This window comes from Pseudomonas sp. 1L-C-7-B-C1, from assembly GCF_057291635.1.
In genome coordinates this window covers 1-57671 of sequence record NZ_JBXAWH010000002.1, presented here as the reverse complement: position 1 = coordinate 57671, position 57671 = coordinate 1, and the positions used below count along the sequence as shown (strand labels likewise).

At 61.0% G+C, this 57671-nt stretch carries 48 protein-coding genes, 2 pseudogenes and 1 riboswitch; of the genes and pseudogenes, 37 read left to right on the top strand and 13 right to left on the bottom strand.

Annotated elements, in window-relative coordinates:
- The first annotated feature begins 64 nt into the window (after window positions 1-64).
- Window positions 65-523 carry a phosphohistidine phosphatase SixA gene (gene sixA, locus AC0Z8Z_RS03415; RefSeq protein ID WP_485617891.1) on the top strand — a complete coding sequence of 153 codons (459 nt, stop codon included), beginning with the start codon at window positions 65-67 and terminating at the stop codon, window positions 521-523.
- Between the two features lie 76 nt (window positions 524-599).
- Window positions 600-1043 (top strand): hotdog fold thioesterase, encoded by a 444-nt coding sequence (locus AC0Z8Z_RS03410; protein WP_485617890.1) that lies wholly within the window; start codon window positions 600-602, stop codon window positions 1041-1043.
- 734 nt (window positions 1044-1777) lie between these two features.
- Here the strand turns inward: AC0Z8Z_RS03410 and AC0Z8Z_RS03405 are convergent.
- Entirely contained in the window at window positions 1778-2296 is a 519-nt protein-coding gene (locus AC0Z8Z_RS03405) for an Hcp family type VI secretion system effector (protein WP_122534661.1), read from the bottom strand.
- A 666-nt stretch (window positions 2297-2962) separates the two neighbouring features.
- On the opposite strand from AC0Z8Z_RS03405, the gene tssA reads away from it, so the two are divergent.
- From tssA to AC0Z8Z_RS03325, 16 genes are all read left to right on the top strand, one after another.
- Window positions 2963-4525 carry a type VI secretion system protein TssA gene (gene tssA, locus AC0Z8Z_RS03400; RefSeq protein WP_485617888.1) on the top strand — a complete coding sequence of 521 codons (1563 nt, stop codon included), beginning with the start codon at window positions 2963-2965 and terminating at the stop codon, window positions 4523-4525.
- A 31-nt stretch (window positions 4526-4556) separates the two neighbouring features.
- Window positions 4557-5060, top strand: coding sequence for a type VI secretion system contractile sheath small subunit (tssB, locus tag AC0Z8Z_RS03395; RefSeq protein WP_172611804.1), 504 nt, complete (start codon window positions 4557-4559; stop codon window positions 5058-5060).
- Window positions 5061-5086: 26 nt separating this feature from the next.
- Entirely contained in the window at window positions 5087-6562 is a 1476-nt protein-coding gene (gene tssC / locus AC0Z8Z_RS03390; RefSeq protein WP_485617886.1) for a type VI secretion system contractile sheath large subunit, read from the top strand.
- A gap of 13 nt (window positions 6563-6575) precedes the next feature.
- Window positions 6576-6995, top strand: a complete 420-nt coding sequence (gene tssE, locus AC0Z8Z_RS03385) for a type VI secretion system baseplate subunit TssE (protein ID WP_485617885.1) — start codon at window positions 6576-6578, stop codon at window positions 6993-6995.
- Window positions 6996-7105: 110 nt separating this feature from the next.
- Window positions 7106-8893 carry a type VI secretion system baseplate subunit TssF gene (gene tssF, locus AC0Z8Z_RS03380; RefSeq protein WP_485617884.1) on the top strand — a complete coding sequence of 596 codons (1788 nt, stop codon included), beginning with the start codon at window positions 7106-7108 and terminating at the stop codon, window positions 8891-8893.
- Window positions 8857-9876 carry a type VI secretion system baseplate subunit TssG gene (gene tssG, locus AC0Z8Z_RS03375; protein WP_485617882.1) on the top strand — a complete coding sequence of 340 codons (1020 nt, stop codon included), beginning with the start codon at window positions 8857-8859 and terminating at the stop codon, window positions 9874-9876. The genes tssF and tssG overlap by 37 nt, the downstream gene beginning before the upstream one ends.
- Window positions 9876-12524 carry a type VI secretion system ATPase TssH gene (gene tssH, locus AC0Z8Z_RS03370; protein ID WP_485617880.1) on the top strand — a complete coding sequence of 883 codons (2649 nt, stop codon included), beginning with the start codon at window positions 9876-9878 and terminating at the stop codon, window positions 12522-12524. The genes tssG and tssH overlap by 1 nt, the downstream gene beginning before the upstream one ends.
- A gap of 10 nt (window positions 12525-12534) precedes the next feature.
- A complete protein-coding gene (locus AC0Z8Z_RS03365; protein ID WP_485617879.1) occupies window positions 12535-14052 on the top strand; it encodes a sigma-54 interaction domain-containing protein in 1518 nt (505 codons plus the stop codon).
- Window positions 14053-14130: 78 nt separating this feature from the next.
- A complete protein-coding gene (locus AC0Z8Z_RS03360) occupies window positions 14131-14271 on the top strand; it encodes a type VI secretion protein (protein ID WP_485617877.1) in 141 nt (46 codons plus the stop codon).
- Between the two features lie 17 nt (window positions 14272-14288).
- Complete coding sequence (gene tagH, locus AC0Z8Z_RS03355) at window positions 14289-15500, top strand: type VI secretion system-associated FHA domain protein TagH (RefSeq protein WP_485617876.1); 1212 nt, start codon at window positions 14289-14291, stop codon at window positions 15498-15500.
- A 5-nt stretch (window positions 15501-15505) separates the two neighbouring features.
- Entirely contained in the window at window positions 15506-16012 is a 507-nt protein-coding gene (gene tssJ / locus AC0Z8Z_RS03350) for a type VI secretion system lipoprotein TssJ (protein ID WP_172611813.1), read from the top strand.
- Window positions 16009-17340 carry a type VI secretion system baseplate subunit TssK gene (tssK, locus tag AC0Z8Z_RS03345; RefSeq protein ID WP_485617875.1) on the top strand — a complete coding sequence of 444 codons (1332 nt, stop codon included), beginning with the start codon at window positions 16009-16011 and terminating at the stop codon, window positions 17338-17340. Before tssJ ends, tssK begins: the two co-directional genes overlap by 4 nt.
- A gap of 5 nt (window positions 17341-17345) precedes the next feature.
- Complete coding sequence (gene icmH / locus AC0Z8Z_RS03340; protein ID WP_485617873.1) at window positions 17346-18227, top strand: type IVB secretion system protein IcmH/DotU; 882 nt, start codon at window positions 17346-17348, stop codon at window positions 18225-18227.
- 13 nt (window positions 18228-18240) lie between these two features.
- Window positions 18241-21765 (top strand): type VI secretion system membrane subunit TssM, encoded by a 3525-nt coding sequence (gene tssM / locus AC0Z8Z_RS03335; RefSeq protein ID WP_485617871.1) that lies wholly within the window; start codon window positions 18241-18243, stop codon window positions 21763-21765.
- Window positions 21765-22493 (top strand): PP2C family protein-serine/threonine phosphatase, encoded by a 729-nt coding sequence (locus tag AC0Z8Z_RS03330; protein ID WP_485617869.1) that lies wholly within the window; start codon window positions 21765-21767, stop codon window positions 22491-22493. The genes tssM and AC0Z8Z_RS03330 overlap by 1 nt, the downstream gene beginning before the upstream one ends.
- Window positions 22490-23512 (top strand): serine/threonine-protein kinase, encoded by a 1023-nt coding sequence (locus AC0Z8Z_RS03325; RefSeq protein ID WP_485617867.1) that lies wholly within the window; start codon window positions 22490-22492, stop codon window positions 23510-23512. Before AC0Z8Z_RS03330 ends, AC0Z8Z_RS03325 begins: the two co-directional genes overlap by 4 nt.
- Window positions 23513-23603: 91 nt before the next feature.
- Here the strand turns inward: AC0Z8Z_RS03325 and AC0Z8Z_RS03320 are convergent, their stop codons facing one another.
- The 3 genes from AC0Z8Z_RS03320 to AC0Z8Z_RS03310 form a co-directional block, all read right to left on the bottom strand.
- Complete coding sequence (locus AC0Z8Z_RS03320; protein ID WP_272628867.1) at window positions 23604-24008, bottom strand: type II toxin-antitoxin system HicB family antitoxin; 405 nt, start codon at window positions 24006-24008, stop codon at window positions 23604-23606.
- A 38-nt stretch (window positions 24009-24046) separates the two neighbouring features.
- Complete coding sequence (locus tag AC0Z8Z_RS03315; RefSeq protein WP_122534666.1) at window positions 24047-24226, bottom strand: type II toxin-antitoxin system HicA family toxin; 180 nt, start codon at window positions 24224-24226, stop codon at window positions 24047-24049.
- 210 nt (window positions 24227-24436) lie between these two features.
- Window positions 24437-25330, bottom strand: coding sequence for a LysR family transcriptional regulator (locus AC0Z8Z_RS03310; protein WP_122623843.1), 894 nt, complete (start codon window positions 25328-25330; stop codon window positions 24437-24439).
- Between the two features lie 183 nt (window positions 25331-25513).
- Between AC0Z8Z_RS03310 and AC0Z8Z_RS03305 the strand changes: the two genes are divergently transcribed.
- The gene (locus AC0Z8Z_RS03305) at window positions 25514-26383 is read left to right on the top strand and encodes an NmrA/HSCARG family protein (RefSeq protein ID WP_122623844.1); all 870 of its coding nucleotides are present in this window, start codon (window positions 25514-25516) and stop codon (window positions 26381-26383) included.
- Window positions 26384-26867: 484 nt separating this feature from the next.
- On the top strand, window positions 26868-28226 hold the full coding sequence (locus tag AC0Z8Z_RS03300) for an MFS transporter (RefSeq protein WP_485617865.1): 1359 nt from the start codon (window positions 26868-26870) through the stop codon (window positions 28224-28226).
- 74 nt (window positions 28227-28300) lie between these two features.
- On the opposite strand, the gene AC0Z8Z_RS03295 is transcribed toward AC0Z8Z_RS03300, so the two are convergent.
- Window positions 28301-30724, bottom strand: coding sequence for a DUF3772 domain-containing protein (locus AC0Z8Z_RS03295; protein WP_172611820.1), 2424 nt, complete (start codon window positions 30722-30724; stop codon window positions 28301-28303).
- A gap of 806 nt (window positions 30725-31530) precedes the next feature.
- On the opposite strand from AC0Z8Z_RS03295, the gene AC0Z8Z_RS03290 reads away from it, so the two are divergent.
- From AC0Z8Z_RS03290 to AC0Z8Z_RS03275, 4 genes and pseudogenes are all read left to right on the top strand, one after another.
- Window positions 31531-32475: a DNA/RNA non-specific endonuclease gene (locus AC0Z8Z_RS03290; protein WP_485617864.1), complete on the top strand. Its 945-nt coding sequence runs from the start codon at window positions 31531-31533 to the stop codon at window positions 32473-32475.
- 263 nt (window positions 32476-32738) lie between these two features.
- Complete coding sequence (locus AC0Z8Z_RS03285) at window positions 32739-33440, top strand: DUF3053 domain-containing protein (RefSeq protein ID WP_485617863.1); 702 nt, start codon at window positions 32739-32741, stop codon at window positions 33438-33440.
- 251 nt (window positions 33441-33691) lie between these two features.
- Window positions 33692-35209, top strand: a pseudogene (locus AC0Z8Z_RS03280) (right-handed parallel beta-helix repeat-containing protein); the annotation flags it as partial.
- Window positions 35210-35720: 511 nt separating this feature from the next.
- A complete protein-coding gene (locus tag AC0Z8Z_RS03275; RefSeq protein WP_485617862.1) occupies window positions 35721-36962 on the top strand; it encodes a DUF1835 domain-containing protein in 1242 nt (413 codons plus the stop codon).
- Here the strand turns inward: AC0Z8Z_RS03275 and AC0Z8Z_RS03270 are convergent, their stop codons facing one another.
- Together AC0Z8Z_RS03270 and AC0Z8Z_RS03265 are read right to left on the bottom strand one after the other, a co-directional pair.
- Window positions 36963-37424: a GNAT family N-acetyltransferase gene (locus AC0Z8Z_RS03270; RefSeq protein WP_485617860.1), complete on the bottom strand. Its 462-nt coding sequence runs from the start codon at window positions 37422-37424 to the stop codon at window positions 36963-36965.
- Between the two features lie 190 nt (window positions 37425-37614).
- Window positions 37615-38508 (bottom strand): AraC family transcriptional regulator, encoded by an 894-nt coding sequence (locus AC0Z8Z_RS03265; RefSeq protein ID WP_485617859.1) that lies wholly within the window; start codon window positions 38506-38508, stop codon window positions 37615-37617.
- 138 nt (window positions 38509-38646) lie between these two features.
- Between AC0Z8Z_RS03265 and AC0Z8Z_RS03260 the strand changes: the two genes are divergently transcribed.
- The 3 genes from AC0Z8Z_RS03260 to AC0Z8Z_RS03250 are packed head-to-tail and all read left to right on the top strand — an operon-like array spanning window position 38647 to window position 40794.
- A complete protein-coding gene (locus AC0Z8Z_RS03260) occupies window positions 38647-39390 on the top strand; it encodes an SDR family NAD(P)-dependent oxidoreductase (RefSeq protein WP_485617858.1) in 744 nt (247 codons plus the stop codon).
- Between the two features lie 19 nt (window positions 39391-39409).
- Window positions 39410-39811, top strand: coding sequence for a VOC family protein (locus tag AC0Z8Z_RS03255; protein ID WP_485617857.1), 402 nt, complete (start codon window positions 39410-39412; stop codon window positions 39809-39811).
- Window positions 39808-40794, top strand: a complete 987-nt coding sequence (locus tag AC0Z8Z_RS03250) for a saccharopine dehydrogenase family protein (RefSeq protein ID WP_485617856.1) — start codon at window positions 39808-39810, stop codon at window positions 40792-40794. Before AC0Z8Z_RS03255 ends, AC0Z8Z_RS03250 begins: the two co-directional genes overlap by 4 nt.
- A 7-nt stretch (window positions 40795-40801) precedes the next feature.
- On the opposite strand, the gene AC0Z8Z_RS03245 is transcribed toward AC0Z8Z_RS03250, so the two are convergent.
- On the bottom strand, window positions 40802-41707 hold the full coding sequence (locus AC0Z8Z_RS03245) for an AraC family transcriptional regulator (RefSeq protein ID WP_485617855.1): 906 nt from the start codon (window positions 41705-41707) through the stop codon (window positions 40802-40804).
- Window positions 41708-41910: 203 nt separating this feature from the next.
- Between AC0Z8Z_RS03245 and AC0Z8Z_RS03240 the strand changes: the two genes are divergently transcribed.
- A complete protein-coding gene (locus AC0Z8Z_RS03240) occupies window positions 41911-42660 on the top strand; it encodes a glucose 1-dehydrogenase (RefSeq protein ID WP_485618254.1) in 750 nt (249 codons plus the stop codon).
- Window positions 42661-42711: 51 nt separating this feature from the next.
- Here the strand turns inward: AC0Z8Z_RS03240 and mntP are convergent, their stop codons facing one another.
- Together mntP and AC0Z8Z_RS03230 are read right to left on the bottom strand one after the other, a co-directional pair.
- Window positions 42712-43278, bottom strand: a complete 567-nt coding sequence (gene mntP / locus AC0Z8Z_RS03235) for a manganese efflux pump MntP (protein ID WP_485617854.1) — start codon at window positions 43276-43278, stop codon at window positions 42712-42714.
- Window positions 43279-43290: 12 nt separating this feature from the next.
- Window positions 43291-43452: riboswitch (yybP-ykoY riboswitch) on the bottom strand.
- Between the two features lie 148 nt (window positions 43453-43600).
- Entirely contained in the window at window positions 43601-44911 is a 1311-nt protein-coding gene (locus AC0Z8Z_RS03230; RefSeq protein WP_485617852.1) for an ATP-binding protein, read from the bottom strand.
- A 300-nt stretch (window positions 44912-45211) separates the two neighbouring features.
- Here AC0Z8Z_RS03230 and AC0Z8Z_RS03225 point away from each other — a divergent pair.
- Both AC0Z8Z_RS03225 and AC0Z8Z_RS03220 read left to right on the top strand, forming a co-directional pair.
- A pseudogene (locus tag AC0Z8Z_RS03225) lies at window positions 45212-45985 on the top strand (MCP four helix bundle domain-containing protein); the annotation flags it as partial.
- Entirely contained in the window at window positions 45977-46840 is an 864-nt protein-coding gene (locus AC0Z8Z_RS03220) for a methyl-accepting chemotaxis protein (RefSeq protein WP_485618253.1), read from the top strand. The pseudogene AC0Z8Z_RS03225 and the gene AC0Z8Z_RS03220, both read left to right, overlap by 9 nt.
- 50 nt (window positions 46841-46890) lie before the next feature.
- Here the strand turns inward: AC0Z8Z_RS03220 and AC0Z8Z_RS03215 are convergent, their stop codons facing one another.
- Window positions 46891-47802, bottom strand: coding sequence for a LysR family transcriptional regulator (locus AC0Z8Z_RS03215; RefSeq protein ID WP_485617851.1), 912 nt, complete (start codon window positions 47800-47802; stop codon window positions 46891-46893).
- A gap of 91 nt (window positions 47803-47893) precedes the next feature.
- Here AC0Z8Z_RS03215 and AC0Z8Z_RS03210 point away from each other — a divergent pair, with 91 nt between their 5' ends.
- The gene (locus AC0Z8Z_RS03210; RefSeq protein ID WP_485617850.1) at window positions 47894-48331 is read left to right on the top strand and encodes an ester cyclase; all 438 of its coding nucleotides are present in this window, start codon (window positions 47894-47896) and stop codon (window positions 48329-48331) included.
- A gap of 19 nt (window positions 48332-48350) precedes the next feature.
- Window positions 48351-49271 carry an NADP-dependent oxidoreductase gene (locus AC0Z8Z_RS03205; protein WP_485617848.1) on the top strand — a complete coding sequence of 307 codons (921 nt, stop codon included), beginning with the start codon at window positions 48351-48353 and terminating at the stop codon, window positions 49269-49271.
- A gap of 244 nt (window positions 49272-49515) precedes the next feature.
- Here AC0Z8Z_RS03205 and AC0Z8Z_RS03200 read toward each other — a convergent pair whose 3' ends face one another.
- Window positions 49516-51588, bottom strand: a complete 2073-nt coding sequence (locus tag AC0Z8Z_RS03200; protein ID WP_485617847.1) for a calcium-binding protein — start codon at window positions 51586-51588, stop codon at window positions 49516-49518.
- A gap of 396 nt (window positions 51589-51984) precedes the next feature.
- On the opposite strand from AC0Z8Z_RS03200, the gene AC0Z8Z_RS03195 reads away from it, so the two are divergent.
- The 4 genes from AC0Z8Z_RS03195 to AC0Z8Z_RS03180 are packed head-to-tail and all read left to right on the top strand — an operon-like array spanning window position 51985 to window position 55564.
- Complete coding sequence (locus tag AC0Z8Z_RS03195; RefSeq protein ID WP_485617845.1) at window positions 51985-53007, top strand: NAD-dependent epimerase/dehydratase family protein; 1023 nt, start codon at window positions 51985-51987, stop codon at window positions 53005-53007.
- Entirely contained in the window at window positions 53007-53765 is a 759-nt protein-coding gene (locus AC0Z8Z_RS03190; protein WP_485617843.1) for a glycosyltransferase family 2 protein, read from the top strand. Before AC0Z8Z_RS03195 ends, AC0Z8Z_RS03190 begins: the two co-directional genes overlap by 1 nt.
- Window positions 53762-54040, top strand: coding sequence for a lipid-A-disaccharide synthase N-terminal domain-containing protein (locus AC0Z8Z_RS03185; protein WP_122534684.1), 279 nt, complete (start codon window positions 53762-53764; stop codon window positions 54038-54040). Before AC0Z8Z_RS03190 ends, AC0Z8Z_RS03185 begins: the two co-directional genes overlap by 4 nt.
- A 3-nt stretch (window positions 54041-54043) precedes the next feature.
- A complete protein-coding gene (locus tag AC0Z8Z_RS03180; RefSeq protein WP_485617842.1) occupies window positions 54044-55564 on the top strand; it encodes an ArnT family glycosyltransferase in 1521 nt (506 codons plus the stop codon).
- A 59-nt stretch (window positions 55565-55623) separates the two neighbouring features.
- Here AC0Z8Z_RS03180 and AC0Z8Z_RS03175 read toward each other — a convergent pair whose 3' ends face one another.
- Window positions 55624-56514, bottom strand: coding sequence for an SDR family oxidoreductase (locus AC0Z8Z_RS03175; RefSeq protein ID WP_485617841.1), 891 nt, complete (start codon window positions 56512-56514; stop codon window positions 55624-55626).
- A 99-nt stretch (window positions 56515-56613) separates the two neighbouring features.
- Here AC0Z8Z_RS03175 and AC0Z8Z_RS03170 point away from each other — a divergent pair, with 99 nt between their 5' ends.
- The gene (locus AC0Z8Z_RS03170; RefSeq protein WP_485617839.1) at window positions 56614-57510 is read left to right on the top strand and encodes a helix-turn-helix transcriptional regulator; all 897 of its coding nucleotides are present in this window, start codon (window positions 56614-56616) and stop codon (window positions 57508-57510) included.
- Window positions 57511-57671 lie beyond the last annotated feature (161 nt).

The window sequence follows — 57671 nt, the reverse complement described above, 5'->3', positions numbered from 1 at the left end:
TTGCCGACGTACCGCCCTCTGCGCCGGTTACGCCGCCGTCCACGCCGGGTGAGGAGCCGAAACCGTGAAGGTCTGGATTCTGCGCCACGGCGAGGCGAAACCTCAGGCGCGTACGGACGCAGAGCGCGAGCTGACCGCCAAGGGTCGCGAAGAGGTCTTGCGCAGTGCCGCTCATCTCATGGGTCAGCCGTTGCAGCGGATCATCGCCAGCCCGTATGTGCGTGCCCAGCAGACCGCCGAACTGGTCCGTCAGGCCCTCGGGTGCACCGATGCCCTCGTGACCGTGCCGTGGCTGACGCCGGACGGCAATCCGCACAGGGTACTGGAGCAGCTTGATGCGTACAGTGCAGAGAATGTCTTGCTGGTCAGTCATCAACCTTTGGTGGGCACGTTGATCGGGCTGGCGGTGCATGGCTCTTTGCAGCAAGCGCAACCGATGCACACCGCCAGTCTTGCTTATCTTGAGGCAGATCTGCCCGTTGCTGGCGCGATGCAACTGGTGGATGTTCGGCACGTTGAATGATTAAGCGGCGAGCGTTACTGCGTTCCCCGCTGTGGTGTGAGATGCAGTGCAAACCCTCAAATAACAAGGAAGAACCATGAGTGTATGGCGTAGCCCTCCAGACCTTGATGCGCTTAATGCGAAGCAGAAGAACACCATCGGTGAGGTGCTGGATATTCGGTTTGAAGCTGTCGACGATCAGTCGCTGACGGCGAGTATGGCGGTGGATGAGCGCACTCATCAGCCCTATGGTTTGTTGCATGGCGGCGCCTCGGTGGTGCTGGCGGAGACGGTGGGTTCTACGGCCAGCTATCTGGTGATCGATACTGACCGGTTCTTCTGTGTGGGGATCGAGGTCAACGCGAACCATTTGCGCGGGGTGCGCAGTGGGCGGGTGACAGCGGTGGCGCACCCGGTGCACATCGGGCGTACGACCCATGTCTGGGATATCCGGCTGACGACGGAAGATGGCAAGGCGTGTTGTATTTCCCGGTTGACGGTGGCGGTGGTGCCTCTTGGGGAGCAGCCGCCCGGTCGTTGAGCGAAGATCAAGAGCGTCTGCCTAGGGGCAGACTGTTTCGCCTTCGGCGAGTTACTTGGAAAAGCACCCCCCTCTCTGTTTTAAAGAGCAGCCAAGGGTGCCTGCTCCTGGTTGGGCCCGACTTCGTCGGGTTCCTTCACTCCGGTCTTGCTCCGTGGGCCCGCGCCGAACGGACATCCATGTCCTGACGGCGCTCTCGCCGCATCACTGCGGCTCGGCCCACTCCGCAAAACCTGCGTTCAGCCTGCACCCAAGTCGCGAATGGCGTCGTCTGGGCGTTATGTGTATGAAGATCAAGATCAAAAGCTTCCCGGCTGAAGCCGGTCCCACTGACGGCACGCGGTGTGCTTTTTAGTGGGACCGGCTTTAGCCGGGAAGAGGTCAGCCAAGGCGCCGACAGTTTTGCTGATCGGACCCCTCCCTATGGGCGCGAGCTTGCCCGCGAATGCTGTTGCTGTGCCTCTTGATATTCGTACATAAAAAATTCGGACGACGACAGTCGCGACTTGGGCCCACGGAGCGTCGTCGAGTGAGGGGACCCGACGTAGAAGGGGCCAGATAGGGAGCAGGCACTTTGGTCGCCTTTAGCCGGATTGGCCGGCTCGATCATCCATCCTTACTGCCGTGTGATGGAGTTCATCACCTTGAGACAAACGTCAGAAAGTTAAGTTGGCCTTTATGGTCAAGACCTCGGCCGGCAGGGTCGGCCAAGGTCCTGAGGATGTCAGCTGAAGTTAGCCAGCAACCGGAGAGCGCCAGTCATCGGAGCCCGATGTGCCACACACTTCATGGGTCCAGGTGATTTTACGATAGGTGAACTCTACGTCTTCCAGATGAGTGAAGTGCGAGTTCGACGGGTCTTGGCAGTTATGCATGTAGTCTTTGATGTCGACGATAATCGCGTCTTCAAGTTTGGTGGTGTAGTAATGCTCCTGTGTGCCCGCTGCGGAAGTGCGATACCACTGGATGGTAATTTCGGTCAAACGTTCGCCCGATGTCAAAGCTGCCAGTAACAGGGGTGAAGACTTGTCGAACACCTTGGTAATCTTGACCGGCTTGTGCACACGCTGACCGGTTGGCTGGCCGGATTGCGGGTCGCGGGGAATGATCATCTCATGCTGGAACCCTTGCACCATGACCTGGTCTTCGTGACCTTCCTGGTAAGTGTTGCCGACCGAGTCAGCCGTAAAGGCGCCTGCGGTGATCAGACCCTGCTTGGTGCCCGTGATGGACATATATGCTGGTGTCGCCATGGAGATGCTCCTTGCCTCATAAATAGAAATACCCGAGAGCGTATTCGCTTTGGGTGCATGAGGTATTCCAAACTTCGTGCCAAGTCCGGAAACCCTATATAAATCAGATGGTTGCAATAAAATTCAATGATCAGATCGTCATGAAGCCAGGCTAGTAGCTGTAATGTGCGCAAGAAGTTGCGCAGTAGTGCGCAACTTCTTGCGCACTCGCAGCAAAGGCCCGTCCGACAAGGCTGGGGGCGCATTATTTGCCGTTTCATGAGATCGAGAGTGCGCAACTTATTGCGCATAATGGCTGGGTGCTATTCCGCAATTGCTGTCGCGCCAAGACCTTTTGAAGTTCAGCGGCCTTCGTTAGGTGCTGTGTGTGGCAGCGTGGAACTCTCTTTGACTACTCTTATATCTAGCTTTACACGTTAGTGATCAGGAAACCGGATCGCTGGAACTCAACGATAACTGTGAAGTTTGTGGAAATTTCCTACGGAGCATATGGAATTATCGCGTTCATGGATGGCTTGATAGTGATAAACACGCTGAGTATTATCTGCGGCCTCAGAAGGGTAGACGTTTTGTTACATATCAACCCGGCAGCAGTTTCTAAAATAATTCCGTTACATCAGCAGCTTTATTCGCTGCATTGACGGGGTTTTATATCGAAGATTATGCATGTCCTATTCAAGCCAGCTTTCCGCTCATTATCTTGAAGTCGCTCACGCCCCTATTTCCGTCGGGAGCTTTGCGGGCGAAGACGTTCGATTTTCAAATGAATACGAAGCGCTGGAGAGCGAGCTGAATAAAGCTCAATCCATGCATGTACAAGGTCAGCTCGACTGGCTAAAAGTGCGCGATCAATGTGAAAACCTGCTCCGCAACCTGTCCAAAGATCTACGCGTTGGGGCATGGCTTGCCTGGGCCTTGTATCAGCGTGAGTCGTTTCATGGGCTGTTGGCAGGACTTGAACTTCTTCACCATCTTTGCGTGCATCATTGGGCCGAAGTTCATCCCGCCAAAGCCCGCACGCGTTCCGCAGCCATGGGTTGGCTGATTCCCCGTATTGAGCAGGTGCTCAACGATAACGTTTCGGTCGATGAGCAATCACCGCTATTCAGTCGCCTCGTTGAAATTCTTGAAGACCTTGATGCGGTATTTACACAGCACATGGGCGATGACGCGCCCTTGCTCCTGCCGATCTCCCGCCGCTTGAAGAACATGGCCCAGCGGGCGACCGACAACCTGCCAAACGCCGGGGCAGGGGCCGTTGGCGCGGCTGTACAGCAGGTCAAGCAGGCTGCTTCCCAGTTATTCGCCCCATCGGCAGTGATCAGCGATGAGAGAGACGCCCATAAGTCCCTGCGTCTCCAGCAGGAGCGCGCGCGTGTGTTGTGTGCCTGGTGGCTCAGTCAGAAACCTTGCGACCTGCGCGCGTTGCGCCTCAATCGCACAATGCTTTGGTTACCAATCGAGACGCTGCCAGAGCGCAACTCAGACCAAATCACTGCGCTTCGTGGACTTCCCGCAGACAAGCTCAAAGGCTATCAGGACAAATTTGATCAGGGCAGCTACGCCGATTTGCTCCTTGAGCTGGAGGCGAGCCTGGCAAAGGCGCCGTTCTGGTTCGATGGCCAGCGAATGGTCTGGGAGTGCCTGCAAGGGATGAGCGCTGAGACAGCAATGCGAGAGGTTGAACTTCACTTTGCTCAGTTGATTCAACGATTACCGGGTGTCATCGAACTGCGTTTTCACGACGGCGCGCCTTTTGCGGATCAGGCAACCCGGGCCTGGATCACCGCTAGCGTCATGCCTCGCCTGCAGGCCGCCAGCGCGCCCCGCAAAGTAGAAATGGCTGACACGCAACCTGTCTGGGAGTTTGCCCTGGAAAACGCGTCGTCGGTGTTGCGCAAGGATGGCCTCAGAGCGGGGGTGCAATTTCTCAAGCAAGGCATGCACAGCGCCCAAGGCGGTCGCGCACGATTTTTTTGGCAGTTAGCTCTTGCCCGGCTGTGCTTCACCGCCAGGAAATACGAACTCGCCAAGACCCAACTCGAAACCCTCGACCAAACCCTGCAGGACTCAGGCATCGATGCCTGGGAGCCTGAGCTTGCGCTGGAAGTATTGCATCTCTTGCACAGCTGTTTCGAGTTGCTGCCTCAGGGTCACGGAGCCCGGCAGCGCAAGGAAGAGGTGTATCGCAGGCTGTGCCACCTCGACCTCGAAGTCTTACTTGAATAGGCCTCAGAGCCTTAATAACAGGAGAACGGCCATGGCCAAAGAAGGATCGGTAGCGCCCAAAGAACGCATCAATGTCACCTTTAAGCCCGCGACGGGTGGTGCGCAGGAAGAGATCGAGCTGCCGCTGAAGCTGCTCGCCATCGGTGATTACACCCTGCGTAAAGACGAGCGAAAAGTCGAAGAGCGCAAGCCCATCAGCATCGACAAGATGACGTTTGACGAGGTGCTGGCCAAGCAGGATCTGAGCCTCACGCTGAGCGTGCCGAACCGTCTGCAAGAGGGTGAAGGCAATGAAGAGTTGGCGGTGCAACTGCACGTCAAATCGATGAAGGACTTCAATCCCGCCTCGCTGGTGGATCAGGTACCCGAACTGAAAAAACTCATGGAACTGCGCGACGCCCTGGTGGCGCTTAAAGGACCGTTGGGTAACGCGCCCGCTTTTCGCAAAGCCATCGAAAGTGTCCTCGCCGATGACGAGTCCCGCGGTCGCGTGCTCGGCGAGCTCGGTTTGAATGCCGCCGCCCAGGACACCTGAGTCCATCCCGCCAAGGAGCCAATATCATGAGTACGACACCATCGCAGCAGCAGAGCAGAGCGTCCGGCGAGCTCAGCATTCTCGACAGCATCATCGCCGAAACCCGTCTGCCTCGAGATGAGGATGCCTATGGCATCGCCAAGCGCGGCGTGTCGGCGTTTATCGAAGAGCTGCTCAAACCGCAAAACGCGGGTGAGCCGGTCAAGAAGGCAATGGTTGACCGCATGATTGCCGAGATCGACGCCAAGCTCGGCCGCCAGATGGATGAGATTCTGCACCACCCGGCCTTCCAGTCTCTGGAGTCGTCCTGGCGTGGACTGCAGTTGCTGGTAGAACGGACCGACTTCCGCGAGAACATCAAGATCGAAATCCTCAACGTATCCAAAGAGGACTTGCTGGAAGATTTCGAAGATTCACCCGAAGTCATGCAGGCCGGGCTCTACAAACATATCTACACCGCCGAGTACGGTCAGTTCGGTGGGCAGCCGGTAGGGGCGATCATCGCCAACTACTTCATGTCCCCGAGCTCGCCAGACGTGAAGCTGATGCAGTACGTCTCCAGCGTTGCCTGCATGTCTCATGCGCCGTTCATTGCCGCTGCTGGCCCCAGGTTCTTTGGCCTGGAAAGCTTCACGGGCCTGCCAGACCTGAAAGATCTGAAGGATCACTTCGAAGGCCCGCAGTTCGCCAAATGGCAGAGTTTCCGCCAGTCGGAAGACGCCCGTTACGTTGGTCTGACGGTGCCGCGTTTCCTGCTGCGCAGTCCGTACGACCCGGAAGAGAACCCGGTCAAGTCGTTCGTCTACAAGGAAACCGTTGCCACCAGCCATGAGCACTATCTGTGGGGCAACACGGCGTACGCTTTCGGTACCAAGCTGACCGACAGCTTCGCCAAGTTCCGCTGGTGCCCGAACATCATCGGCCCGCAGAGCGGTGGCGCGGTCGAAGACCTGCCTCTGCACCACTTCGAGAGCATGGGTGAAATCGAAACCAAGATCCCTACCGAAGTATTGGTGAGCGATCGTCGTGAATACGAGTTGGCGGAGGAGGGGTTCATCTCGCTGACTATGCGCAAGGGCTCAGACAATGCGGCGTTCTTCTCCGCCAGCTCGGTACAAAAGCCGAAGTTTTTTGGCACGAGCGCGGAAGGCAAGGCGGCGGAGCTGAACTACAAGCTCGGCACACAGCTGCCGTACATGATGATCGTTAACCGTCTTGCTCACTATTTGAAAGTCCTGCAACGCGAGCAGCTGGGTTCGTGGAAAGAACGCACCGACCTCGAACTGGAATTGAACAAGTGGATTCGCCAGTACGTAGCCGACCAGGAAAATCCGAGCGCGGAAGTCCGTGGTCGTCGTCCGCTGCGTGCCGCGCAGATCATCGTCAGTGATGTGGAGGGCGAGCCCGGCTGGTACCGCGTCAGCCTGAACGTGCGCCCGCACTTCAAGTACATGGGCGCCGATTTCACCCTGTCGCTGGTGGGCAAGCTGGACAAAGAGTGAAGGGATACAACCCATGACTGGATACGGCACCCTTTTCGAACGCCTGGGTGGCGACGCAGGCAAGCGCGTCGGCTGGAGCCCCGAAGACTCTGCCACGGCTTCGGTGGCCGCCCATCTGGCCAAGATGCTCAGTACGCGGGCGGGCAGTGTTCAGACGCTTTGCGACTACGGGCTGCCGGATCTCAATGACATGAGCTTGAGCCTTCATGACGCTTTAACGAAGGCGCGGCTCGCCATTGAAGTCTTCATCGAAACCTACGAGCCACGCCTGAGTCGTGTCCAGGTCACCGCACTTCGCCATGACGGCGATCAGCTTCGGCTCGCCTTCCGTATCGAAGGGCTGCTGCAGGTTCAGGGCTTCAAGCGTCAGGTCACTTTCGCCGCACGCGTGGAGGGTGGCGGTCAGGTACAGGTCAATCACAGGAAAGCCTGATGTCGGGAAAACCCGCCGCTCGTGGTTGCACCTGACGTCATAAGGCGCCAGCAGGCAGTTTTCCGCAACGCGCACTCTTGAATCAAACAGCTCCGCTCGAAGGTAAAACCATGTCCTTTAATCACTACTACCAAAGCGAACTCACCGCACTTCGCCAGTTAGGTCGTCGATTCGCCGAGCGTAGCCCGGCATTGGCGCCTTTTCTGGGGCAGGCCGGTCGGGATCCGGACGTGGAGCGGTTGCTGGAAGGTTTTGCCTTTCTGACCGGACGCCTGCGCCAGAAACTCGATGACGAGCTGCCTGAGCTCACTCATTCGCTGATGCAGCTTCTCTGGCCCAACTACATGCAACCGCTGCCCGCCTTCAGCATTCTCCAGTTTGACCCGTTGAAGCTGGCCGCGCCTGCGCTGAGGGTCGAGCGCAATACGCCGGTGGACAGTGTGCCGATCGATGGCGTGCAGTGTCGCTTCCGTACCTGCTATCCAACCGACCTCCAGGCGCTGGGTCTGGTTGCGCTGACGTATTCGGTCAAGGGGGACGGCTCGCTGTTGAGCTTGCGTCTGGAAGTGAATGGCGAAGGCCATTTTGGCGAGTTGGAGTTGAGCCGGTTGCGGCTGCATTTTGCTGGCGAGCGCTACATAAGCCAGATGCTCTATCTAAGCCTGCTGCGGAATCTGGAGTGTGTCGAGCTGGTACCGCTGGACTCGGACGGCAACCCCCTGCACGGCGTCAACGGCACGCCCATGGCGTTCAGAATGCCTGGCGATCGTATCCTGCCCGTGGGTTTTGCCGAGGACGAAGCGTTGATTCCATATCCGCTGAATACCTTCCGCGGTTATCGCTATTTGCAGGAGTACTTCGCCTTTCAGGACAAGTTCCTGTTCGTCGACGTGACCGGCCTCGACCTGCTTGCCGCATTGCCAGAAGACACGCTCAAGCAAGTGCGCGGCCTTGAATTGCGTTTCGACATTCGCAAAAGCGACGTCCAGCGTCTGCGTCCCACGCTGGAAAACGTGAAGCTGCATTGCACGCCGATCGTGAACCTGTTCAATCACGATGCCACGCCTATCCGCCTTGAGGGCAAACAGGATGAGTACCTGCTGATGCCGGCGCTCTACGCCCCGGAAAACTGCGGCGTGTTTTCGGTCGAATCCGTGATCGGCTGGAAGCCCGGCGGCTTGGGTTACGAGACGTACGTGCCGTTCGAATCGTTCGAACATGACCCTAGTTTCGATGTGCCTGACCGCCAACCGCATTACAGCATTCGCCAGCGTTCGTCATCGCTTCACGATGGCCTCGACACCTACCTGAGCTTTGGCATCCGTCCCACTGAAGCATCAGAAACGCTGTCGATCGAGATGATGTGCACCAACCAGAATTTGCCGCGCAAGCTCAAGTTGGGTGACATCTGCATTGCCTGCGAACAGACGCCGGAATTTCTGACCTTCCGCAACATCACCCCGGCCACACCGTGTTATGCGCCGCCCCTGAATCAGGACTTCCTCTGGAAGTTGATCAGCAACATGTCGCTCAACTACCTGTCCCTCGCCGACGTCAACGCGTTGAAGGTGATCCTCGAAACATACGACCTGCCGCGCTATTACGACCCGCACGCCGCAAAGGTCAGTGAGCGCCTGCTGGGCGGACTCAAGTCGATCCGGCATCAGCATGTCGACCGGCTGCACAGAGGGTTGCCGGTACGCGGGTTGCGCACCGAACTGACCATCGATCCGCAGGGCTATATCGGGGAGGGCGATGTGTTCGTGTTCGCCTCTGTTCTCAACGAGTTTTTCGCGCTTTACGCCAGCCTCAATTCGTATCACGAACTGCGCGTAAAAAGCACACAGGGAGAGGTGTACCAATGGACACCCCGTATGGGCCTGCAGCCCCTGCTTTGAGCGGGCTGACCCAAGGTATACGCGAATACTCGCTGTTTCAGGCCGTTTTGCTGGTCATCGAGCGACTGCGCGCTGCACAGCCGCATCTGAACGATGACGACTTGTACGACCAGCTGGAATTTCAGGCCAACCCGAGCCTGGGCTTCCCAGGCAGTGATGTGGACCGTGTGGAGTTTTTTGAAGAATCCGGGCTGATGCGTGCACGCCTGCGCTTCAACCTGCTGGGGCTTGTCGGGTCTGGATCACCCTTGCCGGCGTTCTACAGCGAGCAAGCCCTGGGTGACAGCGAGTCGGGCAATCCTACTCGCCAGTTTCTCGATCTGTTTCACCATCGCCTGCATCGGCTGATGCTGCCGATCTGGAAAAAATATCGCTACCGCGCGCGCTTTGAAAGCGGCGCGATCGATCCGTTTTCGTCGCAGTTGTTCGCGTTGATCGGACTGGGCAGCGAGGACATTCGAAGTGCACGAGAGCTGAACTGGAAGCGACTGCTGCCGTACCTCGGTTTGCTCAGCTTGCGCGCGCATTCGGCAGCGCTGATCGAGGCGGTGCTGCGTTACTACTTCAAACACGCAGAACTGACGATCGAGCAATGCATGGAGCGTCGCGTGGAAATTCTCGAAGAGCAGCGCAACAGTCTTGGCCAAGCCAACAGCCAGCTAGGCGAGGACCTGGTGCTTGGCGAACACGTTCGCGACCGCAGTGGCAAGTTCCGCATTCACATTCGAGAGCTTGCCTGGCAGCGTTTTCACGAGTTCCTGCCGATTGGCGCGGGTTACCAGCCGCTGTGCGCATTGGTGCGATTCACGCTGCGTGACCCGCTTGCTTACGACGTTCGCCTGGCGCTGCGTCAGGACGAAATTCGCGAACTGCGCCTGGCCGAGCAGAACGCGTGTCGCCTGGGATGGACCAGTTGGCTGGGCCGCGAACGCGCGGACGGCGTGGTAACCCTGGCCAGCAAATCACTAAGGACAGCCGGATAATGAGTAACGTCAACCTGCAACAACTTATTCAGGCCCTCGACGCCGAAAGCCGTCGCGACCTGGAGCACGCCGCTGAACACTGTGTGGGACGCGGCGGTAGCAAGGTCCTTGTCGAAGATCTTTTGCTGGGCTTGCTGGAGCGCCCGCAGGGCCTGCTTTCTCGAGCGCTGCAGGATGCCGATGTGGACGCGGGTGAATTCCGCGCGGCGCTGCAGATGCGGGTGGAAAACAGCGCGTCACGCAACCCGGTATTCGCACCGGAACTGGTGCAGTGGTTGCAGGACGCTCTGCTGGTGTCCAACCTCGAATTGGGCCAGACCCAGGTTGAGCAGGGTGCGTTAGTGCTCGCGCTGTTGCGCAACCCCATGCGTTACGCAGGCAGCCGGTATCAGGCACTGCTGGCCCGCCTGAATACGGAGCGACTGAAAGCTTTCGCCTTGTCGCAGCGGGAGCATTCCGACAGGACGAAGCCCGGTGCGGCCGGCGAGTCATTGCTGGCGCGCTTCACCCATAACCTCACCCAACAAGCGCGAGACGGCAAACTCGATCCGGTGCTGTGCCGTGACGAGGCCATTCGGCAAATGGTGGATATTCTCGCTCGACGGCGGAAAAACAACCCGATTGTCGTGGGTGAGGCCGGCGTTGGTAAGACGGCGATCGTTGAGGGGCTGGCGTCGCGCATTGCCGCCGGTGAAGTGCCCCATGCAATAAAGGGCGTTGAGCTGCTGTCGCTGGACATGGGCCTGCTGCAGGCCGGCGCCAGCGTCAAAGGGGAGTTTGAGCGTCGCCTCAAGGGAGTGATCGACGAGGTCAAAGCGTCGCCCAAGCCGATCATTTTGTTCATCGACGAGGCCCACACCCTGATCGGGGCCGGGGGTGAGGCGGGTGGTTCCGATGCAGCCAATCTGCTCAAGCCGGCACTGGCGCGCGGTGAACTGCGCACCATTGCTGCGACCACCTGGTCCGAGTACAAAAAGTATTTTGAAAAAGACCCGGCGCTCGCCCGTCGCTTTCAGCCAGTGCAGCTGCTCGAACCGACCGTTGATGAAGCGGTGACTATTCTCCGTGGCCTCGCGCAGGTCTACGAGCGAAGCCACGGCATCTATTTGCGTGACGATGCAGTGGTGGCCGCCGCCGAGTTGTCTGCTCGCTATCTGGCTGGCCGGCAGTTGCCGGACAAAGCCGTTGATGTGCTCGACACGGCGTGCGCCCGCGTTCGCATCAGCCTCGCTGCCGCGCCGCGAAGTCTTGAGCGTCTGCGCAGCGAACGGGCTAAAGGCAGCCGTCAGCGTCATGCGTTGCGACGCGACGCAGAAGCCGGTTTGCCCATTGATCTGCCCGCACTGGATGCGCTGGAAGACCGTCTGCGCGCTGCGGACGAAGAAAGCCGTGCTCTCGAATCTCTCTGGTCCGAACAGAAAGGGTTGGCCAAGCGACTGCTCGATCTGCGTCAGCGACTGGCGCTAGCGCGTGATCGGGCAAAAGGTGAACAGAACGTTACCGTTGCGGAAGGTACCGAAGGTGCTGCGATCGACAACCGGTCCATCGATCAAGCGCAAAGTATCGAAGACCTGCAAGTCGAGCTCAACGAGACTCACCGCGCTTTGACTCAGGCGCAGGCCACAGAGCGGCTGGTGAGCTTTGAAGTGTGCCCTCGGCTTGTTGCCGAAGTGATCAGCGCCTGGACCGGCGTGCCCTTTGCGCAATTGGCGCGAGAACACAACGCCAGGGTCGCCAGCTTTGCCACTGACCTGCGCGCCCGCATCCGGGGTCAGGAGCCGGCTGTTCACGCCCTTGATCGTTCAATGCGCGCGACTGCTGCCGGCCTGAACAAAACTGACGCACCGGTCGGCGTATTCCTGTTGGTCGGACCGAGCGGGGTCGGCAAGACCGAGACAGCGCTGGCCCTCGCCGACTTGCTGTACGGCGGCCAGCGGTTCATCACCACCATTAACATGTCCGAGTTTCAAGAGAAGCACACCGTCTCGCGTCTGATTGGCGCGCCACCGGGTTATGTCGGTTATGGCGAGGGCGGCATGCTCACCGAAGCGGTGCGGCAGAGGCCGTATTCCGTGGTCCTGCTCGACGAAGTCGAAAAGGCTGACCCGGACGTTCTGAACCTGTTCTATCAAATCTTCGACAAGGGCGTGGCCAACGATGGGGAAGGGCGGGAGATCAACTTCCGCAACACGCTGATCCTGATGACCTCGAACCTTGGAAGCGACCTCATCAGCCACCTCTGCGCCGACGGCGCGCGTCCCTCTGCGCAGGTGCTTGAGGAGCATCTCCATCCGGTTCTCGCGCGACATTTCAAACCGGCGCTGCTCGCACGGATGCGCGTCGTCCCGTACTACCCGGTGAGCGGGTCTGTGTTGCGCCAGCTGATCGAGATCAAACTGAAGGGTCTCGGTGAGCGTTTGAACCGCCGTCAGTTGGCGTTCACCTTTTCCGAGGCGCTGGTCGATGAACTGTTTGAACGCTGCAGCCAGGGCGACAGCGGCGCACGTCTGATCGACCACTTGCTGGAGCTTCACGTTCTGCCGCAGGTGGCTGACCGGCTGCTCGACGCCATGGCCGCAGGCCAACGTCTCACATCGGTGCACGCAACGCTTGATCATGGCGGCGCCGTGACCTGCGAGTTTGCCTGAGATGGGTGCCATGTTCCGACAGGTGCCACAGCCGCTGGCCTATGCCGAAGTGTTGCTGGAGCAGTTCACTCGCCTCGCACGTGCTGCAGACGATGCTGCACTGCTGGGCGGCCTTGTGGTCGGACTTGCCGAGTTGAGCGGGTGCGAGCTGACCCAGCTTTATCTGCTCGACGCGACACACACGAGTTTGGGCATGACGGCCGAGTGTCTTGAGGGCAGCGTGCAACCCCGTGGGGCACACAGCCTCCCAGCCGATTACAACGGCGATCAACTGCTGCAGTTTGCGTTGTGCCAGAACCGCATTGTGTGCATTGCCGATTTGCCAGGCAGCCTCCACGAAACCAGCTTCCTGCCGACCAGGGCGGCGCCCTGGCAGTCGCTGCTGTGTGTACCCATCGTCAACGAGCAAAAGACGGTCGAAGGCTTGCTCGTTTGCGCAAGCAGTCGACACCTTGAGCTACAGGCCTTTGCCGACTCCCTTGGCCGACTGGGCGCGTTCGTGCTGAGTCAACTGCACCTGCTCCACCGCTTGAGACGACGCGTCGATGATTCGCATCCGGTGCGCGTCAGCGTGCCAAGCATCAGCGCCTACGGATTGATCGGCAAAAGCGCGCCAATGCGTCAGACCTGTTCGATGATCAGCAAAGTCCTGCACAGCCCCTACACCGTACTGCTGCGCGGGGAGACGGGCACCGGCAAGGAAGTGGTGGCCCGTGCCATCCATGACTATGGTCCGCGCCGCTCCCAGCCCTTTATCGTGCAGAACTGCGCGGCACTGCCCGAAAGCCTGCTGGAAAGCGAGTTGTTCGGCTATTGCAAGGGGGCATTCACGGGGGCTCTGCGCAATCGCGCCGGACTCTTCGACGCAGCCAACGGAGGCACCCTCTTGCTCGATGAAGTCGGCGACATGCCGATGTCGCTGCAGGCCAAGCTTCTGCGCGTACTCCAGGAGGGAGAGATCCGTCCACTGGGTTCCAACGACACGCACAAAATAGACGTGCGCATTCTGGCAGCAACCCACCGGGATTTGGCAGCAATGGTCAGTGAGGGCACGTTTCGCGAGGACCTCTACTACCGTCTTTCGCAATTCCCTATCGAGCTGCCCGCCCTGCGCCAGCGCGGCGATGACATCGTTGATCTGGCCCGTCATTTTGCCGACAGGGCCTGCGCATTTCTACAACGGGACGCTCTGTGCTGGTCCGACGCAGCACTCGATCATTTGTCCGGTTATGCCTTTCCCGGCAACGTGCGCGAGCTCAAGGGGCTGGTCGAGCGCGCCGTTCTGCTGTGTGAAGACGGCGAATTGCTTGCCGAGCATTTCACCCTGCGCGCGGACGTTGTGCCTAAACGAGCCCGCCTGGACCTGCGCGAACGCCTTGAGCAGGTCGAGCGCGCCTTGCTGCTCGACTGCCTGCGCAAAAACCAAGGCAATCAGAGCCTGTCGGCGCGTGAGCTTGGCCTGCCCAGGCGCACGCTGCTGTACCGCCTTGGACGCCTCAACATCAATCTGGGTGACGTCAATGCGTAAGACAAACCGCCCGGTTCCCTGCTCGCTTTCCATAGCGCCCACTGTCGGAGCCTTGCGCTCACTTCTGGAGATCCCCTGATGTTTGCTCGTCACCGGCAAGCCGTTCTGCTGACCCTTGTTCTTCTCTGTGGCCTGTCGGGTTGCAGCGGCAATTACACGTTCAACGACAACACCTATCGCCCTCTGGGTGATCCGCAGGCGGTCAACCGCGGTAACTGACCGTAAGGAGCATCACCATGGAACTGGTTTTTGAAATGCAGAGTGCCCGGCAATTCGTGCCGGCGGACCTGTGCCAGAAGACCTTCAGGCAGGCGGGTGGCGTGATCGGACGTGGCGCCGACTGTGATTGGGTCATTCCCGACCACAATCGGCACGTGTCCCACCACCACGTCACGATCAGCTACTGCGATGGCGGCTATTTTCTCACCGACACCAGCAGCAACGGCGTACTGAGTGGGGAGAGCGGGGCGCGGCTGCCCAAGGGCCAGGCCGTGCGCATTGAGCACGGTAGCCGGTATGTACTGGGCGATTTCGACCTGCGTGCGCGACTCATGGGGGACCCGGCCTGCGTTGACGGTGTCGTGGGCCGTGCGCAGGCGGCCGGCAGCATCATCCCGGACGACTCGTTTCTGGACCTCGACCCGCTGACTGCGCTCGACCAGCAGGAGCGCGTCCACTCGGACATCGACGAGCTGATTTCGCCAGGTGCCGTCATCAAGGACGGCCAACAACGCGCTGACTATGCCCGGGTGGAGATGGACAGCCTGCGCGTACCCGAGCTGGTTGCAGATCCAGCAGCACAACCCGCGGCGCCTGCTGCACCCACGCCCGCAGCGTTTGAAGTCGAGCACCAGGACGATGATTTCTGGACCCGGTTTGCCGAAGCGCTGGGCATCGAATTCGATGAGCTTGACCAGGATGCCCGAGAAGCGCTGGCGCTCAATGCCGGTCGTTTACTCAGGCAGTGTGTCGGCGGGCTCCAGCAAAACCTGCACACGCGGAGCGAGCTGAAAAATGAATTGCGACTTTCCCAGACCAGCGTGCCGGGCGCTCAGCGCAACCCGCTGAAATCAGCTGTCGATGCCGGCGAAGCGCTGTCGGCGTTGTTGCGACCTGGCAAGCCCGGGCAGTTACCGGCTGAGGTCGCGGTCACTCGAGCATTCCATGACGTGCAGGTGCACCAGGTGGCCCTGCTGGCCGCCAGTCGCGCAGCCATTCGCGCGACGCTGGAGCATTTTTCTCCGGAGCAACTCACTCTGCGGTTCGAGCGCGACAACCCGCCACTGCTCGCAACCTCCGGCAGTCGCTGGAGAGCATTTGGCCGTTATCACCAGGCGTTGCGTCAGGACAATGACTGGAGCGAGCGCCTGCTGGCGCGAGACTTCGCCCACGCCTATGAAGAGCAAATTCGTCTGATTTCCACCCTCCACACGGATCACCGGGGATGAAGCCCATGTTTCGCCGCTCAACTGTATTTCCACACACGCTGACTGCGTTGATGGCCCTGCTGATGCTGGCAGGTTGTTCGACGTTTTCGCCGTTTTCACACCTGACCAAACTCAATCTCAGGCTCACGGCCAGTGATCAGCTGAATCCCGATCTGAATGGCCGTCCGTCACCGATCGTGGTGCGGCTGTACGAACTCAAGCATGCGGTAGCCTTCGAGAATGCTGACTTTTTCAGCCTGTATGAACGGGCCAAAGAGTCCCTGGCCCCGGACATGGTCGCCACCGAGGAGCTTGAGCTGCGTCCGGGCGAAACAGTCGAGCTCAAGCTCAGTGTGCAGAAGGGCAGTCGCTACGTCGGCGTGGTCGCAGCGTACCGCGACCTGTCACAAAGCTCGTGGCGCTCCACGCTTTACCTCGCGCCGCAAACCGCTACCGAAGTGGACCTGACCCTTGACGACAGCGGCATTCACCCCTCACGCCAAGAGCTCGCCGAGGCGGTTGACCAGCCATGAACGCCCATAAAGTCATCTGGCAGGAGGGCATGTTGCTGCGCCCTCAGCATTTCCAACACAACGACCGCTATTACGACCACCAGCTGAAAATGCGCACTCGGTTAATGGGTGGCTACGCCTGGGGATTCCTTACGCTGGAGATCGACCTGCAGTTTCTCAACATGGGCAAACTGGTGATCAGCCATGCTACCGGCATCTTCCCGGACGGCAGCCTGTTCGAACTGATCGGCAATACGGAGTCGTTGGCGCTCGACGTACCGCCCAATACCTGCAACATGCCTGTCTACCTGGCGTTGCCGTTGGTCACTGGCAATCTCGTGGAGGCGCGGCGACCGGAGCAGTCCGACGTGCTGGCCCGTTACACCGCCTATGAAGCGCAAGTCGCCGATTCAAACGCGGGCGATGACGCAGCGTGTCAGGTCAGCTGCGGTCGTCCGGATTTCAGATTGCTGCTGGGCGAACAGCAGAGCGATCACGCGTACGTGAAGCTGAAAATCTGCGAGGTGCTCGACACCAGCCCTGACGGCGTGGTCAGCCTCGCTCGGGATTTCATACCCACCTACCTGCAGTCCCACGCTTCCAGTTATCTGCTGTCGTGCTTGAAGGAAGTCATCAGCATGCTCAGTCACAGGGGCGACAGCATTGCGGAGCGTATTCGCTCGAGTGGCACGGTAGCCGGCGCGGAAGTGGGGGATTTCATGATGCTTCAGCTGATCAATCGTGCCGAATTGCTGCTGCGTCACTACCTCGGCCTCGAGCATGTGCATCCGGAAGAACTCTACCGCGCGCTGCTGACGCTGCTGGCCGATCTGGCGACCTTCTCGAGTGACAGCAAGCGCCCGCGGCTGGACAGCCGCTATCGGCACAGCAATCAAGGGGAGTGCTTTCGCAAGGTGATGGAAGCGCTTCGGCACATGCTGTCGATGGTGCTGGAACAACACGCCATTGAGCTGGTGCTGCAGCCGCGCCAATACGGCATCACTGTCTCGCCGCTGCACGATCGCACGCTGCTGGGTTCGGCCTCTTTTGTATTGGCGGCGAGTGCCCATTGCGACGCTGAGGAACTGCGCCATCGTCTGCCCGCGCATTTCAAGGTTGCACCGGTGGAGCGAATCCGCCAGTTGGTGAACCTGCACCTGCCCGGAATCAAACTCACCCCGTTACCGGTGGCGCCGCGGCAGATTGCGTTCCATTCGAAAAAAACTTACTTCCTCCTCGAACTCAGCTCCGAGGACCTGGAGCAGCTCGAGCGTTCCGGCGGTTTCGCGTTCCACGTGTCCGGTGAGTTCGCCGAGCTCGAGCTCAATTTCTGGGCCATCAGGAACTGACCGCCATGATCAAAAATAACGACTATCGCCAGGACGACAAAACCGTCCTGGTCAGCCGGCACGGCCATGGCCCGGCGTCCAGGCCGATGACGGATTCCACGCCGCCGCCGCGCTTCGAGCAGCTGGAAGAACGCATGGTCTACGCCGCGCGCCTGCAACCGGCGCAGACGTTCAATGTCGGCATGAACCCGCTGGTGGCAGCTGCATCGGAGTTGCTGTCCGAAGTGGTCCGGCTCAAGAGCGGTGATATCCCCCAGGACATGAGCGCGCTCCATGGGCATCTGGCGCACGTGCTGAAAACCTTTGAAGCGCGCGCGCTGCACAATGGCGCCGAGAGCAGTCAGGTCGCGGGCGCCCGCTATGTGCTCTGTACTGCGCTGGATGAGGCCGTGGTAACAAGCGGCTGGGGCAATGAAAGCGAGTGGTCGCAGATGAGCCTGCTGAGCCGGTTTCACCAGGAAACCTTCGGTGGTGAGAAATTCTTTCAGCTGCTGGATCGGCTCTCGAAAAACCCGGTCAAGCACCTGCCGATGCTGGAGCTGATGTACCTATGCCTGTCTCTGGGGTTCGAGGGCCGCTACCGGGTGCAGACCCGCGGGGTGCAGGAACTCGAAAACATTCGCGACGCGGTTTACCGGCAAATTCGCCAGCTGCGGGGTGATGCGCCTCGCGAGCTGTCACCCCATTGGGAAGGCCTGAGCAATCAGCGCCGCAGCCTTGTTCGCATCGTGCCCACCTGGATGGTGGTGGGCTTCACCCTGGTCTGTCTGGTTGTGATGTATTCGGGCTTCGCCTGGGTGCTGGGTGAGCACCGCAATGCCGTTCTGCAGCCCTATCAGCCGTCTGATCAGTCTGTCGTTCACCCCCGAGCGCAGCCCCAGCCGTAAACAGAGACGTGTGATGAAAAATCTTTTCAAGAAAACCGGCGCGCTTTTGCGTCAGACGTGGGTGTGGACGCTGCTGTTGGTATTGCTCGTGGCGCTGATGATCTGGTTCTTCGGGCCGGCCCTGGCGGTTGACGACCGAAAGTTCTGGGAGGGTTCAACCTCTCGGCTGTTGACCATCAGTTCGCTGTTCCTGCTCTGGGGCCTTGCGATGGTCTATGTCAGCTGGCGCGCCGGGGAGCGCAGGAAGGCAGTCGAGGGCAGTGAAGAGGGTCAGGCACGCATCCTGCGCGATGATCAGATCGATGAGGAGCAGGCTGAACTGACGACGCGTTTCAAGGACGCGCTGAAAACGCTGAAGACCTCGAGCCTGTATCGCGGCCGCAGTGAGCACTGGCGCACCGAGCTGCCGTGGTACCTGCTGATCGGGCCCGAAGGCAGCGGCAAGACCAGCCTGCTGGACTTTTCAGGGCTCGAGTTTCCGCTGAACAGCGTCGAGCGCAAGCTCACCCGAGACACCCGGGGCACTCGCCACTGCGATTGGTATTTTGCCAACAACGCTGTACTCGTCGACACCGCGGGGCGGTACCTGACCCAGCCGAGCGCCGACATCGACCGCAGCGCCTGGTGCACGTTGCTGGGCCTGCTGGGCAAATATCGCCGCAAACGTCCTCTGAACGGTGTACTCGTCACCCTCCCGGTCGACACGCTGCTCCACGCCAGTGACCCCGAACTCGAGACCCTCGCCGGACAGGTGCGTGCGCGTTTGCAGGAGCTGCGTCAAAAGCTGCACCTGGAGGTGCCGGTCTATCTGGTGCTGAGCAAGGCCGACAGCCTTGCGGGCTTCGACGCGTTTTTCGATCAACTGACCCGTGAGGAAAGCGATCAGGTCCTCGGTACCAGTTTCCGGAAAGGCCAGAGCGGCACCGATGCCGACGTACTGCGCAACGAGTTCGCCGAACTGTTGGTTCGGTTGAACAGTCAGGTCATCACTCGCATTCATCAAGAGCGTGATGCTTCGCGCCGTGGCAGCATTCTGGATTTCCCTCATCAACTCAGTCGCATCGGCGAGCGCGTATGCGTGTTCGTAGAACTGGCGTTCACAGGCAATCGCTATCAGTCGGCCAGCCAGCTGCGGGGCTTCTACCTCACCAGCGCAGCGCACCTTGATCAGGACATGCACAGGTCCGTTGTCGGCAAGGGTATGGGGCCGGGTATCAGCACAGATACGCGGCCGACATTGGGCAGCGGGCGATCCCGATTCATCAACCACCTGCTCAGCAGAGTCATCTTTCCGGAGGCGGACCTTGCAGGCCTGGACATGCGCGAGCGCCGCCGTATCCATTGGGCACAGCGCGCGTTGTATGTGGGAGCGCTGGCGTCGCTGGCGTTGTTCGGCACGCTCTGGGCCGTGAGTTTTTCCGGCAACTATGAAAGGCTCGACAGTGTGAGTGCGCTTGCCCGAATTCGGGCCGAGCAACGGTCGGCGAACACGGCCCCGAATGACCTGCTCGCAACGCTGAACGCTTTGGATACCCGCTATGCGGCGACCCAGGTCTTCCCCGACAAAGGGGGCGTTGGTTACCAGGTGCGTGGTGGCCTTTATCAAGGTGAGGTGGTCAGTCCAGTCGTCGAGACTGCCTACGAGCGGGAGCTGGAACGGCTGCTCTTGCCCCAGGTGGCGATGGTGCTGGAGGGACAGATTGCCGCCAACCTGGAGAATCGCGAAGGTTTGCTCAAAAGCCTGCGGGCCTATTTGATGCTGGGCTTGAAAGACCGGCGCGATGCGGCCTGGCTCAAGGAGCGGGTCGCCACTGACTGGTCTGAGCTGTACCCCGGCAACGTCGCCGCGCAAAACGGTCTGAACAGCCACTTCGAACGATTACTGAAGCTGCCCTTCGTCCACGGCCTCAATGATCAACGCGTGGAACAGGCACGGCAGGTGCTGCGCGGTGAGTCCCTGGCGAACGTCATCTACCGGATGCTGCGTGAGCAGGCGGATGCCTTGCCGGACTACAGTTTTGACCAGCACCTCGGCCCGAAGGCGGGGCTGTTCGTCGGTGCCGATTATGTGATACCGGGGTTCTACACCCGACACGGCTACGAGCAGTATTTCTCGGTGCAAGGCTCCCGGGTGGTGACCGATATCCTGCGGGACAATTGGGTACTGGGCGAAGGCACCGACCTCAGCGACATGGACATGCGGCGTCTGATGGTCGAACTGGAACAGCTCTATTTTCGCGATTACGCCGATTACTGGGGGGAAGCGGTCAGCGCGGTCGAGCTGCCCGGGCCTTTCGATTTTGCCGACAGTGCGGAACAGCTGGCCAGCCTGACGTCGGCTCATTCTCCAGTAATCAACCTGCTTAGGGAGGTTCGAGAGAACACCCGTTTAACGCCTGTTGTTGCGCTGACAAACGCTGTCGATACCACCGCGCAGCTCGCGGAAACGGGCGCGAAGGCGGCCAAACTGACAATCGCCGCATCCGGTAAAGCCTCTGAAGCGCTGAGTGCATCGGTACCGGTTACCGCACGCAAATCACTGCAGAACCGTTTCGATCCATTGCACCGCCTGCTTGACGACAAGGACGGCCCGGCCGCGGATCTGACCCCCGTTCTGGCCGCACTCAACGAGCTGCAAATGCAGATGGCCAGCCTCGGTCGAGCCAGTTCCCCCGAGCAGGCGGCATTTGACATGGCCAAGTCACGCATGGGCGGCCAGCGTGATGCCTTGAGCAGTGTGCGCGGTGCATCCTCTCGCCTGCCGCCTCCGGTAAGCGCGTGGTTCAACACCCTGGCCGAGGACGCATGGCGGCTGGTGCTTCGCGACGCCTATCAGCACGTGAACCAGCACTACCAGAGTGAGGTGTACGGTTTTTACGCCAGGGCGATCAGCAAGCGCTACCCGTTCAAAGCCGACAGTGCCAGCGATGTCGCGCTCAGTGATTTTCGCGAGTTCTTCAAGGTTCAGGGTGTTGCCGACCGCTTCTTCGACGGATTCCTGCGACCGTTCGTGGGTGGCGAGAAGGGCAGTCATCGTCTGCGCAGTATCGACGGGCAAAGCCTGCCGATCTCCCGGGCGTACCTCGAGCAGATGAATGCGGCCCGGGTCATCCGGCAGGGGTTTTTCGCGGACAATCCGGGCGAGCCTCAAGTGCAGTTCAAGCTCGAGCCTCACACCCTGGACCCGTCGGTCAGTCGTTCCGAATTCAAGCTGGGTGACAAAACCCTTGAATATCGGCATGGCCCGATCGTCCCGGTGTCCTTCAAGTGGCCCACGGACGCCGAGTCCGGTCGAACAAGTCTGGTGCTCGACAGAATGGTTGGCCGACCTTTGGGCATCGAAGAAAGCACAGGGCCGTGGTCGCTGTTCCGTTTGCTGGATTCGCTGCAGCGGGAAGAGCTGACCGGTCGCGACGTGCTGGTGCTGAAGGCCGATGTCGGCGGGCTGCGGGCCAGCTACCTGTTGACCAGTCAGCGCTCGCCAAACCCATTCGACATGACCGTCCTGCGCAGCTTCCGCATGCCGGCACAACTGTGATGGCGATCGCCGGCCCCTGGCGCAGCGCTGCGCGGACCCACAGCGGCAAGGTCCGGACACGCAACGAAGATGCGTTTCTGGCGCGTCCCGAGCAGGGACTGTGGGTGGTCGCCGATGGCATGGGCGGGCATCAGGGAGGTGATATCGCCAGCCAGATGATCGTCGCCAGTCTGGCGGAGCTGCCCGTCCATGAAGATTTCGATGACCGGCTCATCGGCATTCGACAGTGCCTGCACTGGCTGAACCGTCGATTGGGCCAGGAGCTGACTGTCAGCGCAGCCCGACACGACAACATCATCGGCAGCACCGTGGTTGCGCTCCTGGCAGAGGAAAACCGGGCGGCGTGCGTCTGGGCGGGTGATAGTCGCTGCTATTTGTGGCGCGGTCAGCGCTTGTATCAGCTGTCCCGGGACCACTCGCTGCAACAGCAGTTGATCGACGAAAAACAGATGAACGCTCGACAGGCCCAGGCGCATCCCGGCGCGCACGCCTTGACCCGCGCAGTGGGCGCTGCCGCGCAACTGACGCTGGAGGTGCTGGAACTTGAGGTGTTTCCGGGCGATGCCTTCTTGCTGTGCAGCGACGGTTTGTACCAAGGGTTGAGCAGTGATGCATTGGGCCACGCGTTGAACCACGCGCTGCCGGAAACAGCGCTCAAGCGTCTGTTCGATAACGCGTTGCGCGGCGCCGCCCGGGATAATCTGACTGCCGTGGTGATTCGCGGATGACCGATCCCGTGCACTCGAATCCGGACGGGCAGGCAGTGATTGATTCTCCCCGCGATGAACCGCCCGCCGACCTCACCTATTTCGCCTTCGCCCCCTCTGAAAAACCTGAACCGGCTCGGGTGCTCACTTCAGCCGGACTGAGCGCAATGCCCGATCTTCTGGCAAATCGATATCGCATCGAGCGCCTGCTCGGTGCCGGAGGTATGGGCGCGGTCTACCGCGCGCGCGATCTGCTGGCCGAGCAATACGGAGATCCCGATCCTTACGTCGCGCTCAAAGTCCTCAACCCAGACTTCGCCGAGTCGCCGGACGCCAGCGCGGTGCTCTACAGCGAGTTCTGCCTGACCCGATACCTGCGCCATGACAACGTGCTGCGTGTGCATGGGTTTCACGTCGACATCTCATGCCAGCGGGCCTTCATCACTATGGAACTCATGCGAGGCCTGACGCTGGACAAAATGCTCTGCGAGCGGCCGCTGGGACTGCCGTGGAAAGAACTGCGGGAGATCGTTGTGCCGCTGTTGGACGCCCTGGCATACGCCCACGCTCGCGGCGTCGTTCACGGTGACATCAAACCCAGCAACATCATGCTCAGTGAAGAGGGCGTGCGGCTGTTCGACTTTGGGCTCGGCCAAGCCGAGGAGGGCGTTCTCTGCGGTCTGCCGCACCTGAGCCGCGAGCGTTTCAACGCCTGGACACCGGGTTACGCCGCACCGGAACTGCTTGAACATCACTCGCTCACGGCACGCACTGACATCTACGCCGTGGCGTGTGTGATCTACGAACTGGCAAGCGGCAAACATCCCTTTCGCCACCTGACTTCGACCCAGGCCCGTGATGAGCATCTCGATTGCGGGTTGCGGGTGCCAGCCTGTTTACCTAAACCTTGCTGGCCGGCCTTGCAAACGGCGCTCGCTTTTGACGCCGGTGCACGCGCGATAACGGCCGGGCAAATGCGTCACGCCTTCGCCTCCCCATCGTCCTGGCCGTGGGGCGGGAAAATCCGCAAGCCCTGGTGAGGCTGTCACTGGTGCGGTGTGAGACCCAACGCCTTCCCGGCTGAAGCCGGTCCTGCCAAGAGCTCGTGGAGTTGTCGCGGCCACCTGTGGCTTAAATCCGCCCGAGTTTTTCCAGCGCCGCATCCGCCAGGAACGAAGACCGGCTTTTGACGTTGTGGTCGCGAACATAACGGTCGATCCGCTGTATGACAAATCCCGGCAAGGTGACATTGACCTTCTCGGTCTTGCCCAGATAAGGGGTAATGTCGATCTCGACCATACCCCAGCCCATGTTTACGAAGTCTTCATGACCGTGATAAGCCCGAGCAGACGACGGCATGGGCACGGGTTGACCGTCGGCAACCAGCTCTTCAAGGCAGATGTGGGCAATTTCGACCGCCGCGTTGTAAGCCTCTTCAAACGTGTCGCCAGCCGTCACCGCGCCGGGAATGTCCGGAATCTGTATGCCGATGGCCGTCGTATCGTCGCCCCATTCAATGGCGATTGGATATTGCATGGTGCGCTCCTGCATTGGGATTGATTGGGTGCCAGAGGTTATAGACATGCCCGCCTCCTGATGCTTTTGATCGTTCCGATGGGAAGGTCCTTCTTCGGATGGGGGACCGGGATGGAGTGACAGCTGCACGGGTGAGTGTAAATGTGATGGCTGCCTCGGATTCGGGCTAAGCTCCAGCCCGCTGCTTCTAATTCTGAGATCAATTCCCTGCTTTTCACCAGCGGCTCCCTTTGAAGTGTGGGGCGGATGGTGAAAGTCGTTCGATGTTAGATCAAGGAAGAAGATGTATCCAGAGTTATGAATGATGGACTTGGATAGTCTTGCTTCAGATGCCACAACGCTCAAGCGGCTGATTTATTTACAGCGCTTTACCACTGGTGCGCAGGGACGACCGCATCTCCGCCGACGGCAACGAACCCCGCATCCTGTCACCGCGCCATGAAAGCCGCCAACTCCTCGGGCGCGCCGTTCGGAAACGCTCGTCTCAGATAATCGAGAAACGCCGAGACACGCGCGCTCAATAATCGTCGCGACGGATACAGGGCCCACAGTGCGACTGGCGGTGCGTCGATGTCGCCCCAGTGCACCAGCGTTCCATTGCGTAGGTCCTGACCCACCAGTGACACCGGTAAGCGACCGGCGCCTACGCCCGCCAACACAGCGTCGCGGACCATGACCAGCGAAGACAGACTCAGCACCGGGTCTATGGCCATAGCGGTTTGGCCTTTGGGAGTTGCTACAGCCCACACGCGCTGGCGGTCGCCGGGCCCTCTTGTCACCGCCGCTACCGGGACGTCGGGCTTGGGGCGGGCAAGGTGTGGGCTCGCGACGACGACCAGCCGGTCGTGCAGAAAGATGCGACCGATCAGGCTTTCGTCGACCTCCGGATTGACGCGAATCACCAGGTCATAACCTTCTTCGATCATGTCGACAGCGCGATCTTCGGTCGTCACCTCAAGCCGTACTTCCGGATGCTCAAGGGCAAAGCCCGCCGCCAGCTTGCCCATGGCGGTCTGGGCGAAAAACAGTGGGGCGCTGACGCGCAATTTACCCCGTGGTCGCGCTCCGCCTGACGCGATCGCCGCAGCCGTCTCATCGAGTTCGGTCAGTAACGCTCCCGTGCGTTCAAACAGCGCGCGGCCTTCCTCGGTGAGCTTTAGGGTACGCCCGCCGCGCTCGAACAGGCGCAAATCCAGGCTGCGCTCCAGCTCTGCAACCCGACGTGACAACGTTGCTTTGGGCCGCTCGGCGGCACGTGCCGCGCGGCCGAACCCGCCATGCCGGGCGACGAGATTGAAATCAGCAAGGGCAAGCAAATCCATGGTTCACCTGAAACAAAGCAACGGTTGCGAATGAGCGATAGCGCCGGCCGCCGAGCGACAGGGCTGATGCTGGAATGAGACTGTTCCATACATGGAACGCCGTGTCTAATATCGGTGTCTAGCGGTTCATTCATGATCCACCGATAGTGGCGTCTCCAGTCAAATCCACCACGGTGAACCACCATGACTATCCTCGTAACGGGCGCTACCGGCCGAGTTGGCAGCAAAGTCGTTGAACAGCTCCTCAAGCGCGATGCCCACGTACGTGTCCTTGTACGTGACCCTTCGAGCACACATTTCCCCACGCAAGTGGACGTCGTCCAGGGCGAAATGCTCGACATCGAATCCCTTCGTCGTGCGTTCGTAGGGGTTTCCACGTTCTTCCTGCTCAACGCCGTAGCGGCGGATGAGTTCACCCAGGCACTGATCGCGCTCAATATCGCGAGGGAGGCCGGCGTCAACCGCGTGGTTTACCTCTCGGTTATTCACGCCGACCGCTTCGTCGACGTGCCGCATTTCGCGGTGAAATCAGGCGCTGAGCGGATGATTGAGCAAATGGGCTTCAATGCCACGATCCTGCGTCCGAGCTACTTCATCGACAACGACGAAATGGTCAAGGAAGCCATCTTCGAGCACGGTGTCTATCCGATGCCGATTGGCAGCAAGGGCCTGGCCATGGTCGATGCCCGGGACATCGCCGAAGTGGCGGCCATCGAGCTGTTGCGGCGCGATCAGACCTCGGACGACCTGCCCAACGTAGTCATCAATCTGGTTGGCCCGGATACGCTGACGGGCGAGGGGGTTGCCGCGATCTGGACGCAAGTCCTCGGACGTCCGGTCGTTTACGGGGGCGATGATCCGTCGGGTTTCGAGCAAAACGTCGCGACGTTCATGCCCACGTGGATGGCCTATGAGATGCGCCTCATGGCCCAGCGTTTTGTCAGCGACGGAATGATTCCGGAAACCGGCGATGTGGCACGCCTGACGCAAATCCTGGGACGCAAGCTTCATTCCTACCGAGACTTCGCGACCCGATTGGCGCGGCGGGTCTGACCAGGCGGTCAACGATAGGCTGCTGGACGACGTTGATCAGCATTTCGCTGGCCATACCCTCGGTAGCTCCTGCATCAAGCGCGGCGTCTGATTGATGAAACATCGCTGAGATGATTGGAATAGAGCCATCTCACGAAAAAAAATGTGTTTATTTGCATCCTCAACCTGCGATACCCGAGCGCCCAGTTCCTCTACCCCTCAGACGATACAACCGGGCACGTTGTCGCACCTTTAGCAACGTTGGTCGGTTGTGATTAATCGTTTCATCTGGCATAAAAAGCGGGCTTCGGGCTCGAAAATCTAGAAAAAACATAGATTAATGGGTCGACGATAGCCGCTGCACGTCCGACCCCGCGCGCTACCCACCAAGCCAGTTTTGCTCGCTGCCCGAAGCAGAAATCTGTGCCACCCCCTCTGCCTTTCAACCTCATCGAGGCCACTCATTGGCGCGCCCAAGCGTCCTGCATCAAAAAGGAACGGAAAATTGAGCGATCAATCCACTCCGAACACTCCACTCTCACGATTCTGCGACAAAGTGGGCATTCCCTATCCCATGTTCTGGGGCTTTGTCGGCCTGCTGATCTTCATGATCGGCGATGGCGTAGAACTCGGCTACCTCTCGCCCTTCCTCAGCGAACGCGGCATGCCCGGCGATGAAATCGCAATGATCTTCACCCTCTACGGCGTTACGGTCGGGATTTCCTCCTGGCTCGCCGGCGCACTCTCCAACATCTGGGGCCCGAAACGGGTGATGTTCCTGGGCTTGGTCATCTGGAGTGTGTTTGAGGTGCTCTTCCTGATCTACGGACTGCAGGACCTGAGCTACTCAATGATTCTGCTGACCTACGGCCTGCGCGGCTTCGGCTATCCATTGTTCGCTTACGGCTTTCTGGTATGGATCGCCGCGTCCACGCCCTCTCGCAAAATGGGCATGGCCGTGGGCTGGTTCTGGGTGGCTTATGCGGCGGGCCTGCCGATGCTCGGCTCTCTGGTGGCAAGTGTCGCTATCCCGCTGATCGGCGCATTGCAGACCTTCTGGCTGTCCTTCGCACTGGTGGTCGTCGGCGGCGCGATTGGTCTGATCGGGATGCGTGAAGCCCATGGCATGCGTCGGCTGGCGCCCGAGGGTGAGCGGCCGCTCGTGTCGATGGCCAAGAACATCACCATCATGTGGACACGCCCCAAAGTGTCGCTGGCCGGTATCGTTCGAGTGATCAACACCTCGTCGATGTTCGGTTTTCTGGTGGTCATGCCCGGATTCTTTATGCACACCGTCGGCTTCACCCTCGAAGAATGGCTGCGCCTGCTGACCATCGTCTTCGTGTTCAACATCATCGGTAATCTGGGCTCTAGCGTGATCAGCACGAAGATCGGTTATCGCAACACGATCCTGTGGTTCGGCGCGGTGGGCAGCACGATCAGCACCCCGTTGTTCTTCTTCATGCCCCAGGCGTTTACCCACGACTTCCTGATCGCCTCGATCTTCGGCGCCTTCTACGGCCTGACATTGGCGTGTTTCGTGCCGCTCTCGGCGCTCGCACCCGCATTGGCGCCGAACAACAAGGCCGCTGCATTGTCGGTGTTGAGCCTCGGGGCAGGGGCGTCGACATGGGTGGGCCCGGCGGTGGTCGCGATCTTCAATGACAGTTACGGGATTGAAGGCGTGGTCTGGGCCTTTTGCGGGCTGTACGCGCTGAGTGCCGTGCTGACCGTCTTCCTGAAAGATCCGGAGCCCGTGCATGACCCGATCCTGATCAAGATCAAGCGCCGGATCAAAGTGTTCGCGCCGCGTCTGGATTATCGTTGGGCCCATGCCGAGGACCCGAACAAAAACGTAAGCTGATTCCGGTGGCCGCGCGGCGCGACAGTCATGCAACGGTCGACTGCCACGCCGCGTGTCTCAACGGGGCGGGGTGATCACTCCGCTGCCGCCGGCGGCTGTTCCTTGCCCAGCCCGTCGTTGATCAACACCATGCTCTGCGGTGCCGACAGGGCGATGCCCATTTCCCGCAGGCGACCCAACACGGTGAACAACAGATCGCTTCGCGCACCGCCCACCGAGCGCGGGCTGTTGACGTAACCCGTGGCGCTGATGATAAGGCCGGTGTTGGTCAGGTCTTTGAAGGTGACCGAGGGCGCTGGCGTATCGAGGACGGCTTCGTGCTCGGTAAACGCCTGCAACAGCAGTTCGCGGATCTGCAAGACATCCGTTTCCAGCGGCAACGTCAGGGAAATCCCGACCACGCCGAGTGCGTTGCCCATGGTCACGTTGCGCACGTTCTGGGTAATGAACTGTGAGTTCGGCACAATCACCGTGGAGCGGTCGGACATCTGGATCTCGGTGGCACGCACGTTGATCCGGCGAATATCGCCCTCGACCCCCGCCAGACTCACCCAGTCTCCCACCTTGACTGGCCGCTCGGTCAGCAGGATCAGGCCGGAGATAAAGTTCTGCACGATGGCCTGCAAACCAAAACCGATCCCCACCGACAGGGCGCTCACTACCCAGGTCAGGTTGGTCAGGCTGATGTGCAGCGTGGACATCACCACCGCAATCACCAGCACAAACCCGATGTAGCCGATCAGGGTCACCAGGGACGCCTGCATGCCGGCGTCCATGTTGGTTTCCGGCAGCAGGCGCTCGCCGAACCATTCCTTGAGCACGCGCACGCCCAGCATGCCAAGTACCAAACAACCCAGCGCCATGAGGATGTCGCTTGGAACGATGTTCAGGGCGCCCAGGGATTTGTCGGTCACTTCCATCCGGGTGAAGCTTTCGAGCAACTCGCCCGGGCTTGAACCCGAGGGCAGAAAGGCCAGCAGCACGGCGGCCAGCAGCAGCAAACTGCGGCCAACGCCCGCCAGAATGGTGCTCGCCTGGGCCTGATGGCGCGGCGACAGGCCGAGTGCCGAACCCAGTGCCATGCCACCCGGTTGCTTGGGCGACAGGAGGGTTTCGCAGACGTCGCCAAAGAACGCCACCAGCAGATAGGCGGTCGAAGCCACCACGCTCATCCACAGCAGCTTGACCGCGAGGAAGTAGGCCAGCGTCAGGTAGCCGCTCAGCAACGCCAGCAAACTCAGGCCGACCCAGACTGCCACCACGAACGGAATCAACCCGGCGAGGCCGCCGGGACGTTCAATGGCGAAGCGGCGGCGGGTGCGGCGGTAGCGCACCAGGCCGAAGAAAAACATCAGCGAAACGGCCAGTGCGGTCAGGCCGTTGACGGCGACGGTCAGTGCCAGGCTGCTGGCGATGACGCTGTTGATGCGTTCCTGGGTGCCGATGACCATCAGCGCCAAAGCCAGCACGGGCGGGAATCGGCCCATGGCGGTGGCAATTTCGTCAGGAATCTTCGGCAGGCGCCACGAAGGGTGTGGCAGCATCAGCAGCGCGCGGCCCAGGCCGACGATGAAGGCGCAGAAGGTGATCAGCGTCTGCAGTTGGTCGAGCAGGTTGACCACGTCGTTGCTGAGCACCGCATTGCTGACGATGCCCCAACGCAGCAAGGACGTGGCGGCGGTGATGGTGACCACCGTCGACAGCCCGACGGCCAGTGCCAGGGCGCTGCGACGCAGACGGCCTTCGGGCAACCAACGGACCATCAGGCGGATCAGCAGGCTCTCCAGCAGGCGGCGCACCACCACCCAGATCAGCAGCGCGCCGATCACCACGCTGGCAAACAGCATGCGGTTGCCGGGCGCCAGTGCGCTGATGAACACGCTGCGGACGTCGTCCAGCAAACCGTTCATGCGCCTGAGGTCGTCATCGGTAGGGCGAATCAGGGTCGACCAGAACGCCGAACTCAGCGGGCTTGCCGTACGGGTGCTGATCTGGGAGTCGAACAGGCTGCGGCGCAGGCTGAAGATCTGAGTGGCCAGGTCCCGTGCCGACTGACTCAACGTATTGGTCTGCCGCTCGTCGCTGACCAGCGCGTTTTTCTGGGCCGTCAACGCCTTGCGCTGGCTGGTCAGGGCAGGCGCTTCGTCGGGTTGCACCGGGCCAAGGATGTTCAGCTGATCGTTCAGGTGCTCGATGTCAACGGCCTGTTTGGCGATCAGCTCATCGGCTTGCTTCTGCACCTGCAATGCGGCCTGACGCAGGCTTGACAGCAAGTCGTCATTGGCACTGACGGTAACTTTTTGCCGGATCTGGTCAAGCTGCTCGTTCAGATCATCCAGGCTCGGTGCCTCGACTTCAGGCGCTGCATCGCCTTGGCTGGCGGCCTGCGGCGCGGCCTTTGGGGCCGGCGCGGCCTGAGCAAACGCTGGCAGGGTCACGCACAGCAGCAACAGGGCCAGCAGTCCAGCATGGAAACGGTTCAACGTAGCGTGCTGCATTCGGGTTCCTTTGGGGGCGTTAACCGGTTTTGCGATCTGATCATTTGGCGCAGTTGTCGAAAGACAGGCGGGCGGCTCGACCCTTCGTGCGCGCGGGGGCGGATGATAGCAAGGATTGTGGCGGGACAACTTACGCTCGCTGTCCATTGCCGGCAGTGGTGCGGCTGATGGAAGATCAAGAGCGTCTGCCTGGGGGCAGACTGTTTCGCCTTCGGCGAGTTACTTGGTAAAGCCCCAAGTAACCAAGGGCTTGTGCTCCTGGTTGGGCCCTTCGTTCCTCAGGGTTCCTTCACTCCGGTCCCGCTCCGTGGGCCCGCGCCGAACGGACATCCATGTCCTGACGGCGCTCTCGCGGCATCCATGCCGCTCGGCCCACTCCACGAGACCTGCGTTCAGCCTGCACCCAAGTCGCGACTGGTGTCGTCTGCACTCGCAGTGTATGAAGATCAAGATCAAAAGCGTATTTAGATCAGATCAAAGGCTTCCCGGCTAAAGCCAGTCCTACAATCGCAGCCGGGCCTACGGGGCGTACGCGGTCTGCTATTTCCGATCGTGCCCACGCTCCGCGAGGGTATGCATCTTAGGACGCTCCGCGTCCATTCCCGGCTGAAGCCGGTCTCACTGAACGCGCGCGCTTCAAAGTGTGGGACCGGCTTCAGCCGGGAAGGGACCTTCTCGAGCACCACCGCTCACCGATACCCACCATGCTCTCAGGTCATGTGATATTCACACTCAGCGGCACATGATCGTGTTCGTTGTACCAACAGGGCCCGCGAAGGGCCTTCTTCAATCAAGAGGTAAGCAGGATGCCGACACATAGCCCTCAGGTAGATCTCGACCATCGCCCCCGTCTGGCTGATCTTCAGCCCATCACGACCGAACCGTCATCCCATGCCACCGCCCTGCGGTCAGCCCCGCAGGCGCGGATCACGCCGGCAGCGCAACTGGAAGGTCGAGCGGGCTACAGCGGTGATTTTCTCGGGGAATTCGTCGTGCCCTGGCCGACCACCTCGACGCCGGATGACGTATTCCCCGTGGGGAATCCCGGCAACCGTCTGGACTACACCCATTTCTCCATCAGCATGTCCCGGAGTCGGCGCATTGCGCTGTACGTCGGCGTGAACATCGAGGGTGGCAGCAGCGTGGAGATCGTGCGGCGTCAGGACACCTGGGCCTATGACGGTCGCCTGCCGGTCGAGGCGCAGCTTGGCGAGGACTTGTACCGCGACAACTTGCTCGATCGCGGTCATCTGGTGCGGCGGCAGGACCCCAACTGGGGTAACGAGGCGCAGACCGCCAATCAGGACACGTTTCATTTCACCAATTGCTCGCCGCAGATGTCCGCCTTCAATCAGAAAACCTGGCTGGAGCTCGAAGACTTCATCCTGGAGAACACTCGCCGCTGGAAGGAGCGCGCAACGGTGTTCACCGGACCGGTGCTGCGCAGTGACGACCCGCTGTACCGAGGGGTACAAATCCCCAGAGCCTTCTGGAAAGTTGTCGCGTTTCTCGGCGATGACGGCAAACCTTCGGCCAGCGCGTACGTGATCGACCAGACCCGCGAGCTGGGCAAGCTGGAGCTGGTGTTTGGCGCGTTAAGGACGTATCGACGCAGCGTCACTCAGATTGAGACGCTCACGGGCATCAGCTTCGGGGAATTGGCGCGGTATGACGGTTTCTCCAATGAAGAACAGATCACCGGCACACGGATCGAAGCGTTGATTCAGCGGCCGGAGGATATTCGTCTCTAAGCCCATGACGCCAAGGCTCAGCGCCGAGCCTGGGCATCACGCTCTGGCCAGGCCTGATCCGGACGGCAAATGAGCGGTACCGCGCAAAAACCACAAAATAACGGGATCCAAACGGAATTTATGGGCGCGTCAGCTATCTAGCATCACGCGTACAGACGGTACACCGGCATCGGCAAGCTGCCGACTGAACCCGCACGCCGTACCGCCTTGAAGCACGATTTCTCTGCCAACGGCTTTTTTCACTTCCTGGAGATCCACCGACAATGACCGTCTCATTCAGCCGCCACTGGTTACTCGCCCTCGCACTGCCGCTGCTCCTGACCGCCTGCGGCAGCAGCGAGCCTGACCAGCGCGCCGCATTCAAGCAGTTCCTGCAAACCCGCATCATCGACAAGCCCGGCGTGCACGTGCCCAAACTGACACCGGATGAATCGAAGTCCTTCGGTGATTACACCCAGCACTACGCCGTGATCACTGACTTCAACAAGGGTATGGACGCCAGCACCCAACCCCTGAACGGTTTCGTGCAGAAAGGCGCGTTCCGCTCATTGGGCGATGTGATCGCGCGCCGCGATGATCTCAAGACGGTGCAAGCCGGCGTGAACGACCTCGTCTTGCAGCTCAAGCAAACGTTGGCGAAAGCGGACGCAGCCCATGCCCAGCTCAAGCAGCCGGACGATCTGAAAGCCGTGTATGACAGCGCCTATGATCGCACCGTCAGCGTACCGGCCAACACGCTCCTGACCGTCATGCCGCAAGTCAACGGCACCTTCGAATCGGGCCTGAAAGTGGCGGACTACGTCGACGCTCACAAGGCGCAGATCCAGATCAATGGCTCGGTGGTCCAAGTGACAGACCCAAAGGTGCAGGCTGAATTGAACACGCTGTTGCAGGACCTGAATGCCAAGGCCAAGGTGGTTCAAGACGCGCAGACACGCATGCAGGCCGTGTTGCTGGGGCGTTGAATCCACACCTGACAACGGCACTCGGCGCAGTAAAGTCACGCTGACTCCTTCCCGGCTAAAGTCGGTCCTGCAACCTGCATGCAGTCAGTAGGACCGGCTTTGGCCGGAGTCGCTTGATCCTGCGGCGGAGCGACACAGGCAAAATCGAGGAGTGATTGCCCACCGCCTGTCATATATCCCGTCAGATAACTCGCTTTTCACACGACATGCCCATACTGCCTCCGTCTCTTCAGTTGAAAACGGAGCACGTTATGACCCTGCAATTCAATGTCCGGGATTTCGGCGCTGTGGGTGACGGACATACGTCTGATACCGCAGCCATTCAAGCCGCCATCGATGCTGCGGCGAAAGCCGGCGGCGGCGATGTGTATATTCCCGCGGGCACCTGGACCCTGACCCCGGGCGGAAAGCCTGCCGACGGCGCACTGATGCTCAAAAGCAATGTGTTCATCAAGGGCGAGGGCATGGGCGCCACGGTGCTCAAGCTGGCAGACGGTACCGATCAGGCGGTCACCGGCCTCATCCGCTCGGCGAGCGGCGAGGCGACCCACGATTTCGGCGTCAGCAATCTCACCCTCGACGGCAACCGGGATTCGACCACGGGCAAGGTGGATGGCTGGTACAACGGGTTTCTGCCAGGCCAGCCGGGTCAGGACAGCAACGTCACGCTCTCCGGCGTCGAGATCCGCGACTGCTCCGGCTACGGGTTCGATCCCCACGAGCGCACGGCCAACATGCTCATCGAAAACAGCGTGTCCCATGGCAACGGGCTCGACGGGTTCGTTGCCGACTACCTGATCGACAGCACCTTTCGCAACAACCTGGCGTACGACAATGACCGCCACGGTTTCAACGTTGTCACGACCACCCACGACCTGGCGCTGCTGAACAACGTCTCCCACGACAATGGCGGCGGCGGCATCGTCGTCCAGCGCGGCAGCGAAAACATCCCCTCGCCGCATCACATCACCATCGAGGGTGGCGAGGTGTACGGCAATGCGGCGGAAGGGGTGTTGGTGAAACTGTCCAACGGCGTCGATATCAGCGGCGTGGACATCCACCACAACGGCACCTCCGGCGTGCGTGTCTATGGCAGCACGGACGTTGAAGTGCGCGGCAATCTGATTCACGAGAACGCGCAGAAAGCCGGCATCCCTGAAGTGCTGATCCAGCCATTCGACGATCGCGGCGGCGTCTCCGGGAAGCTTCATCCGGCGGACCACAACACCTTCGCGGACAACATCATCACCGGCGGCGACAAAAGCACCTTCGGCGTGGCCGAGGAGAGCGGCCAGTCAGGCAGCAACTCCGTTTACGGCAACACTTTCGCTCATCTGCAGCAGGGTGCCGTATCGCTGCAAGGCGCGGGTGACCACGTCGGGACCAACCCGATGCTGAACGCCATTGACGGCGGGAATGGCAGCGATGTCCTCGTCGGAACGGCCAAGGCCGACTCGCTCAACGGCAAGGACGGAGCAGACACATTGAACGGTGGGTCGGGGGCGGATCTGCTCTGGGGCGGCGCCGGCCATGACCGCTTGCTCGGCGGCAGCGGCAACGACACCCTGATCGGCGGCGCCGATGCCGACGTGCTGTTCGGCGGCGCAGGTTCTGATCTGTTTCTGTTTACCTCGGTGTCCGACAGCTACAGAACGGCCACCGCCGGCCATGCAGACCGCATCGGCGACTTCGATGCCGCCCACGACACCATCGACGTCTCGGGCCTCGGCTTCACCGGATTCGGCGACGGCCATGACGGCACCTTGAAGTTCACCACCAACGCCGAGCACACCCGGGTCTACCTGAAAGACCTTGATCCTGATGTCCAAGGGCATCGCTTCGAACTGGTGCTGGACGGTGATTTCAAAGGCGGTCTCCCTTCAAAAGCCATGGCATTTGCCGACGCCCCAGCGTTGCTGGCCAACACATTAACGGCAGCGGATGCCGTGTCAGTAGAGCTGGTAGGCGTGGCTCAGGATCATCCGGAGATGGGGCTGGTTTGACGTAACGTCAGGACCGTCCTTGCCCCTGCGCGAGCACGGGCGGTGAACCGAGGGTTGCACGCGCCGTGGGGCAATACTCACGGCGCGATGCCGTTCAATTCTGGCACCCAATTTCCGCGCCAACCTTTGCATCCTCAAGACCTTCCCGCTAAAGTCGGCCTCCGGGCGTCTGCTGCGCCTGCGGTCCGCGCGAAGGGGTTCCCCAAGGCAAGCGTTTCCCCAATCATTCATTCCAGCTCCCGGCTTGTCGGCGGACCGAGCCCTGTAAGGAGTTGGCATGCCTGCCATTAATGCGTCCCGTCAACACGGTCTGCTCGACCTGCCTGCGCTGCGTAAGCAGGCAAAACGTCTGCTTAAATCACTTAAAACCGGCGAAGCCGATGACGCCCGGGCGCAACTGCGCGCAATGGGCCTGCCCGGACCCGACTACCGGCTCGCCGACACCCACTGGCTGGTGGCCCGCGAGGCGGGTTTCGCCAGTTGGCCCAAATTGATCGCCCATGCCGACGCTGTCGCATTTGCCGCCCGCCATCCGGATTTCGCGGCGACGGGGGAAGCACAGGTTCAGCACTGGCGCTGCGGCAACGACATCGAGCGCAGCCTGCGCGTTGTCGGCTTCGCAGGCTCGTTCCAGATGTTCGACGACCCGATGGTCATGGGACCGGTTCCCGCGCTGCCCGACGATGAGTATTGGGCGATACGTGCCGCGTTTGCCGAGCAGGCGTTTGGACTGTCACCCCGTGACGTTCAGCAACGCCAGGCGATTCAGCGTGAGGCATTGGCACGCCTGAATGCCGACAGTGAACTGGTCCTGTGGTGCGAGGCCGATGCGTACGATCAGCTGTTTCTGGTGCGTCTGCTGGCGAGTCTGCCCAGCATGCCGCGCAGGCTGGAACTGATCGAAATCAACCGCGTGCCGGGTGTCGAGCGGTTCATTGGCATCGGGCAACTGGACCCGGACGTGCTCGCCTGGCTCTGGCCCCAGCGGCGCGCCATCGGTGAAGACGCTCTGGCACTGGCCCGGCAGGTATGGGCCGCCTACACCGCAGCGGACCCGACGCGCTGGGCCGAGCTCGCGGCACAGCACCATTCGGCGCTGCCGCTGCTTGGTCCCGCGTTGGCGAGACAACTGCAAGAACTGCCCGGCGCAGAGGATGGTTTGGGCCTGACTCAGCGACTGACCCTGCGCATCCTCGCGGAGAAAGGCGAGATACCGGCCGGCAAGGTCTTCGGCCATTTGATGCTGACCTATGAGCCGCTGCCGTATCTGGGCGACATGATGTTCAACGCACTGCTCAGGCCTCTCATCGAGGCGCCCCAGCCGCTGATTCACGAACAGCCGGGCAGTGAATGGCCCAGACGCCTTGTCCGGTTGACCGCGCTGGGTGAGCGCGTGGTGCGCGGCGAGTTGAACTGGCTTGAGCTCGGGCCGGCGGAGCGCTGGGTCGGTGGGGTGCAGATTGTTGCCGATCGCTCGCCTTGGGTAGTCAGTGCTAAAGGCCGGGTGTGGCGTCGCTGACTAAGCCGGAGATATCAGCGACTTCTCCATGATGATCGTCCGCTCCTCGCCGTGGTATTCATCCCGAACGGTCGAGTAGCCCAGTGAACGGTAGAAGCCCTCTGCCGTGATGGAAGAGGGCACGCGCAACCGACGGAAGCCGTGGATGGAGGCGGCTGACTCAACCGCCGCCATCAACGCCCGCCCGGCGCCCTGGCCCTGGTGTGTCGGCGCGACGAATACGCTTCGGACCGTGGCCTGATCGAGGCTCGCCGTAGCAATGATCTCTTCGCCGAGGGTCGCCACGTACACCTGCCGCTGCGCTATGAAACCCAGGATCGCGGGTGGGGAAAAACTCAGCTCAACCTGCGCGATGACGGCTGCTGAATAGTCCCGGCTGTTGGACTTGCGCAGCGCCGCCACAATGACCTCGCTGATCCCGGTGGCGTCCTTGTCCGTTGCCTTGCGGATCAGGTAGTTCACGTATTTTTACTCCTGTAAAACTGAAAAACCTTGACGATCCCTGCTGTCTGGCGCGTGCACTGTGCTTCACTGGGCAAATCCTTGACAGCGGCCGTGGCCGCGCAATTTTTCTTCAGTCCACCCGGAAAATCTTGAGTCTGGGTAGTTTTGCCGAATTTTTCTTGACTGCATACATTCGTGTTCTGTGCCTTCAGCGCCCGACCACGCCCGTATCCCTAAGAATCCTGCTCGCATCCCGCGCCGGGGGCAGCCCGAATACCCGGGCGTAATCGCGACTGAATTGCGTGGCGCTCTCGTAGCCGACCTCAAGCGCAGCCGCCATGACGCTCCTGGCATTGGCGACCATCAGCGTTCTGGCCTGCAACAGGCGAACCCGCTTCTGGTACTGCAAGGGGCTCAAGTGGGTGACGGCCTTGAAATGGCGATGAAACGCCGAGACGCTCATTGAGGCGTGTTCAGCCAGCCGCTCCACGCCCAAGGGCTCGGCGAAGTCACGGCGAATCCACTGGATGGCCATGTTGACCCGCGCCATCGCGCTGTCCGGCGCGGCGATTTCGCGCAACATCCAGCCAAGCGGGCCCTGGAGGACGCGGAAGATGATTTCCCGTTCATAGACCGGGGCGAGGGCGGCGATCGCTTCCGGGTCGCCCATCAAGCGCAGCATTCGCACCCAGGCGTCCATCAAGTCACCCGTCATTGACGCCACTGAAAACCCGGCGTGGGGTTCGGGGCGGCTGGCAGGTTTGGGCAGATCGGCAAACAGCGTGGACAACACCGCCGGGTCCAGCGTCAGGCTGACCGCCAGATACGGCTCGCCCGTAACGGCCGGATGCACTGAACCCACCGCTGGCAGATCGATGGACATGACGAAGTAGGTGGCGGGGTCGTACCTGAGCGTCCGGTCGGCCACGGTCATGCTTTTGCTGCCCTGCAGAATCACGTTGATCATCGGGTCATACACCGCCGCCAGCAGATGCTCGGGGATTTTGCCCTGCACCATGGCCACCCGCGGGATGCCCGTTTCGGTGCGACGGTTTTCAGCACCGGCCGCAAGGGATCTGAGTTCATTCAATTGTTTTTCCATGGGCAGCATGCTGAGGGCTGAGCGTCATGCCGCGCAAGGGAAAAGCAGAAACGGGCAGGTTCCGAGCAGGAACGGACACGTCCTCGGACGCTGTGATGGGTACTGTGGAGTCACGTTTGAATCACAGAGGAACACGACATGGGCGTTATCGTTATCACAGGCGGCAGCCGCGGGATTGGTGCAAGTGCAGCCGAACACGCGGCGAAACGGGGTATGGGTGTCATCCTGACGTACAACGCCAACCCTCAGGCAGCGGCGTCGGTCGTCGAGCGTATTGCACAGGCCGGAGGCAAAGCCGTTGCGCTGAAGCTCGACGTGTCTGACGTCGGCAGCTTCGCGGCGTTTCGCGAATCCGTGGTCGGGGCCCTTCGGGAAACCTGGGCGACCGCCACGTTGAGTGGCCTGGTCAACAACGCTGGCTATGGCCTGTTCAACCCCTTGGCGACGGTCAGCGAAGCGCAGTTCGACGGGCTGTTCAATGTGCACCTCAAAGGCCCGTTTTTCCTCACTCAGGCGCTACTGCCGTTACTGGCCGAAAACGCCAGCATAGTCAATCTCACCAGCGCCACGACACGAGTGGCCACTGCAGGCGTTGCACCCTACGCCGCGTTCAAGGGCGGGCTTGAAGTGTTGACCCGCTACATGGCCAAGGAATTTGGCGACAGGAGGATACGCGCCAATGCCGTATCACCGGGCGCGATTCGCACTGAACTGGGCGGCGGCCTCAACGATGAGTTCGAAGCAATGCTGGCCGCCCAGACAGCGCTTGGCAGAGTGGGCGAGCCGGAGGATGTTGCGCGCGTCATTGCCATGTTGCTGTCGGAGGAGGGCGGCTGGATCAATGCCCAGACCCTTGAAGTTGCAGGCGGTTATAACATCTGACCACGGGAGGGTTTTCAGAATGCTGGATCATATTTTTCTGTCAGTGAGCGACATCCCACGTTCCATCCGCTTTTACGACGCAGCGTTGAGCAAGCTGGGCATTACGGCGCGGCTGGATTACGACGGCAAGGACGGCCCGCCGGGTCATCCTGACCTCAAGGGGTTCGGCGCGAATGGCCGGGTGTTTTTCTGGCTGCGTGAGGGGGTGGTCGAAGGACGTGCTGTCCACGTCGGGTTTGTCGCCAGCAGCCAGGCTGAAGTGGACGCCGCCTACGCCGCCGCCATGGATCAAGGAGCGGTCGACAAGGGCGCGCCGGGCGCACGCTTGCACTACGACCCCGATTACTACGCCGCCAATGTGCTTGATCCGGATGGCTACAGTCTCGAATTCGTCTACAAAAAATGGCAGCACGCGCGATGAGCACACTTCTGATCTACGGCGCCACGGGCTACACCGGGCGCATGGCGGCGGAGCGCGCGCGATCTCAGGGGCTGCAGTTTGAGATCGCCGGGCGCAATCGTCAGCGCCTCGAAACGCTGGCTGCCCGGCTGGGCGTGCCTTATCGAGTGTTCGATGCCGACGGGGATGCCGCCGCTTCGCTGTCGGGGATCTCGGTGCTGCTCAACTTCGCGGGGCCCTTTGCGCACACAGCCGAGCCTTTGATGCGCGCCTGCATCCACGCCGGCGTGGACTATCTGGACATCACCGCAGAGATCAATGTGTACCGGCTGGCTGAGCGGTTGGGCGGTGAAGCCGCTGCACAGGACGTCATGCTATTGCCGGGCGTCGGGTGGGATGTCGTTCCGACCGACGCGCTGGCGGTGCATGTCGCCCGCCGCGTTGTCCAGCCGCGTTCACTGCGCATCGCGCTGCAAGTCCCGGGGTCAATGTCTCGGGGGTCAGCGATGAGCGTCAGCGAAATCATCGGCGCCGGTGTGATGGCGAGGGTGGACGGTGAGCTGGTCGCAACGCCTGAGGCTCAGTCCCGTGCATTTGATTTTGGTCAGGGCCCGTTGCTCTGTGTGCCATTGTCCTTCGGGGACCTGGTCACTGCGTGGCATGCGACCGCCATTCCCGACATCACGATGTTTGTGCACCTCTCGGGCGAAGCGTTTCCGGAGGGCGACCTCTCACGGCTTCCCGACGGCCCCGACGCTGCAGCGCGTGCTGCCCATCGAGCCCGTGCGGCGGTTGAGATCACCGGAGCAGATGGCTCGGTGGCACGGTCGATCATTGAAACCGTGAACGGCTATACCTACACCCCGCTGGCCGCAGTTGAAGCCGCACGTCGGGTATTGGGCGGTGAGCGACGGCCAGGTTTTGCGGCCCCGTCGCAGGTGTTCGGCGGCGGGTTTGCACAGAGCATCGAGGGCACGGTCATCACCGATCTTCCCGGCGTCTAGCGACGGGTCAGGAGGCTGCGTTCGGCGTGGTGATCTGGCCTGCTGCGGCGGAAGGCGGCCTGAACCGCGCGGCATCCCGTGCCGGGGGCAGGCCGAACAGCCGCGCGTATTCGCGACTGAATTGCGAGGCGCTCTCATAGCCGACCCTGTAGGCAATGGAGGTGGCGTCCAGCGTATCGAACAGCAGCAACCAGCGAGCCCGCAACAAGCGCAGGCGTTTCTGATACTGGAGGGGTGTCATGGCCGTGACCGACTTGAAATGCCGATAGAAGGCGGCAACGCTCATTTCGGCCATCAGCGCCAGGGGCTCGACGCGCAATGGCTCGGTGTAGTGCTCGCCAATCCACTGAGTGACGCGGCGGATCTGGGTCATCCGGCCATCCGGCCGCGCCATGTCACGGAGGACACCCCCCAGGGGCCCCTGCAGCGCACGGTACAGAATCTCGCGCTCGATCATGGGCGCCAGAACCGGAGCCTCATTGGGACGGTCGACCAGCCTCAGCATTCGCACCCAGGCGTCCAGCATTTCATCGGGGGCTCGCACCGCCTGGAAGCACACATTTTGCGCAGCCGCGGGCGTGGTGTTCACGTCCATCAGCAGCGTTGCAATCACCTCGAGATCCAGTGCCAGGCTGACCGCGAGATAGGGTTGATCGGCCGCTTCGGGGTGGATCTGCCCCGTGGCGGGTACATCAACCGGAACCAGAAAATAACGGCCAGCGGTGTACCGAAGAACCTCTTCGCCTATCGACAGGGTTTTCGTGCCCTGGAGCACCAGGTGCAGCATCGGCTGATAGACCTGGTCCGGGCAGGCCTCGTCGCAGACCATGGCCACGCGGGGCAGGCCGGTGTCCGTCCATGTGTTCCTGGCGCTCGTCACAATGCGGCGCAGTTCTGCGATTGGAGTTTCCATACCCCCACCGTGAGCTACACCGCAGTGCTTGGCAAGCCAAGTGAGAAGATCAGGCAAGGATGTACGAACAATCGGCAAACGCCGATCCGCAGGTTGGCCGAATACTGGCGCCACGCAGCTCGTTCAAGGCCCGGCAATCACGACCGGTGCTCACGACGGACAGTAACGAAGCTCAATCACACCTCATTTCAAAAGGTCACGGTATGAAACTCAACGGAAAAATCGCGGTAGTCACGGGTGCCTCGAAAGGTATCGGCGCCGGTATCGCTAAGGCGCTGGCTGCCCAGGGCGCCACCGTCATTGTCAACTACGCCTCCAGCAAGGCCGACGCCGAGGCTGTGGTCACTCATATCACTACCCACGGCGGCTCAGCCATTGCCGTGCAAGCGGACATGAGCCAGGGGACTGACGTCGCGCGTCTGTTTAACACGGTCCGCGAGCACTACGGGACGCTGGATGTCCTGGTGAATAACGCAGGGGTGGCGGTGTTCCAGATGATTGATGACCTCACCGAAGAAGCCTTCCACACGCAATTCAACCTGAATGTGCTGGGCTACCTGCTCGCGGTGCGAGAGGCGGTCAAGCTGATGGGGCCTGGGGCAAGTATCATCAATATCAGCTCGATCCTGAGTACAGACCCCTACCTGGCCTCCAGTGTCTACTCGGCCACCAAGGGTGCCGTCGACACCTTGAGCTTCGCGCTGGCCAGGGAGCTGGGGCCGCGCGGTATCCGGGTCAACTCGATCCTGCCGGGCCACACCAATACGCCCGCAACGGCCGGGCATTTTGCGGGCGAGTTAGGAGAGAGAATACTGGCGGGTACGCCCCTGGGACGCTTCGGCGAGCCAGAGGACATTGCCCCTCTGGCTGTGTTCCTGGCTTCCGGTGAATCTCATTGGGTCACGGGCGAATCCATCAGGGCGTCCGGCGGGGTTCGTGGCGTCGGGTATTAACCCTCCGGGTTGAGGTCTGAAGCGCACGGTTCACGTGCGCTCAGTCCGTCGTTACGCCGCCGACAGATGCTCGTAAAGAATCGTCGCGCCAACCAGCATCAGCACAATGCCGCCGATAATTTCAGCGCGCTTGCCCACCACCGTCCCCAGCACGCGGCCCAGCATCACGCCAATCGTGACCATCACCGTCGTGGCGACACCAATGGCGGCGGCAGCCACCAGGATATTCACGTTGACGAAGGCCAGGCCAACGCCCACGGCCAGCGCATCGATGCTGGTGGCGAACGCGGTCACGGCCAAGATCAGGAAGGAATGCTGGTTGGGCTTTTCTTCTTCGGCCTCTTCGTGCTTGAGGCCGTTGTAGATCATGTGCACGCCGAGGACCACCAGCAGGGTGAAGGCGATCCAGTGATCCCAGTTCTGGACGTAGGACGTGGCGGCCTGGCCGATCAGCCAGCCGATCAGGGGCGTGATGCCTTCGATGACGCCAAAGATAAGACCGGTGCGCAGCGCTTCGATAAAACGAGGCTTATGGAGGCTCGCGCCTTTACCGATGGCCGCTGCGAAAGCGTCCGTGGACATGGCCAGAGCAAGAAGGATGAGGGAAATCGGGTTCACGGCTATGTTCCAGTCGGGCTGTGAGTCAACGACGCTACCACACGCCCGACTCTAGGCATGGATGCATCGTTGGTCTCGCCAACCCGAAGGTGTTCGTGCCACGGCAGGCCGCCGAGAATGTTGACACGAACGCTCTGGGACAATGAGTCCAGAGCAGGCTACTCCCCAACAAGGGCCGCCACTATAGCGCTTGAATGTAAAAGAAATGTCGTCGCGTATGATTTTGCTTGGGCCGGGCAGGGGGCGGAGCTGTGCACCGCCATCTACAGGACAAATCGTTACGGGCCGAAGCGGCACGCTTGAGCACGCAATGTGATTGCGGCTAAACCGCTTCCGACGTCGCGATACAGCCCAGGATTCTCAGGTACAGGCTCACGGTCGTACCGGCGCCGGGCGCAGTGTCGATGCGCGCATCGCCGCCAGATTTGATCGCAAAATCCCTGGCTTGGGCCAACCCCAGCCCCGTTCCTTCGCCAACCGCCTTGGTCGTAAAGAAGGGCTCGAACACCTGGTGCGCGACCTCGGCAGTCATGCCGGGGCCGTTGTCCCGGACACTGACGACCAGATAGTCGCCCTGCTGGAGCGACAGATCATCTTCCACGTGCACCCATCGGGTCGACACATGGACCTGACCGGTACCCTTCAGCGCATCGCGCGCATTGGTAAGCAGGTTCATGACCACGGCGTGGAGTTGGGCCTCCATGCACAGCACACCCCAACCCCATTCGGCGAAATCGAAGCTGAGATCGATGCGTTCGCTCATCGAGTGGCGCATCAGCGACTGCGCCGCGTGAAGGCGTGCGGTCACGTCGATACAGATGAGTTCAGGCCCGTCACCGCGTACGCTGGACATCAAATAACTGATGAGCTGCCGGCCTTGCTCTACGGCTTGCAGACCGGTCTCGGCGAAACGCTCGACGTCGATCGGCCGGCGGGAACGCAGGCGGGTCATTTGAAAGGCAGCGCTGACGCTCTGCAGCAGGTTGTTGAAGTCATGGGCAATGCTTGCGGTGAGCATGCCCAGCGATGAAATGCAGCGCGAGTTCTGCAGCAGCGGGGTCACTTCGCTGGGGTTCTGCTCGGCTTGCTTGAACTGTTCCTCAAACTGCGCGAGCTGCCGTGCGCGCTGCTTGCCCAGCAACCGGGCTTCCAGCAAGGCAGCGGCTTGCCGGGCCAAGGCCTGCAACGCAAGGGATTGACGTTCGCTCAGCTGCCGGGTCTGGGTATCGATCACGCAGACAGTGCCGAGGGCGACACCGCTTTCCGTAACGATAGGGGCGCCTGCGTAGAAACGAATGTAGGGCGGGCCGAGCACCAGCGCGCTGGAAGCGAAGCGAGGGTCCAGGGCGGCGTCTTCAACCACCAGCACCTGCGCGGGGTCGAGAATCGCATGGCCGCAGAAGGCCAGATCCCGATGGGTCTCCTGCACGCCGAGGCCGATGCAGGCCTTGAACCACTGGCGATCTCGATCCACCAGGGACACCAGCGCAATGGGCGCGTCGCACAGGGTGGTGGCCAGTAGAACGATGTCGTCGAATGCCTTCTCGCTGCCGGAGTCCAGCACATCCAGGTGCTCGAGGGACAGGGCGCGCTCTTCCTCGTTGAAAGGAAAGGGGGCGGGATGATGGGACATTGATAATCTGCGTGGAGAAAAAAAGGGATCGCGCATCATGCGCTGTGACCCGTCGCCCCGCAAGAGCACCGGCCTGTCGGTGGTCGGGGCGCTGTCGGGAGCCGTCAGCCACGCGTGGGTTGATCCCAAGCACTATCGCCGTGTGCAGAGGGGGCAAAACGCAACATCATACGGACAAACCCACCCATTCGAGGTGAGAAACCTGCTGTTGGTCCGATAAGCACCGCTTGGGGCGCTTGATGTTCAAGCGTCGGAAAATCAAGGCGATAACGGTATACATCCCTTCAGATTACCCCCGCCATGATCCTCAGAAAACTGAACCTCGCCCCACGTTCTGCCCTGTGCTTCGGTTTCTTTTGCGCGATGATCATCGCAATCGGGTTGCTCGCCCTGCGCCAGGCCGATCTTCTCAATTCAGCAGAGAAGTACGTGGAGACCAACGTCCTGCCCAGCGTCAAATTGCTCGGTCAACTGGATCGAGAGTTTGTGAGCATCAGGGGTAACAACGCTCGTTTGCGCAACCCCCTCGAACCCCAGGATCGCAAAGCCAAGGCCCTCGGCGATATTCAGCAGTCGCGGCAATTGATCGCTACCCACTTGAAATCACTGGGCGCCCTGATCGTGACCACCAAGGGCCGAGAGGCGTACCAGACCTTTGAAGAAGCTCAACGTGGCTATACCGCCGCGCAGGATCAGTATCTGGCATCCATTGCGGCCGGGCAGCTTGATGCCGCCGTGGCCCTCTCCAATAACCAAATGAGAGACGCCGCCCAGGCAGTGGAACAGTCGATAGCCCGTTTGATTGAGGTCAACGATGGTAAAGCCTTGAAAGCCGGCGCTGACGCCGACGCTGCTTATCAGCAAACCCTGCTGATTGTGGGCCTTTTCATCGCCGTTGCCGTGGCGACGTCGTTGCTGCTCGCGCTGATGTACACCCGCAGTCTTACCCGACCCATCGGCGAGTCGCTGGAAATTGCCGAGCGTATTGCGGCAAATGATTTGAGCAAGGACATCAAATCCGATGGTACCGACGAAGCGGCCCGGCTGATCAAGGCGTTGGCGGTCATGCAGGGAAACCTGCGCCAGGCGCTGAGCCTGATTGGTGACTCCTCCACGCAGCTCGCGGCGACCTGTGAAGAAATGCATGCCGTGACAGAGGGTGCTTCGCGGACCATCCAGCGCCAGAGCCACGAGATTGAAATGGCCGCCACCGCGGTGACCGAAATGAGCGCGGCGGTGGAGGAGGTTGCCAGCAACGCGACCTCTACGTCCGAGCTGACCGCCCAGTCGAGCTCTGCGGCGAACGCCGGACGCACGCAAGTTGAAGAGACCGTGTCGGCGATCAACGTGATGGTCGCCAATGTGCAGGCCAGCTCCGCCGAGGTGAGATCTTTGGCCGTCATGGCCACCGACATCAGCAAGGTACTGGATGTGATTCGAGCCATCGCCGAGCAGACCAATTTGCTCGCACTCAACGCAGCCATCGAAGCGGCCCGGGCAGGAGAGGCGGGTCGCGGTTTCGCGGTCGTGGCGGATGAAGTCAGAGCCTTGGCCCATCGCACTCAGCAATCGACCCAGGAGATCGAGAAAATGGTGGGCTCGATCCAGACGGGCACCAGCGGTGCGGTGTCCTCGATGAACCAGACCAGTGTGCAGGCCAATAAAACCCTGGAAATGGCCAGCGGGGCGGGTGCAGTGCTGGCGGCAATCACCGCCTCGTTGAACCAGATCAACGAGCGCAATCTCATGATTGCCACGGCATCGGAAGAGCAGGCGCAGGTGGCCCGTGAAGTGGATCGAAATCTGGTGAGCATTCGTGATCTTTCCAGCGAAACCTCCGTAGGGGCAAGCCAGACGGCGCTTGCCACGGCGGAGCTCACCAAACTCGCTTCCGGATTAAACCGGTTGACCAGGCAGTTCCAGATCTAAGCGGCGATTGCGGATCTTCCTGCGGGCGCTCTGGACCGAACAACGGTTTTCTAAAGCTCTGCGGCCACCGATTCGATCATGCTCCGCAACCATTCCTGAGCGGGATTCCCATTGCCACGACGATGCCAGATGAGATGAAAGGTGATCTCCGGCAGTGCTACCGGCGGCGGGAACAGGATCAGTTTTCCTCCCGTTGGCGAGCTGAGGGCAATGCGCTTCAGGACGGTGGCGGTCATGCGGGAGGACGCGACGATCGCCGGCACTGCAAACATCTGTGGCAGCGTCAGTGCCAAGGTGCGCTGTTTGCCCAACTGAGCCAGCGCCTGATCCACCAAGCCGTGTCGTTCACCCTCGGGCGAAACCAGTACATGGGGCAGCGAGAGGTAAGTGTCCATGTCCATGCCGCTCCGGGCTGCCGGATGGCCGTGGGCGATGAGGGTGACGAACACGTCACGCAGAATCGGTCGCGTGAAAATGCGACCGTCTTGATGGCTGGGCAATACGCCAATTGCCGCATCAATCACTCCCGCGTCCAGCATGTCCACGGCATGGTCGCGGTCATTGACTGCGTGAACGTTGATCGACAGGTGTGGCGCGTGTTCGCTCAAGGTCTCCAGCAGCGTGGGGAGCAGCACGAAGGCGGGATAGTCCGACAAGCCAAGGTTCATTGTGAGTACGGCATCGGCCGGGACAAAGTCAGGCATTTTCAACAGCGCGGCTTTTATCTGGCTCAGCGCCTCGGCGACGGGTTGGGCCAACTCACGGGCACGGGGCGTTGGAAGGAGGCCGTCAGGGCTGCGCAAAAAAAGCGGATCGCCCAACAGCTTGCGCAAGCGCGAAAGCGCTGCGCTCATGGCCGGCTGGCTCACGCCGACCTGGGTGGCGGCGCGCGTGACGTTGCGCTCGTCCATCAGGGCATTGAATGCGGCAAGCAGGTTCAGATCGATGCCATGAAAATCCATAAATCAAATAAACCTATATACGAGCCATTTGTTATACGGATGGTAGCCCTGCGCTCACACTCTCGCCACACCCCACGACGAGAGCAACCCTATGTCCACCGCAGAACTTGCCACCCGCCTTCAAACCGAACGCCAGGCCGTTGAGACCCTCTACCGCGCGTTCAGCGAGAACAATCCCGACCTCGTCGACAGCGTGCTGGCTGCCGACTGGGATGACATCCCCTTGGCACCCGGGCAAGGCCCAGGCCCCGAGGGCATCAAACCGATCATCCGCAGCCTCGCCGACGCGTTTCCGGATGTGCGCATCGTCATCCACAACATGGTTCAGGCCCCTGGTCAGGTCGCCGTACGGGCTGAGATAACCGGCACCCACCTCGGCGAATTATTTGGCATCGCCGCCACCGGCAAACAGGTGAGCTTCCGTTTGCATGAGTTTCACGCACTGGAGAACGGGCGGGTGGTGACCACGTGGCACATGGAGGACTGGTTCGGTCTGTTCCTGCAACTCGGTCAATTCCCTCAAGCCTGAAGACCACGAGAAAGCCATCATGAAATCAGCCTCAATTTCTGTATTCGGCGGCCCTGAGGTCGTCACGTTGCACAACCACGAACTGAACAAGCCAGGCGCGGACGACGTCCTCGTGCGGGTCGAGGCGGCGAGCGTCAATCCGTTGGATCTGAAGATCATCGCCGGGTACATGCAGCCGGTCTTTCCCGTTGAGCTGCCATACATCCCGGGCACCGATTTCAGCGGCATCGTCAGCAGCGTCGGTGAGCGGGTGACGCAGCTGAAACCCGGTGATCGCGTGTTCGGCCGCAGCACGCCCACTGCGGGAGGCGCCTTTGCCCGGCAGCTGATAATTGCCGCCACCGAGCTGTGTCTGATCCCGGCTTCCATGAGTTTCGAGCAGGCGGCGGCGTTGCCGACGTCGTTCGGCACCGCGCAGCAGGCGTTGTTTGAGGTGGGGCAATTAAAGCCCGGTCAACGCGTCTTGATACATGGGGGAGCGGGCGGTGTGGGCAGCATGGCGGTGCAGCTGGCGCATCTGGCGGGCGCGTATGTCATCGCCACGGCTTCGGCGCGCAACATCGAGCGGGTGAAAAGCCTGGGCGCGGACGAGGCGATCGATTACCGCACCGAGGATTTCACCACCCTGCGTGACATCGACCTGGTGCTCGACACGGTCGGCGGCCCGACACTGGAAAGCTCCTGGTCGGTACTCGGCAAGGGTGGACGGATTGCGACCCTCGTGGAGTTCGACATCGAATCCCGCGAAGACCATGCCGGCGAAGCCGTGTTCTTTGCCAGCGCCACGCCGTATCTCCAGGAGGCGGTGCGGCAGTTCAGTGCAGGGCAACTGCAGGTTGTGACCGACTCGATTTTCACCCTGGACGAGACCCGCGCCGCACTGGAGAAAGTCGCCACCGGGCATGCCTCCGGTAAGGTCATTATCCGTACGGCCCATTGATTCAGTGGCGTCATCCATGTCACGACACGCCGATGGCTCGTAGATTTGATGTTCGCGGGCACGCGCAGCCAAAGCATGGGGTCATGAAATCGAAGGCTGTAGACGGGAGTGGCGGCTGGATGGTTGCAGGTACACCGATGCGGATCTTGAAGTCCTATAACGAGTGGGGTGATGCGGGTCACCGGCTCTAAGCGTTGAACGAGGGGAACGCGCATGAGCCGTTCCCCTCGTCGCACCCCGCCTGTTAGCCGAGGGCAGCCTCGCTGGCCATGCCCACCAGGGTCACTTCCTCCGCTTGCGCAAAGATCATGTCGGTAGTGCCCAGGTCCTGGGTCCAGTCGCCGGTGAGGGCGATCTCGAACCGATGGCCCTGAGCGTCCGGTTCCACATCCTTGAGGTAGGTGCGGTCCAGGTCGTGGTTATAGACCAGCTTCAGCGTATCCCCGGTACCGTCACCGAAACCCGTATAGCCCAACGCCGACACGTCGATTTTGTCGTTGTTGTTGGCGAACCGGACAATGAGGTCCACAAAACTCTGGCTGTCCGTGCGGTAGCTGTCCGTGGCCGCCGTGTAGCGGAACACGTCAGCGTCATTGATGCCGTTACGGCCATAGACCGAGAGGTTCGGGTCGTCGCCACCGCTCAACTGGTCGGCACCCGCGCCCCCGATGATCACATCCGAGCCTCTGCCGCCGTCGATACGGTCGTTACCGGCCAGGCCATAGATGACTTCCGACATTGCGCTCCCCGTGATCACATCCTTGCCGGCCGTTCCTTCGACGGTGGGGGCGGTGAACACCAGGTTGTTGCTGTTCAATTGCCCCGTCAGATTGCCTTCGAATGCCAGTTCAAAACGCTGCCCGTCAACGTCGGCATCGAAGCTTTTCAGATAGGTGCGGGTGCCGTCAGCATTGGCCTGGATCGCCAGCGTGCCGTTGTGGCCGTCGCCAAGGCCGGTGAAACCCAGTGAAATCAGGTCTACACGGTCCTGGGAGGCGTCGAAGTCCAGAATCCGGTCGCTGCCGGTTTCAGTCGCGGTACGGTAGCTGTCGCTGATCTGGGTGAAGCGGAAAATGTCCGAGCCGAGTCCGCCTGCCAACACGTCACGGCCACCCGCGCCTTGCAATACATCGTCACCGGCCAGGCCACGGATGATCTCGGCCGTATCGTTGCCAATGAGGTAATTGGCTTCACTGGAACCATCGACATGGTACTGGCCGTCCTGGCTGCCGAAAGTGGTGTCCAGGCTGCCATCGGCGTTCAGGCGGGTGATCACGTCGCCAGCGATGAGGATTTTGCCATCGGGCTGAACGATCGCCGAGTGGGCATAGTTCTTCTCGCCTTGAGGCACCTGAATCGTGAGTTTGCCGTCCTCGCTAAAGGAGGTATCGAAGGAACCATCGGCATTCAGCCGCAGTACGTTGAAGGCGGTGTTGTCAGAACTCTCGCCGGCAATGATGATCTTGCCATCGGCTTGCACGGTTATCGCAGCGCGGTAGTCCAGCCCCAGCGCGGCATCGAAGTACACCACGCCGTCCACCCCAAACGCGGTATCCAGGTTGCCATCTGCGGCAAGTCGCTGAACGGCATAAACCGGATCGCCCGGGTCGTGGGGCCCGTCGGAGCCCACGTACAGCCAGCTGCCGAGCAATACGCTGCCGTCGGGCTGCACAACCGTGGCGATATTGCCGGTGCCGTAATGCCCGGTCGGGTTAAGAACGAGTGTGCCGTCGACACCGAAGTTTTCCGCCGGCGCACCGCTGCTGTCCAGCTTGAACACAACGGCTTGCGAGGTGCCGCGGAGGCTGACGTATATCGAGCCGTCTGCTGTGGCGTAAATCGCCATGCCATCGGTGCTGATCGGTACATCAAGGGCAGCGGCGCCGCCTTTGCCGAACGTGGTGTCCAGGGTGCCATCGAGGTTGAAGCGTTCGACTTTCAAGCCGCCAAGCCCAGGCTGCGCAGACAGGACTTTACCGTTGGCCTGCACGGCCATGACGTAGTAAGCCTCGTCTTCCGGATCCAGGCTGGCAGGCACGAGGGCGATCCCGTCCTGGCCGAAACTGTTGTCCAGGCTGCCGTCACTGTTGAGGCGCACCGCCGTAAAGCTGCCGCGTGTGCCATAGCTTTCATCGCCCGGCGAGCCCGGATAACCAATGGCGGTCTGGAAGCTTTCGCCGCCGACGATGATCTTGCCGTTAGGCTGGAGAACGATGCTCCAGGTTTGATCGTCCCCGGTGGAGGGATCCACCTGCACGGTGCCCGGACCGGTGCGTACGGTGTAATCGATGGTGGGCTTGCTGTCGGTTGAAGCCATGACATTTTCCTTTTGACATGGAGGATGAAGGGTTTGAAGGCATGACACCCTGGGGTGTTGACCGTGACGGCATCCATAAATGCCAACGATTTTCCCGTCGGCAGAAAGCCGTCAAGGCTGTGCCAGAGGGATCGCTCGACAGACGTGCATTGCGCTGGTCGAACGTCTGGCGGGCCTGACGCGATGTGACGTCAACCCTGTTCACATTGCTTAAATATTGCTGTGACACAGTTTCACGTCGCTTGATCAAGCATCCGACAGAATCAGCTATGCAGCCTTAAACTCGGGGCGGTTGGCGGGTTCTGTAAAAAGGACTCATGAAATGAACGTCACGGTCTCACGCTCAGGATATGCAGGACTCAATCAGACTGCTCGCCGCCGGCCAGCACTCGCGCAATGACGGTGCTGATCACCGGGGTGGCGGGGTTTATCGGCTTTCACATGGCCAGAAGGTTGTGCAGCCAGGGCGTTCAAGTGGTCGGCATCGACAACCTGAACGATTACTACAGCGTTGACCTCAAGCGTGCCCGACTGGCGCAGCTTGAACACTTCCCCTCCTTTCAGTTTCAGCCCATCGACATCGTCGACCCACACGCGTTGCTCGGGCTGTTCAGCGCGTCCGGCTTCAGTGAGGTCATTCATCTGGCGGCCCAGGCCGGTGTCCGTTATTCGATCGATAACCCGAGCGTGTACGCCGATGCCAACCTGGTCGGGTTTCTCAACGTCCTGGAAGCCTGTCGGGCGTACCCCGTGAATCACCTCATTTATGCGTCGAGCAGCTCGGTCTATGGCGCCAACACCAAGATGCCGTTCGCCGTGGAAGACGCCGTTGAACAGCCCGTTTCCCTGTACGCCGCGACCAAGCGCGCCAACGAGCTCATGGCCTACAGCTATTCGCATCTGTACCGGATTCCGGCGACGGGGCTGCGGTTTTTTACCGTGTATGGGCCATGGGGGCGGCCGGACATGGCGCTGTTCAAATTCACCCAAGCGATCCTCAACGGCGAGCCCATCGATATCTACAACGACGGCGAGATGGCGCGGGATTTCACCTACGTAGACGACATCATCGAGTCGATGACCCGGCTCCTGCCGCGGCCTCCGCCGCTCATGGACGGGGTCGCGCCGTGTCAGCTGTTCAACATCGGGCGAGGCGCGCCGGAGAAGCTGCTCGACTTCGTCCACTGCCTGGAGTCGGCGCTGGGGATTCAGGCCAGGCGCAACTACCTGCCGCTTCAGCCGGGCGACGTGCTGCAAACCTGGGCGGATGTCTCCGGCCTGGCGAAATGGATCGACTTCAGCCCGCAGGTGGGGCTGGAGCAGGGCGTGGCTGAATTCGTGCGCTGGTATGGCGATTTCTACCCGGGCACACAAGCGAAACAGGCCAGTCAGTCAAAACAAGAGAAGCGGTGGGCGTGATGAGTGAATCGGTGTTTGTGTCGGTGTTGATCCCGGCGAAGAATGAAGCGCAAAACCTGCCTTCATTGCTCAATGAAATACGCACCGCGCTGGCCGGTGAGCGATACGAGGTGTTGGTGGTCGACGACGGCAGCACCGACGACACGTTGCGGGTTCTGCAGCAGATCAAGGCTTCAGGTTTTGAGCCCCTGCGAATCCTGCACCACGGGGTGTCCCTCGGGCAGAGCACCTCGATATGGCATGCCGCCCGCGCTGCCCGCGGTGAATGGCTGGCGACGCTGGACGGCGACGGCCAGAACGACCCTGCGGACCTGCCCGGCATGCTGGCGCTGGTGCGCAATGCCGGGTCGGGCAACGATCAGAACCCGGGCCAGCCGGTGACATTGGTCGCAGGGCACCGCGTCAACCGGCGAGACACCGCGAGCAAGCGCTGGGCGTCCCGCTTCGCCAATGCCTTGCGCAGCCGCATGCTCAAAGACGCCACGCCCGATACCGGTTGCGGGTTGAAACTGATCCAGCGAGCGGCGTTTCTGCAACTGCCTTACTTCGACCACATGCACCGCTTCATTCCCGCGTTGATCCAGCGCCATCACGGCCGAATGATCGTCCATCCGGTCCACCACCGTCATCGCCAGGCGGGCGTTTCCAATTACGGCAATCTGGACCGCGCGCTTGTCGGCATTCTCGACCTGTTCGGCGTCTGGTGGCTGGTGCGCCGCACCCGACTCAATGCGCAGCCCGAGGAGATGAACGGATGAATTTCACGCGCGAAGCGCTTTGGCTCACGGTCGGGTTTCTCGGTCAGGCGGTCTTTACCGGCCGCTTCGTCTTGCAGTGGCTGTACAGCGAAATCAAAAAACGCAGCGTGATTCCGGTGGGTTTCTGGTACCTGAGCATGGTGGGCAGCGCGTTGCTGCTGGCCTATGCGATCTACCGCGAAGACCCGGTATTCATCATCGGCCAGTCATTTGGCTTCGTGGTTTATCTGCGCAACCTGCAACTCATTGCCAAACACAAAGACCTGAAGGAATAGCCCGTGGGACGTTTTCAATCTCCCGCGTTGCAGTGCCTGGCGCTGGTTGCGCTTGCGCTGATTCTGGTCGGCGCCGGCTTTGGCATCCGGCAGCCGCTCAATGTAGACGAAGAACGTTTCCTGGGCGTCGCCCTGGAGATGCTGCACAGCGGCAGTTGGCTGATTCCCCATCGGGCCGGTGAAATCTACGGCGACAAGCCGCCGTTGTTCATGTGGACGGTGGCGTTTTTCACCTGGCTGACCGGCTCGCCGTCGCTGGCACTCTTCATCCCGGGCCTGCTCTCGGCAGCGACCGCTACGGCGGTGTTGTACGACCTGGGCCGGCGCCTGTGGTGTCGCCGGGTGGGCCGCATTGCCGCGCTGCTGTTTCTGGCGACTTACCAGACCTACAGCATCCTGCGTACCGGCCAGATCGACAGCTTCCTCTGTCTATGGGTCGCGCTTGGTTTATACGGCATGGTCCGGCATCTGTTGCTGGGCCCGGCGTGGGGCTGGTTCTACCTTGGGTGTCTGGCCATGGGCCTGGGCATCATCAGCAAGGGGGTGGGTTTTCTGCCGGCATTGATGCTGGTGCCCTACGCCTATGCCGTGCGCAAGGGATGGCCGGGCGTGGCCGTTATGCCGGGGCAGGGGAGACGCTGGGCGGCCGGCTTTCTGGTGGTGCTGGCGGGCTGCGCGGTCTGGGTTGTCCCGCTGCTCGCCACCGTCTGGCTCAAGGGTGGCCCTGACGAAGTGGCGTACCTGAAGGAAATCCTGTTTCACCAGACCGGTGGCCGCTACGCGTCGGCCTGGGATCACCGCGAACCGTTCTGGTATTTCCTGACCGTCGTTCCCCAGTACTGGCTGCCGCTGGTGCTGGCGCTTCCGTGGCTGGTACCCGCCTGGCGCCGCCAGCTGCGAAAGCACGACGCGCGGATCTTGCTGTTGCTGGGCTGGGTGGTCCTGGTGGTGCTGTTTTTCTGCCTGAGCACCGGCAAGCGCAAGATCTATATCTTCCCTGCGCTGCCCGGCCTGGTGCTGGCCGCGGCGCCTTTGATTCCTTGGCTGCTTCGACACTGGTTCAACAGTCGTCCGAAGGCCCGCGCCGTGTTTGGCGTGGCGGTGGTGGCGTGGTTTTGCCTGTGGTTCGGCCGTGGCTTCGTCGAGCCGTTCACCGACGGCCCCAATCCCCACAAGCTGCTGATGGGGGAAGCGGCTCGGCTGACTGACGGCGCCGAACTGGTGCTGGTCGGCTGGCGGGAAGGGCATTGGCTGTTCGCCCGTCAGCCGGTGGTGCATTTCGGGTTCGCCGATCAATCGGCCGCCGAACACGCGGCGCTCTGGCTGCGCACCCATCCTTCTTCCTTTGCCCTGGTGCCCGCCGCCGAGCTTGAGCGGTGCTTCGTGGTGGACAAGGCTCGCCGGTTGGGCTCGACGTCCAGGGCCGAATGGTTGATTGTCGGGGCCGATGCGGACAATGGTCGCTGCCAGCCGCCGGCGCCTGTGCGCGTTTATCGCTTCTCATGGGGTTCCGACGCGCTCTAGGCCCGTTTCGCGCACGGGCCTTTCGTTAGAAGCGGCAGCTCGGCGTCTCTACGGATCATTCACCTTCGTTCAAAACACCCTTTGAGATCCTTAATCAAACCCGGCCCGGTCGGCACCCAGCCCAACCGTTCGCGGGTTTTGCTGCTATGGCTCGCCATGTCTCGCCCGACAAAGCTCGACAGCCAGCCGAACCTAGCCATCGCCTCGTCCGCCGGCACCGACACAACGGGCAGGCCAAGGCCTTCGCCCAGGGCTTGGGAGATGAGGCGGAAGGGGATGTGGGTTTCGGCGGTTGCGTGATAGCGAGCGCCGGGTTGGTGTTTTTCCAGCGCGAGCCGGTACAGCCGAGCAGTGTCTGAAATGTGCGCTGCGGACCAGTGATTCAGGCCTTCATCGACGTACGCCGAGTTGCCTGTCTGCCGCGCGTGTCTGATGAGTTCAGTGACCAGGCCCTGTTTGACCGTATCGTGGATTTGCGCAAGGCGCACCACCACCACGTTGACGCCGCGTTGCAACAGCGCCTCTCCAGCCAGTTCCGAGGCTGCCCGGGGATTGGGATGCTCGGGGTTGAAGTGATCTTCATCGGCAGGCTCACCCGGTGCCGGCGAGCCCATCGGCGTGGCGGAAGTGACCAACAGCGGGCGCTGCGAACCGGCCAGCGCCTCGCCCAGTACGGCGATGGCCCGGGCGTCTTTCTGGCAGTTGTCGACGAAGTGGGCGAAGTCGTGATCGAACGCGGTGTGAATGACCGCATCACACTGTTCGGCGCCGCGTCTGAGGCTGGCGAGGTCTTCAAGGGTGCCGTGATGAGGCTCGGCACCGATGGCCCGTAATGCGTCGGCGCCCGCCTGGGAACGGGTCATGCCCAGCACTAGATGACCCGCGGCAAGTAACTCCCGGGCAACGTGGTAACCGATAAAACCTGTGGAGCCGGTAAGAAATACGCGCATTGCTGAAAACTCCTTTTGCTGAAGCTGGCAGGATGCGCGTAACGTTTATCCGCTTAAAAGACGTGACGTTATCAGGGTATAAAAACCAACAGGATCACCATGGCCAACCCGTCTGCTCATCTGCTGGGCGCGTACTTGAAGGATTGCCGGGCGCGTCTGGACCCGGCGAGTTTGGGCTTTTCCAGCGCTCGCCGACGGACACCGGGTTTGCGCCGGGAAGAAGTCGCGCAGCGCGCCAATATCAGCGCGACCTGGTACACGTGGCTGGAGCAGGGGCGCGGCGGTGCACCCTCGGCGCAGGTATTGCACCGGATTGCGGAAAGTCTGTTGATGACCGAACCCGAACGCGAGCACCTGTTCATGCTCGCTTTCGGGCATCCGCCGGAGGTGGTCTACAGCGCGCCCGTCGGGGTGACGCCCCGTCTGCAACGTGTCCTCGACACCCTCGCGTTCAGCCCGGCGTTTATCAAGACGGCGACGTGGGACGTGCTGGCCTGGAACGCCGCAGCGGCGGCGGTCTTCACCGATTACAGCCTGCTGCCGGTGGGGCAACGCAACATCTTGCGCCTGATGTTCTGCAACCCGCGCGCCCAGGCCCGGCAGGCTGACTGGAACGTGGTCGCGCGTTTCATCGTTGCGGCGTTTCGGGCGGACGCGACCCGTGCCGGTGCCGCTTCCGAGGTCACCCGGTTGGCCGAAGAACTGTGCACCCTGAGCGTGGAATTCGCTGCGTTATGGCGTGACAACGACGTGCGGCTTCAGGGCGAAGGCACCAAGCGCCTGCGCCACGATCCCCACGGCATCATCGAACTGGAATACTCGAACTTCGCGGTGGACGGACGCCTGGACCTCTCGATGATCGTCTATAACCCGGTCACTGCCGCCGATGCAGATCGTGTGCGGGCGGTGATCGAAGACGCTTCCCGGCTGAAGCCGGCGCTGTCTGTGGGACCGGCTTCAGCCGGGAAGGCGTCGGAAGTCACACTGCGAAATTGAGGGCGTACGCACTGGCCTTGCAGTGGTCTAATTTCCCCGGACACCTCGATAAGTGGAAAATACATCTATCGAGGAGTTCTACATGACCAGAAAACGCAACAGGTTTGATGACAGCTACAAACTGGAAGTCGTAAAGATGGTCAGGGATCAGGGGCTGACCG

Bases quoted from the DNA above. Each gene is read 5' to 3' on its own strand.
- AC0Z8Z_RS03265 (WP_485617859.1), bottom strand. From the start codon at position 38,508: ATGGAAAAACAATTGAATGAACTCAGATCCCTTGCGGCCGGTGCTGAA.
- AC0Z8Z_RS03195 (WP_485617845.1), top strand. From the start codon at position 51,985: ATGACGGTGCTGATCACCGGGGTGGCGGGGTTTATCGGCTTTCACATG.
- AC0Z8Z_RS03305 (WP_122623844.1), top strand. From the start codon at position 25,514: ATGACTATCCTCGTAACGGGCGCTACCGGCCGAGTTGGCAGCAAAGTC.
- AC0Z8Z_RS03220 (WP_485618253.1), top strand. From the start codon at position 45,977: ATGCAGGGAAACCTGCGCCAGGCGCTGAGCCTGATTGGTGACTCCTCC.
- AC0Z8Z_RS03290 (WP_485617864.1), top strand. From the start codon at position 31,531: ATGCCGACACATAGCCCTCAGGTAGATCTCGACCATCGCCCCCGTCTG.
- AC0Z8Z_RS03360 (WP_485617877.1), top strand. From the start codon at position 14,131: ATGTTTGCTCGTCACCGGCAAGCCGTTCTGCTGACCCTTGTTCTTCTC.
- tssA (WP_485617888.1), top strand. From the start codon at position 2,963: ATGTCCTATTCAAGCCAGCTTTCCGCTCATTATCTTGAAGTCGCTCAC.
- AC0Z8Z_RS03210 (WP_485617850.1), top strand. From the start codon at position 47,894: ATGTCCACCGCAGAACTTGCCACCCGCCTTCAAACCGAACGCCAGGCC.
- AC0Z8Z_RS03260 (WP_485617858.1), top strand. From the start codon at position 38,647: ATGGGCGTTATCGTTATCACAGGCGGCAGCCGCGGGATTGGTGCAAGT.
- AC0Z8Z_RS03190 (WP_485617843.1), top strand. From the start codon at position 53,007: ATGAGTGAATCGGTGTTTGTGTCGGTGTTGATCCCGGCGAAGAATGAA.
- tssM (WP_485617871.1), top strand. From the start codon at position 18,241: ATGAAAAATCTTTTCAAGAAAACCGGCGCGCTTTTGCGTCAGACGTGG.
- tssH (WP_485617880.1), top strand. From the start codon at position 9,876: ATGAGTAACGTCAACCTGCAACAACTTATTCAGGCCCTCGACGCCGAA.
- AC0Z8Z_RS03410 (WP_485617890.1), top strand. From the start codon at position 600: ATGAGTGTATGGCGTAGCCCTCCAGACCTTGATGCGCTTAATGCGAAG.
- tssB (WP_172611804.1), top strand. From the start codon at position 4,557: ATGGCCAAAGAAGGATCGGTAGCGCCCAAAGAACGCATCAATGTCACC.
- tssE (WP_485617885.1), top strand. From the start codon at position 6,576: ATGACTGGATACGGCACCCTTTTCGAACGCCTGGGTGGCGACGCAGGC.
- AC0Z8Z_RS03250 (WP_485617856.1), top strand. From the start codon at position 39,808: ATGAGCACACTTCTGATCTACGGCGCCACGGGCTACACCGGGCGCATG.
- AC0Z8Z_RS03325 (WP_485617867.1), top strand. From the start codon at position 22,490: ATGACCGATCCCGTGCACTCGAATCCGGACGGGCAGGCAGTGATTGAT.
- AC0Z8Z_RS03200 (WP_485617847.1), bottom strand. From the start codon at position 51,588: ATGGCTTCAACCGACAGCAAGCCCACCATCGATTACACCGTACGCACC.
- AC0Z8Z_RS03405 (WP_122534661.1), bottom strand. From the start codon at position 2,296: ATGGCGACACCAGCATATATGTCCATCACGGGCACCAAGCAGGGTCTG.
- tssJ (WP_172611813.1), top strand. From the start codon at position 15,506: ATGTTTCGCCGCTCAACTGTATTTCCACACACGCTGACTGCGTTGATG.
- AC0Z8Z_RS03310 (WP_122623843.1), bottom strand. From the start codon at position 25,330: ATGGATTTGCTTGCCCTTGCTGATTTCAATCTCGTCGCCCGGCATGGC.
- AC0Z8Z_RS03320 (WP_272628867.1), bottom strand. From the start codon at position 24,008: ATGCAATATCCAATCGCCATTGAATGGGGCGACGATACGACGGCCATC.
- tssF (WP_485617884.1), top strand. From the start codon at position 7,106: ATGTCCTTTAATCACTACTACCAAAGCGAACTCACCGCACTTCGCCAG.
- AC0Z8Z_RS03365 (WP_485617879.1), top strand. From the start codon at position 12,535: ATGTTCCGACAGGTGCCACAGCCGCTGGCCTATGCCGAAGTGTTGCTG.
- icmH (WP_485617873.1), top strand. From the start codon at position 17,346: ATGATCAAAAATAACGACTATCGCCAGGACGACAAAACCGTCCTGGTC.
- AC0Z8Z_RS03285 (WP_485617863.1), top strand. From the start codon at position 32,739: ATGACCGTCTCATTCAGCCGCCACTGGTTACTCGCCCTCGCACTGCCG.
- AC0Z8Z_RS03175 (WP_485617841.1), bottom strand. From the start codon at position 56,514: ATGCGCGTATTTCTTACCGGCTCCACAGGTTTTATCGGTTACCACGTT.
- AC0Z8Z_RS03185 (WP_122534684.1), top strand. From the start codon at position 53,762: ATGAATTTCACGCGCGAAGCGCTTTGGCTCACGGTCGGGTTTCTCGGT.
- AC0Z8Z_RS03240 (WP_485618254.1), top strand. From the start codon at position 41,911: ATGAAACTCAACGGAAAAATCGCGGTAGTCACGGGTGCCTCGAAAGGT.
- AC0Z8Z_RS03245 (WP_485617855.1), bottom strand. From the start codon at position 41,707: ATGGAAACTCCAATCGCAGAACTGCGCCGCATTGTGACGAGCGCCAGG.
- tssC (WP_485617886.1), top strand. From the start codon at position 5,087: ATGAGTACGACACCATCGCAGCAGCAGAGCAGAGCGTCCGGCGAGCTC.
- AC0Z8Z_RS03255 (WP_485617857.1), top strand. From the start codon at position 39,410: ATGCTGGATCATATTTTTCTGTCAGTGAGCGACATCCCACGTTCCATC.
- AC0Z8Z_RS03275 (WP_485617862.1), top strand. From the start codon at position 35,721: ATGCCTGCCATTAATGCGTCCCGTCAACACGGTCTGCTCGACCTGCCT.
- AC0Z8Z_RS03170 (WP_485617839.1), top strand. From the start codon at position 56,614: ATGGCCAACCCGTCTGCTCATCTGCTGGGCGCGTACTTGAAGGATTGC.
- tssG (WP_485617882.1), top strand. From the start codon at position 8,857: ATGGACACCCCGTATGGGCCTGCAGCCCCTGCTTTGAGCGGGCTGACC.
- AC0Z8Z_RS03330 (WP_485617869.1), top strand. From the start codon at position 21,765: ATGGCGATCGCCGGCCCCTGGCGCAGCGCTGCGCGGACCCACAGCGGC.
- tssK (WP_485617875.1), top strand. From the start codon at position 16,009: ATGAACGCCCATAAAGTCATCTGGCAGGAGGGCATGTTGCTGCGCCCT.
- AC0Z8Z_RS03215 (WP_485617851.1), bottom strand. From the start codon at position 47,802: ATGGATTTTCATGGCATCGATCTGAACCTGCTTGCCGCATTCAATGCC.
- tagH (WP_485617876.1), top strand. From the start codon at position 14,289: ATGGAACTGGTTTTTGAAATGCAGAGTGCCCGGCAATTCGTGCCGGCG.
- AC0Z8Z_RS03295 (WP_172611820.1), bottom strand. From the start codon at position 30,724: ATGCAGCACGCTACGTTGAACCGTTTCCATGCTGGACTGCTGGCCCTG.
- AC0Z8Z_RS03230 (WP_485617852.1), bottom strand. From the start codon at position 44,911: ATGTCCCATCATCCCGCCCCCTTTCCTTTCAACGAGGAAGAGCGCGCC.
- AC0Z8Z_RS03205 (WP_485617848.1), top strand. From the start codon at position 48,351: ATGAAATCAGCCTCAATTTCTGTATTCGGCGGCCCTGAGGTCGTCACG.